At 64.9% G+C, this 56,022-nt stretch carries 54 protein-coding genes and 1 tRNA gene (2 of these 55 cut by a window edge); 34 read left to right on the top strand and 21 right to left on the bottom strand.

The annotated features are described in order from the left end of the window. From addB to MJ8_RS01115, 5 genes are all read left to right on the top strand, one after another. Nucleotides 1–75, top strand: the 3' end of a protein-coding gene (gene addB, locus MJ8_RS01135) for a double-strand break repair protein AddB (RefSeq protein ID WP_201412701.1). Its footprint begins 3,060 nt before the window's first position; the window shows 75 of its 3,135 coding nt (coding positions 3,061–3,135); the start codon falls outside the window, past its left edge; it ends in the stop codon at nucleotides 73–75. Then, a complete protein-coding gene (gene addA, locus MJ8_RS01130; RefSeq protein WP_201412700.1) occupies nucleotides 72–3,584 on the top strand; it encodes a double-strand break repair helicase AddA in 3,513 nt (1,170 codons plus the stop codon). Before addB ends, addA begins: the two co-directional genes overlap by 4 nt. Before the next feature lie 74 nt (nucleotides 3,585–3,658). Beyond that, nucleotides 3,659–3,982 (top strand): thioredoxin, encoded by a 324-nt coding sequence (gene trxA / locus MJ8_RS01125; RefSeq protein WP_201412699.1) that lies wholly within the window; start codon nucleotides 3,659–3,661, stop codon nucleotides 3,980–3,982. Between the two features lie 130 nt (nucleotides 3,983–4,112). After that, the gene (locus tag MJ8_RS01120) at nucleotides 4,113–4,394 is read left to right on the top strand and encodes a cupin domain-containing protein (protein WP_027166948.1); all 282 of its coding nucleotides are present in this window, start codon (nucleotides 4,113–4,115) and stop codon (nucleotides 4,392–4,394) included. A 66-nt stretch (nucleotides 4,395–4,460) separates the two neighbouring features. Continuing rightward, complete coding sequence (locus tag MJ8_RS01115) at nucleotides 4,461–4,685, top strand: plasmid stabilization protein (RefSeq protein WP_201412698.1); 225 nt, start codon at nucleotides 4,461–4,463, stop codon at nucleotides 4,683–4,685. A 5-nt stretch (nucleotides 4,686–4,690) separates the two neighbouring features. On the opposite strand, the gene MJ8_RS01110 is transcribed toward MJ8_RS01115, so the two are convergent. From MJ8_RS01110 to MJ8_RS01085, 6 genes are all read right to left on the bottom strand, one after another. Beyond that, nucleotides 4,691–5,110 carry a VOC family protein gene (locus MJ8_RS01110; protein ID WP_201412697.1) on the bottom strand — a complete coding sequence of 140 codons (420 nt, stop codon included), beginning with the start codon at nucleotides 5,108–5,110 and terminating at the stop codon, nucleotides 4,691–4,693. 47 nt (nucleotides 5,111–5,157) lie between these two features. Beyond that, nucleotides 5,158–6,483 carry a bifunctional folylpolyglutamate synthase/dihydrofolate synthase gene (locus tag MJ8_RS01105; protein ID WP_201412696.1) on the bottom strand — a complete coding sequence of 442 codons (1,326 nt, stop codon included), beginning with the start codon at nucleotides 6,481–6,483 and terminating at the stop codon, nucleotides 5,158–5,160. Nucleotides 6,484–6,735: 252 nt separating this feature from the next. Next, nucleotides 6,736–7,662, bottom strand: coding sequence for an acetyl-CoA carboxylase, carboxyltransferase subunit beta (gene accD, locus MJ8_RS01100; protein WP_201412695.1), 927 nt, complete (start codon nucleotides 7,660–7,662; stop codon nucleotides 6,736–6,738). Between the two features lie 108 nt (nucleotides 7,663–7,770). Then, nucleotides 7,771–8,610: a tryptophan synthase subunit alpha gene (trpA, locus tag MJ8_RS01095; RefSeq protein WP_201412694.1), complete on the bottom strand. Its 840-nt coding sequence runs from the start codon at nucleotides 8,608–8,610 to the stop codon at nucleotides 7,771–7,773. A 2-nt stretch (nucleotides 8,611–8,612) separates the two neighbouring features. After that, nucleotides 8,613–9,833: a tryptophan synthase subunit beta gene (gene trpB, locus MJ8_RS01090; RefSeq protein ID WP_201412693.1), complete on the bottom strand. Its 1,221-nt coding sequence runs from the start codon at nucleotides 9,831–9,833 to the stop codon at nucleotides 8,613–8,615. A gap of 26 nt (nucleotides 9,834–9,859) precedes the next feature. After that, nucleotides 9,860–10,519 (bottom strand): phosphoribosylanthranilate isomerase, encoded by a 660-nt coding sequence (locus tag MJ8_RS01085; protein ID WP_201412692.1) that lies wholly within the window; start codon nucleotides 10,517–10,519, stop codon nucleotides 9,860–9,862. A gap of 110 nt (nucleotides 10,520–10,629) precedes the next feature. Here MJ8_RS01085 and MJ8_RS01080 point away from each other — a divergent pair, with 110 nt between their 5' ends. Next, complete coding sequence (locus tag MJ8_RS01080) at nucleotides 10,630–10,848, top strand: hypothetical protein (RefSeq protein WP_140757184.1); 219 nt, start codon at nucleotides 10,630–10,632, stop codon at nucleotides 10,846–10,848. A 249-nt stretch (nucleotides 10,849–11,097) separates the two neighbouring features. Here the strand turns inward: MJ8_RS01080 and MJ8_RS01075 are convergent, their stop codons facing one another. From MJ8_RS01075 to MJ8_RS01060, 4 genes are all read right to left on the bottom strand, one after another. Then, the gene (locus MJ8_RS01075) at nucleotides 11,098–11,856 is read right to left on the bottom strand and encodes a M48 family metallopeptidase (protein WP_201412691.1); all 759 of its coding nucleotides are present in this window, start codon (nucleotides 11,854–11,856) and stop codon (nucleotides 11,098–11,100) included. A gap of 120 nt (nucleotides 11,857–11,976) precedes the next feature. Next, entirely contained in the window at nucleotides 11,977–12,459 is a 483-nt protein-coding gene (locus tag MJ8_RS01070; protein ID WP_201412690.1) for a DUF2852 domain-containing protein, read from the bottom strand. A gap of 115 nt (nucleotides 12,460–12,574) precedes the next feature. After that, nucleotides 12,575–13,717 (bottom strand): benzoate/H(+) symporter BenE family transporter, encoded by a 1,143-nt coding sequence (locus MJ8_RS01065; protein ID WP_201412689.1) that lies wholly within the window; start codon nucleotides 13,715–13,717, stop codon nucleotides 12,575–12,577. 3 nt (nucleotides 13,718–13,720) lie between these two features. Then, nucleotides 13,721–14,491, bottom strand: coding sequence for an alpha/beta hydrolase (locus tag MJ8_RS01060; RefSeq protein ID WP_201412688.1), 771 nt, complete (start codon nucleotides 14,489–14,491; stop codon nucleotides 13,721–13,723). Between the two features lie 214 nt (nucleotides 14,492–14,705). Between MJ8_RS01060 and infC the strand changes: the two genes are divergently transcribed. From infC to MJ8_RS01020, 8 genes are all read left to right on the top strand, one after another. Then, nucleotides 14,706–15,242: a translation initiation factor IF-3 gene (infC, locus tag MJ8_RS01055; RefSeq protein WP_041009911.1), complete on the top strand. Its 537-nt coding sequence runs from the start codon at nucleotides 14,706–14,708 to the stop codon at nucleotides 15,240–15,242. A gap of 151 nt (nucleotides 15,243–15,393) precedes the next feature. Further along, nucleotides 15,394–16,041 carry a methyltransferase family protein gene (locus MJ8_RS01050; RefSeq protein ID WP_201412687.1) on the top strand — a complete coding sequence of 216 codons (648 nt, stop codon included), beginning with the start codon at nucleotides 15,394–15,396 and terminating at the stop codon, nucleotides 16,039–16,041. A 327-nt stretch (nucleotides 16,042–16,368) separates the two neighbouring features. Then, nucleotides 16,369–16,572, top strand: coding sequence for a 50S ribosomal protein L35 (gene rpmI / locus MJ8_RS01045; RefSeq protein WP_027166935.1), 204 nt, complete (start codon nucleotides 16,369–16,371; stop codon nucleotides 16,570–16,572). A 93-nt stretch (nucleotides 16,573–16,665) separates the two neighbouring features. Further along, entirely contained in the window at nucleotides 16,666–17,067 is a 402-nt protein-coding gene (rplT, locus tag MJ8_RS01040) for a 50S ribosomal protein L20 (RefSeq protein ID WP_041000056.1), read from the top strand. A 207-nt stretch (nucleotides 17,068–17,274) separates the two neighbouring features. Further along, a complete protein-coding gene (gene pheS / locus MJ8_RS01035) occupies nucleotides 17,275–18,327 on the top strand; it encodes a phenylalanine--tRNA ligase subunit alpha (RefSeq protein ID WP_225248098.1) in 1,053 nt (350 codons plus the stop codon). After that, entirely contained in the window at nucleotides 18,324–18,776 is a 453-nt protein-coding gene (locus MJ8_RS01030) for a GFA family protein (RefSeq protein ID WP_201412685.1), read from the top strand. Before pheS ends, MJ8_RS01030 begins: the two co-directional genes overlap by 4 nt. Beyond that, nucleotides 18,773–21,181 carry a phenylalanine--tRNA ligase subunit beta gene (gene pheT / locus MJ8_RS01025; RefSeq protein ID WP_201412684.1) on the top strand — a complete coding sequence of 803 codons (2,409 nt, stop codon included), beginning with the start codon at nucleotides 18,773–18,775 and terminating at the stop codon, nucleotides 21,179–21,181. The genes MJ8_RS01030 and pheT overlap by 4 nt, the downstream gene beginning before the upstream one ends. Nucleotides 21,182–21,303: 122 nt before the next feature. Beyond that, a complete protein-coding gene (locus tag MJ8_RS01020) occupies nucleotides 21,304–21,906 on the top strand; it encodes a nucleotidyltransferase family protein (RefSeq protein ID WP_201412683.1) in 603 nt (200 codons plus the stop codon). A 255-nt stretch (nucleotides 21,907–22,161) separates the two neighbouring features. Here MJ8_RS01020 and MJ8_RS01015 read toward each other — a convergent pair whose 3' ends face one another. Beyond that, on the bottom strand, nucleotides 22,162–23,157 hold the full coding sequence (locus MJ8_RS01015; RefSeq protein ID WP_201412682.1) for an aldo/keto reductase: 996 nt from the start codon (nucleotides 23,155–23,157) through the stop codon (nucleotides 22,162–22,164). A 96-nt stretch (nucleotides 23,158–23,253) separates the two neighbouring features. Between MJ8_RS01015 and MJ8_RS01010 the strand changes: the two genes are divergently transcribed. The 3 genes from MJ8_RS01010 (at nucleotide 23,254) to MJ8_RS01000 (ending at nucleotide 25,427) form a co-directional block, all read left to right on the top strand. Continuing rightward, the gene (locus tag MJ8_RS01010) at nucleotides 23,254–24,144 is read left to right on the top strand and encodes a LysR family transcriptional regulator (protein WP_201412681.1); all 891 of its coding nucleotides are present in this window, start codon (nucleotides 23,254–23,256) and stop codon (nucleotides 24,142–24,144) included. A gap of 71 nt (nucleotides 24,145–24,215) precedes the next feature. Then, on the top strand, nucleotides 24,216–24,785 hold the full coding sequence (locus MJ8_RS01005; protein WP_201412680.1) for a cytochrome b: 570 nt from the start codon (nucleotides 24,216–24,218) through the stop codon (nucleotides 24,783–24,785). Nucleotides 24,786–24,851: 66 nt separating this feature from the next. Next, nucleotides 24,852–25,427 carry a YceI family protein gene (locus MJ8_RS01000; RefSeq protein WP_201412679.1) on the top strand — a complete coding sequence of 192 codons (576 nt, stop codon included), beginning with the start codon at nucleotides 24,852–24,854 and terminating at the stop codon, nucleotides 25,425–25,427. Nucleotides 25,428–25,665: 238 nt separating this feature from the next. Here MJ8_RS01000 and MJ8_RS00995 read toward each other — a convergent pair whose 3' ends face one another. Then, a complete protein-coding gene (locus MJ8_RS00995) occupies nucleotides 25,666–26,604 on the bottom strand; it encodes an IS110 family transposase (protein WP_201412284.1) in 939 nt (312 codons plus the stop codon). A gap of 342 nt (nucleotides 26,605–26,946) precedes the next feature. Between MJ8_RS00995 and MJ8_RS00990 the strand changes: the two genes are divergently transcribed. The 8 genes from MJ8_RS00990 (at nucleotide 26,947) to MJ8_RS00955 (ending at nucleotide 37,462) form a co-directional block, all read left to right on the top strand. After that, a complete protein-coding gene (locus MJ8_RS00990; RefSeq protein ID WP_201412678.1) occupies nucleotides 26,947–27,933 on the top strand; it encodes a Gfo/Idh/MocA family protein in 987 nt (328 codons plus the stop codon). A gap of 40 nt (nucleotides 27,934–27,973) precedes the next feature. Next, nucleotides 27,974–29,629, top strand: a complete 1,656-nt coding sequence (locus MJ8_RS00985; RefSeq protein ID WP_201412677.1) for an FAD-binding dehydrogenase — start codon at nucleotides 27,974–27,976, stop codon at nucleotides 29,627–29,629. A 96-nt stretch (nucleotides 29,630–29,725) separates the two neighbouring features. After that, nucleotides 29,726–30,691 carry a ketopantoate reductase family protein gene (locus MJ8_RS00980; protein ID WP_201412676.1) on the top strand — a complete coding sequence of 322 codons (966 nt, stop codon included), beginning with the start codon at nucleotides 29,726–29,728 and terminating at the stop codon, nucleotides 30,689–30,691. Between the two features lie 96 nt (nucleotides 30,692–30,787). After that, nucleotides 30,788–31,108: a hypothetical protein gene (locus MJ8_RS00975; protein WP_225248097.1), complete on the top strand. Its 321-nt coding sequence runs from the start codon at nucleotides 30,788–30,790 to the stop codon at nucleotides 31,106–31,108. A gap of 41 nt (nucleotides 31,109–31,149) precedes the next feature. After that, nucleotides 31,150–32,037, top strand: a complete 888-nt coding sequence (locus MJ8_RS00970; protein ID WP_201412675.1) for an RNA polymerase sigma factor — start codon at nucleotides 31,150–31,152, stop codon at nucleotides 32,035–32,037. 232 nt (nucleotides 32,038–32,269) lie between these two features. Then, a complete protein-coding gene (locus MJ8_RS00965; RefSeq protein ID WP_201412674.1) occupies nucleotides 32,270–36,340 on the top strand; it encodes a Pls/PosA family non-ribosomal peptide synthetase in 4,071 nt (1,356 codons plus the stop codon). Beyond that, nucleotides 36,337–36,807, top strand: coding sequence for a GNAT family N-acetyltransferase (locus tag MJ8_RS00960; protein WP_201412673.1), 471 nt, complete (start codon nucleotides 36,337–36,339; stop codon nucleotides 36,805–36,807). Before MJ8_RS00965 ends, MJ8_RS00960 begins: the two co-directional genes overlap by 4 nt. 4 nt (nucleotides 36,808–36,811) lie before the next feature. Further along, nucleotides 36,812–37,462: a 4'-phosphopantetheinyl transferase family protein gene (locus MJ8_RS00955; protein WP_201412672.1), complete on the top strand. Its 651-nt coding sequence runs from the start codon at nucleotides 36,812–36,814 to the stop codon at nucleotides 37,460–37,462. A gap of 31 nt (nucleotides 37,463–37,493) precedes the next feature. Here the strand turns inward: MJ8_RS00955 and MJ8_RS00950 are convergent, their stop codons facing one another. Next, a complete protein-coding gene (locus MJ8_RS00950; RefSeq protein WP_201412671.1) occupies nucleotides 37,494–38,399 on the bottom strand; it encodes a LysR substrate-binding domain-containing protein in 906 nt (301 codons plus the stop codon). Nucleotides 38,400–38,607: 208 nt separating this feature from the next. Between MJ8_RS00950 and MJ8_RS00945 the strand changes: the two genes are divergently transcribed. Beyond that, entirely contained in the window at nucleotides 38,608–39,903 is a 1,296-nt protein-coding gene (locus MJ8_RS00945; protein ID WP_225248096.1) for an FAD-binding oxidoreductase, read from the top strand. 22 nt (nucleotides 39,904–39,925) lie between these two features. Then, the gene (locus tag MJ8_RS00940) at nucleotides 39,926–41,104 is read left to right on the top strand and encodes a CynX/NimT family MFS transporter (protein WP_201412669.1); all 1,179 of its coding nucleotides are present in this window, start codon (nucleotides 39,926–39,928) and stop codon (nucleotides 41,102–41,104) included. A 44-nt stretch (nucleotides 41,105–41,148) separates the two neighbouring features. Here MJ8_RS00940 and MJ8_RS00935 read toward each other — a convergent pair whose 3' ends face one another. Further along, entirely contained in the window at nucleotides 41,149–41,676 is a 528-nt protein-coding gene (locus tag MJ8_RS00935) for a dihydrofolate reductase family protein (protein ID WP_201412668.1), read from the bottom strand. A 125-nt stretch (nucleotides 41,677–41,801) separates the two neighbouring features. Next, the gene (locus MJ8_RS00930) at nucleotides 41,802–42,701 is read right to left on the bottom strand and encodes an AraC family transcriptional regulator (protein ID WP_201415257.1); all 900 of its coding nucleotides are present in this window, start codon (nucleotides 42,699–42,701) and stop codon (nucleotides 41,802–41,804) included. A 177-nt stretch (nucleotides 42,702–42,878) separates the two neighbouring features. Between MJ8_RS00930 and MJ8_RS00925 the strand changes: the two genes are divergently transcribed. Continuing rightward, nucleotides 42,879–43,838, top strand: coding sequence for an aldo/keto reductase (locus MJ8_RS00925; RefSeq protein WP_201412667.1), 960 nt, complete (start codon nucleotides 42,879–42,881; stop codon nucleotides 43,836–43,838). A gap of 172 nt (nucleotides 43,839–44,010) precedes the next feature. Here the strand turns inward: MJ8_RS00925 and MJ8_RS00920 are convergent. Together MJ8_RS00920 and MJ8_RS00915 are read right to left on the bottom strand one after the other, a co-directional pair. After that, nucleotides 44,011–44,087, bottom strand: a tRNA-Arg gene (locus MJ8_RS00920). A gap of 279 nt (nucleotides 44,088–44,366) precedes the next feature. Beyond that, nucleotides 44,367–45,860: a sensor histidine kinase gene (locus MJ8_RS00915; protein WP_201412666.1), complete on the bottom strand. Its 1,494-nt coding sequence runs from the start codon at nucleotides 45,858–45,860 to the stop codon at nucleotides 44,367–44,369. A gap of 255 nt (nucleotides 45,861–46,115) precedes the next feature. Here MJ8_RS00915 and rpmH point away from each other — a divergent pair, with 255 nt between their 5' ends. The 3 genes from rpmH to yidC are packed head-to-tail and all read left to right on the top strand — an operon-like array spanning nucleotide 46,116 to nucleotide 48,466. Beyond that, nucleotides 46,116–46,250 (top strand): 50S ribosomal protein L34, encoded by a 135-nt coding sequence (gene rpmH / locus MJ8_RS00910; RefSeq protein ID WP_008833937.1) that lies wholly within the window; start codon nucleotides 46,116–46,118, stop codon nucleotides 46,248–46,250. A 15-nt stretch (nucleotides 46,251–46,265) separates the two neighbouring features. Then, nucleotides 46,266–46,619, top strand: a complete 354-nt coding sequence (gene rnpA / locus MJ8_RS00905) for a ribonuclease P protein component (RefSeq protein WP_201412665.1) — start codon at nucleotides 46,266–46,268, stop codon at nucleotides 46,617–46,619. 14 nt (nucleotides 46,620–46,633) lie between these two features. Beyond that, the gene (gene yidC, locus MJ8_RS00900) at nucleotides 46,634–48,466 is read left to right on the top strand and encodes a membrane protein insertase YidC (protein WP_201412664.1); all 1,833 of its coding nucleotides are present in this window, start codon (nucleotides 46,634–46,636) and stop codon (nucleotides 48,464–48,466) included. Nucleotides 48,467–48,933: 467 nt separating this feature from the next. On the opposite strand, the gene MJ8_RS00895 is transcribed toward yidC, so the two are convergent. The 3 genes from MJ8_RS00895 to MJ8_RS00885 are packed head-to-tail and all read right to left on the bottom strand — an operon-like array spanning nucleotide 48,934 to nucleotide 52,224. Further along, nucleotides 48,934–50,478, bottom strand: coding sequence for a DHA2 family efflux MFS transporter permease subunit (locus tag MJ8_RS00895; RefSeq protein ID WP_201412663.1), 1,545 nt, complete (start codon nucleotides 50,476–50,478; stop codon nucleotides 48,934–48,936). Continuing rightward, nucleotides 50,475–51,767, bottom strand: coding sequence for an HlyD family secretion protein (locus tag MJ8_RS00890; protein WP_201412662.1), 1,293 nt, complete (start codon nucleotides 51,765–51,767; stop codon nucleotides 50,475–50,477). The genes MJ8_RS00895 and MJ8_RS00890 overlap by 4 nt, the downstream gene beginning before the upstream one ends. Beyond that, a complete protein-coding gene (locus tag MJ8_RS00885) occupies nucleotides 51,760–52,224 on the bottom strand; it encodes a MarR family winged helix-turn-helix transcriptional regulator (protein ID WP_201412661.1) in 465 nt (154 codons plus the stop codon). Before MJ8_RS00885 ends, MJ8_RS00890 begins: the two co-directional genes overlap by 8 nt. Before the next feature lie 166 nt (nucleotides 52,225–52,390). Here MJ8_RS00885 and MJ8_RS00880 point away from each other — a divergent pair, with 166 nt between their 5' ends. The 3 genes from MJ8_RS00880 (at nucleotide 52,391) to yihA (ending at nucleotide 54,101) form a co-directional block, all read left to right on the top strand. Next, the gene (locus tag MJ8_RS00880; RefSeq protein ID WP_201412660.1) at nucleotides 52,391–52,705 is read left to right on the top strand and encodes a hypothetical protein; all 315 of its coding nucleotides are present in this window, start codon (nucleotides 52,391–52,393) and stop codon (nucleotides 52,703–52,705) included. Between the two features lie 74 nt (nucleotides 52,706–52,779). After that, nucleotides 52,780–53,418: a CatB-related O-acetyltransferase gene (locus tag MJ8_RS00875; RefSeq protein ID WP_201412659.1), complete on the top strand. Its 639-nt coding sequence runs from the start codon at nucleotides 52,780–52,782 to the stop codon at nucleotides 53,416–53,418. A 14-nt stretch (nucleotides 53,419–53,432) separates the two neighbouring features. Then, the gene (gene yihA / locus MJ8_RS00870) at nucleotides 53,433–54,101 is read left to right on the top strand and encodes a ribosome biogenesis GTP-binding protein YihA/YsxC (protein ID WP_201412658.1); all 669 of its coding nucleotides are present in this window, start codon (nucleotides 53,433–53,435) and stop codon (nucleotides 54,099–54,101) included. A gap of 31 nt (nucleotides 54,102–54,132) precedes the next feature. On the opposite strand, the gene MJ8_RS00865 is transcribed toward yihA, so the two are convergent. Beyond that, a protein-coding gene (locus tag MJ8_RS00865) for a DNA translocase FtsK (RefSeq protein ID WP_201412657.1) crosses the window boundary here: on the bottom strand, nucleotides 54,133–56,022 show its 3' portion. Its footprint extends 564 nt past the window's final position; only the last 1,890 of its 2,454 coding nucleotides appear in the window; the start codon falls outside the window, past its right edge; it ends in the stop codon at nucleotides 54,133–54,135.

The raw sequence follows: 56,022 nt of genomic DNA, 5'->3' as shown, positions 1-56,022 counted from the left end.
GGCGACTACGACCATCTGGCGCGCGTGCTCGAATGGTCGGCCGGCGGCGCCAGCGAAGACGAGGCGGAAGGATGAAATATCCGATCCCCTCCGATACCGCCGCCAGCCAGGCGCGCGCCTCGGACCCCGCCTATTCCGCATGGGTGTCGGCCAATGCCGGCTCGGGCAAGACGCATGTGCTCGCACAGCGCGTCATCCGGCTCCTGCTCAACGGCACCGATCCGTCGAAGATCCTGTGCCTGACCTATACGCGAGCTGCCGCCGCCAACATGTCGAACCGCGTCTTCTCGACCCTGTCGGAGTGGACGGCGCTGCCCGACGCGGAGCTGGCGATGAGGATCGCGGCGCTGGACGGCCGAGGGGCCGACCGCGAGATGATGCGACGCGCGCGGCGGCTGTTTGCCGAGGCACTCGAGACGCCTGGCGGGCTGAAGATCCAGACCATCCACGCCTTCTGCGAATCGGTGCTCCACCAGTTCCCGCTGGAGGCCAACATCCCGGCGCATTTCGAGATGCTCGATCCGCAGATGGAGGCCTCGCTGTTCGCCGATGCCCGCCGCGACATGATCTCAGGCGCGGGCGCCGGCGTCGAAGGCTTGGCGGATGCCTTCGCCACGGTGCTGGAGCGCGGTGGCGAGTTCGGTCTCGATACGCTGCTTGCCGAGATCGTCGGCAAGCGCGACGAGTTGCGTGATTTCATCGCCAAGCTCGGCAAAAGCCGGGACTTCCCGCCGCTGTTCGCGGAGTTCGGCTTCAGGCCCGGACAGACGGCCGAAGGCATCGCCGCTTCGCTCTGGCCGCTGCCTGGCTTCGACCCCAGCCAGTTCGCCGAATTCGCGCAGGCCGCCGAAGCCGCCGACGCGCGCCAGGTGCTGAACAACGTCATTCCCTATGCGCGGGGCGCCTTCGCCGAAGCCGACCCGATCCGCCGGCTGCGGCTGCTGGCAAAGGCCTTTCTCAAGGCCGACGGCGACCCCTATGAGCCGCCCAAGATCTTCAAGAAGGCGCTGGTCGACCGGCTGCCGGATCTGCCGGACCGCTACCTTGCGGCGGCCAAGGCGATCCTCGACGTAACCGACCGGCTGGCGCTGTTCCGCATGCTCGAAGGGACAGCGGCGGCGCTCACCGTCGCCGGCTGGCTTATCGCGCGCTACGAGCAGTTGAAGCGAGGGCGGGGTTTCCTCGACTTCAACGACCTGATCACCCGCACCGTGAGCCTCTTGTCACGGCCGGATGCCGGGCCGTGGGTGCAGTTTAAGCTCGACCAGGGCATCGACCATATCCTGCTCGACGAGGCGCAGGACACGAGCCCTGACCAATGGGAGGTGGTGAAGAAGCTGACGGAAGAATTCTTTGCCGGGCTCGGCCAGCGCGAGGCGGTCACGCGCACGATCTTTGCCGTTGGCGACGAGAAGCAATCGATCTACTCCTTCCAGGGCGCGGCGCCCGATTCCTTCGCCGAAAGCCGGCTGCTGTTTGCCGGGCGCGTGCGCGACGCGGAAGCCGCCTTCGCCAATCTCAAGCTCACCTGGTCTTTCCGCTCGAGCGACGACGTGCTGGCCGCGGTCGACCGCGTCTTTGCCGAGCCCAGCGTCAGGCGCGGCATCAGCCACGATCCCGATCCGCTGAGCCACAAGGCGATCCGCAACGATGCGCCGGGCTATGTCGAGGTGTGGCCGTCGGTCGGCGCCGAGATGGTCGAGGAGCCCGACGACTGGACCTTACCGGTCAACCATGCCAGCGCGCCCGCGGTGCGCGTCGCCGAGCATGTGGCCACCACCATCCAGACCTGGCTCAAGCACGGCGAGGTCATCGAAGGCAAGGGCCGGAGACTGACCGCCGGCGACATCCTCGTGCTGGTGCGCAAACGCGACCGCTTCGTCCATGCGCTGTCGCGCAGCCTGAAGAACCGGCAGATCCCGGTCGCCGGCGCCGACCGGCTCAGCCTGCCCGGCCATATCGCCGTACAGGACCTGATCGCGCTTGGGCATTTCCTGATCCAGCCGGAGGACGACCTGTCCTTGGCCGCCGTGCTGCGCAGCCCGATCTTCGAGGTCTCCGAGGAGACGCTGCTGACGCTTGCCGGCCAAAGGCCGAAGGGCCAGTCGCTGATCGCCTCGCTCAGGCAACATGCGGCCGAGGATGTTTCCCTCGCCGCTGTCGTTGGCCGTCTCGATGGCTGGGCGACCGAAGTGGCGTTCAAGCCGGTGTTCGAATTCTACGCCGCGGCGCTGGCGCGCGACGGGCTGCGGCGCAAGATGACGGCGCGGCTCGGACCCGAGGCCGGCGACATCCTCGACGAATTCCTGAGTTTTTGCCTGGCCGAGGAGCGGACTGGACTGCCGGGGCTGGAATCCTTCCTGTCGACGCTGGAAAATGCCGGCCCCGAGATCAAGCGCGAGATGGACCAGACGCGCGACGAAGTCCGCGTCATGACCGTTCACGCCGCAAAGGGTCTCGAAGCCCCGGTCGTCTTCCTGGTCGACGGCGGCTCCGCGCCGTTCAGCGACCAGCATTTGCCGCGGCTGATGCCGTTCGAAAGCTCGGGGACGCAATGGAGGGGCAAGGGCTATCTGTGGCGCTCGGCCAGCGACGTCTCCAACGGCGTCTCGAAGGCGGCATCGGTTCGGGCGCGCGAACTGGCGGACGACGAGTACCGGCGGCTGCTTTATGTCGGCATGACGCGTGCCGAAGACCGGCTGATCGTCTGCGGCTATCACGGCAAGCGCCAGCCCAGCACCGGCACCTGGCATTCGATCGTCAGCCGCGCGCTGCTGGGCGCGCCCGAGAGTTCGGAGCGGCGGCATCCGGCCACGGCCGAGGTGGTGGTGCATCGCTTCCACATGACGAAATTGCCGCCGGTGGCGCTGACCGGCATCGATGAGGCACGCCCCTTCGAGAACACCGCGCCTTTGCCCGAAAACCTGTTCCGGCCGCTGCCGCCCTATGAGGAGCTGCCGCGGCCGCTTTCGCCTTCCGGCGCCTCGGCGCTGATCGAGGAAGCGAAAGACGCCGGGCGCGACACACGTTCGCCGGTGCTCGACGCCGGGGCCGAGCCCGGCTTCGCGGTGGTGCGCGGTCTGGCCCTGCACAAATTGCTGCAGATGCTGCCAGCCATCGCCGAGGAAGAAAGGCGGAACGCGGCGGAGCGCTACCTGGCGCGCGCCGGCGCGGATTGGCCGGATGGCGAGCGCGACGGGGCGCTGGACGCCGTGCTCTCCATCCTGTCCGACACCCGCTTCGGCGCGCTGTTCTCGCCGTCGTCCCGCGCCGAAGTCGCGATCATGGGCAGCCTCGAGGTGAAGGGCAGGCTGCGTTCCATCTCCGGCAAGATCGACCGGCTGGCCGTTACCCCGGAAAAGGTGTCGATCATCGACTACAAGACCAACCGGCCGGCCCCCAAAGACCTGGCGGAGGTGCCGCCGGCCTATGTGCTGCAGCTTGCGCTCTACCGCGCTCTGCTCCAGCCGCTCTATCCGGGACGCGAGGTGACGGCGGCGCTGCTGTTCACCGAGGCGCCGCGCCTGATCGAGCTGCCGGCCAGGGCGATGGACGATGCCCTTGCCCGACTCACGGGAGCGTGACACAAGAACTGCTTGAACATCGCCGCGACAACCACCACATTTGGTGCAACCGGAGTTTTCGAAAGGATTTCAGCATGGCCACCGTCAAGGTCGACAATGGCAATTTCCAGGCCGATGTGCTCAACGCCAAGGAGCCGGTCGTGGTGGATTTCTGGGCGGAGTGGTGCGGCCCGTGCAAGATGATCGGCCCGTCTCTGGAAGAGATCGCCAAGGAGCTCGGCTCCAAGGTGAAGGTCGCCAAGCTCAACATTGACGAGAATCCCGAGCTCGCCGCCCAGTATGGCGTGCGGTCAATCCCAACGCTGATGATCTTCAAGGGCGGCGAAATGACCGACATGAAAGTGGGCGCCGCACCGAAGACAGCGCTATCGCACTGGATCAACGGCGCCATCGCCTGAGCCAATCAGCGTATCCAAGGAACAAGCCCGGCCACCGCGCCGGGCTTTTTCTTTGGCGTCATCGCTCGACGCGCTCTGGCCCTGACGTTCGCGCCCGCCATCTCCTCTTCTACAGGAAAAGGAGAGCGCCATGACCGGAACAGCCAAGGCCACAGTCCACGTCGACAATGAGCGCGTGATCGTCACCGAATACCGCTTCGCACCGGGCGCCAACACCGGCTGGCACCGCCATGGCCACGATTATGTCGTGGTGCCGCTGATGGACGGCAAGGTGAAGCTGGTGACCAAGGATGGAGAATCCTTCGCCGAGATGAAGCAGGGAGCGCCCTATTTTCGCAGGGAAGGGGTCGAACACGATGTCATCAACGCCAATGACGGCGAGTACGCTTTTATAGAGATCGAGCTGAAGTAGGCTGGTCGTCTAGCGATCACCTGCCTAAGCTCTGTCGGTGTCTATTTCCGGCAAGCGGAGTTCGGAATGGCCGAACCAAAACTCTCAGTCCGCAGCGCGAAAGCATGGAACCTTGCTCATCGACTTGCGCGTCGCGAGAATCGTTCCATAGCCGATGTGATCGAACGCGCGCTCGAGTCCTATGAGATTCAGGAAGCACGGCGCGAACCCGCATCCAGCTTCTATGCTCGACTGGCTGCAAGCAGCGGAGCCGACATTGATCTGGAGAAAATTATCCGCGAAGGCCGCTAAATTAGTCACCAGTCGGCGACACGATCGCCGCCGGCGAACTGCGCGCTTTTACCGGTGTACTCGAACAGCTCGATCCTCACGCCGTTGGGATCGCTGATCCAGGCTTGAAAAGTATCGTCACAGGCAAGCTTCTTCGGAGTGACCTCGACGCCTTTCGACCGGATATGGGCGATAGCGACATCGATATCTTCCACCTCCAGGCAGAAATGGTTGATCTGGTTGCGGTCGCTGTAGCTGGCCTCGTTCCTTTCAAAGACTTCGACATGGCTGCGGCCGCCGCAATCGAGATAGAAGCCGAAAATCCTGCCGTCGCGCAGGAAATTGAACCTTGTGTCCATGCCAAGCACGTCGCGGTAGAAGGAGCGCGTCGCCTCCAGGTCATGCGCGAAGATGCAGACATGGGCGAGTTGCCTGACCTTGATCATGGCCGGTTCCTTTCGGGCCCCCGCCGAATCCGCAGCGCTATCTAACCTCAGGTCGGCGGCGTGCCGTTCTCGGCCAGCACAGCGCCGGCGAAATAGAGCGAGCCGCCGATGAGGATGCGCGGTGCCGGGCCGTCCCAGGAATCGCGCAACAGCATCAGCGCGCTGGCGACGGAACTTACCGGCTCGGCCGACAGGCCGGCCTCTTCGGCGCGCAATGCCAGCTCGTCGTTGGGAACGCCGGCGTCGCTGTTGGTAACCGGCACGGTGTAAACATGGCGGGCAAGCCCCTTGAAGGCGCTGAAATAGCCGGTCTGGTCCTTGGTGTTGATCATGCCGGAGATCAGCACCAGCGGCCTCGGATTCTTCTCCTCCTGCTCCGCCAGCGCCTCCGCGATGACGATGCCGGCGCCGGGATTGTGGCCGCCGTCCAGCCAAATCTCCGCGCCCTTCGGGGCAAGATCGACCAATTTGCCCTGGGTCAGCTTCTGCATGCGCGCCGGCCAGGCGACATGGGTCATCGCCCGCTCGGCGGCGCGATGGCCGATCTCGAAGCCGGCCGCCTTGACGGCGGCGATTGCCGCCGCGGCGTTGGCGTATTGATGGCGCCCGGGCAGGCGCGGCAAGGGCAGATCCATCAACCCGTCCTCGTCCTGGTAGACCATGCGGCCGTTTTCCTCGAAAGCGAGGAAGTCCTGGCCATAGACCACGGTCGGGCAATCCAGCCGCTCGGCCGTCTCGATCAGCACCTGAAGCGCTGTCTCGCTTTCCTGGGCGCCGATCACCACCGGACAGCCGCGCTTCATGATGCCGGCCTTCTCGGCGGCGATCAGCTCGACACGGTCGCCGAGATAGGCTTCGTGGTCCATCGAGATCGGCATGATCACCGAAACCGCCGGCCGCTTGACGACGTTGGTGGCGTCGAAGCGGCCGCCAAGGCCGACCTCGATGATCGCAGCCTCCGCCGGATGCTCCGAGAACAGGACGAAGGTGACGGCGGTGAGAATCTCGAAGACGGTGATCTTCTGGCCCTGATTGGCCTCGGCGACGCGCGCGATGGCCTCGGCAAAAACATCGTCGTCGACGAGCTTGCCGCCGCCTTCGGCCGCCAGCCGGTAGCGCTCGTGCCAGTTCACCAGATGCGGCGAGGTATGGACGTGGACGAGATGGCCGGCCGCCTCCAGCAGCGCGCGCGAAAAGGCGGCGCAGGAGCCCTTGCCGTTGGTGCCGGCGATGTGGATGACCGGCGGCAACCGGTCCTGCGGATTGCCGAGGCGTTCGAGAAGCCGGGTGACGCGATCCAGGGAAAGGTCGAAGCCTTTCGGATGCAACGTCATCAGATGTTCGATTTCGCGTTCGGCGGAGAGCGTTGTCATGGCGGAATCCTAGAGCGGTTCATCATCTCATGGAATGCAGAACCGCTCTCTCTTTTTGTTGACGCAATTCCGAACGGAAAACCGCTTCGCACTTTTCCTGGAATTTGCTTGCGCATGGCACCGAACCCGGGAATCGGTTTCGGTGAAGGCCATGCGCAAATCAGAGGCTACAGCACGCACCAGGCGACGCAAATCGCGCTTCGCGGCGAACGATGTCGCGCAGATCTATATCGCGTCAGGACCGATCTCGCCTCAGGCCTGCGGCCGCGCCTCGGCGCTGACCACCGTCGGCGGCAGGACTTCCGGCTCGAGCGGCTTGTCGGCCGGCGGCATCTTGAGCAGCATTTTCAGCAAGCGCGCGATCGTCTGGCGCATCTCCAGCCGCGACACGACCATGTCGACCATGCCGTGCTCCATCAGATATTCGGCGCGCTGGAACCCGTCGGGCAGCTTCTCGCGGATGGTCTGCTCGATGACGCGCGGGCCAGCAAAGCCGATCAGGGCGCCGGGCTCGGCGATATGGACATCGCCCAGCATGGCGTAGGAAGCAGTAACGCCGCCGGTGGTCGGGTTGGTCAGCACGACGATGTAGGGCAGGCCGGCTTCCTTCAGCCGGTCAACGCCGACCGTGGTGCGCGGCAATTGCATCAACGAGAGGATGCCTTCCTGCATGCGGGCGCCGCCGGAGGCGGCGAACAGGATCAGCGGCCGCCTGCGCTGCAGCGCCACCTCGAAAGCATGCACGATAGCCTCGCCGGCGGCCATGCCGAGCGAGCCGCCCATGAAGGCGAAATCCTGCACCGTGACCACCACCGGCAGGCCTTCGATGCTGCCGACCGCGTTGAGGATGGCGTCTTCCAGGCCGGTCTTCGTCTTGGCCTCTTTCAGGCGGTCGGTGTAACGCTTCTCGTCGCGGAACTTCAGCGGGTCCTGGACGACCTTGGGGTTTTCCAGCGTCTCGTATTTGCCGTCGTCGAAGAAGTATTTCAGCCGCTCCTTGGCCGAGATCTTCATGTGGTGGCCGGAAGCCGGGATGACGAACTGGTTGGATTCGAGATCCTTGTGGAAGATCATCTCGCCGGTCTCGGGATCCTTGATCCAGAGGTTCTCCGGCATGTCGGTGCGCCGGCCGAGCATCGAATTGATCTTCGGGCGGACGTAATTGGTGATCCAGTTCATGGCGTCGACTCCCTGTCCTGGAAGGACTTCAAGCTATTCACTTCAGCCTACTCCAGGAAAAGTCTGTGGCGGTTTTCCGGCCGGAATTGCTGGCAACAAATAGTCAGGCTATTCGGCGGCGGCAAGGCGCGCCGAACGGACGCCCTGCGCTAGCCCGCTGACCAGGGTCGCGACGGCCTCCGCCGGATCGGCTGTCTTCTCGCCCTTCGGTCCCAGCACATTGGCGATCGCGTTGACGATCGCCGTGCCGACGACGACGCCGTCGGCCGAGGCGCCGATGACGCGGGCCTGTTCGGCCGTCTTGACGCCGAAGCCGACGCAGACCGGCAGCGCGGTGTGGCCCTTGATGCGCTTGACCGCCGCCGAGACCTTGGCCGTGTCGGCGAGCGCCGAGCCGGTGATGCCCGTCATCGACACGTAATAGACGAAGCCCGAGGTGTTTTCCAAAACCTTGGGGAGGCGCTTGTCGTCGGTGGTCGGCGTCGCCAGGCGGATGAAGTTGATGCCGGCCTTCAGCGCCGGAATGCAAAGCTCCTCATCCATCTCCGGCGGCAGATCGACGACGATCAGGCCGTCTATGCCGCTGGCCTTGGCGTCGGCGAGGAAGCGGTCGACGCCGTAGATGTAGATCGGATTGTAGTAACCCATCAGCACGATCGGCGTCTCGTCGTCGCCGGCGCGGAATTCCGACGCCATCTTCAGCGTCTTGGCCAGCGTCTGGCCGCCCTTCAGCGCGCGCAGCCCCGCAGCCTGGATCGCCGGGCCGTCGGCCATCGGGTCGGAGAAGGGCATGCCGAGCTCGATGATGTCGGAGCCTGAGGCAGGCAGCCCCTTCATGATCGACAGCGAGGTGTCGTAATCGGGGTCGCCGCCCATGATGTAAGTGACCAGAGCCGGGCGGCCTTCGGCCTTGAGCTTCGCCATCCGGCGGTCGATGCGGGTGGTCATTGTCAGATCTCCATGCCGAGCATGTTGGCCACCGTGTGCACGTCCTTGTCGCCGCGGCCGGACAGATTGACGATGACGATCTGGTCCTTGTCCATCTTCGGCACGATCTTCATCGCATGGGCGATGGCATGCGCCGATTCCAGCGCCGGGATGATGCCTTCGACGCGGGTGGTGAGTTGGAAGGCTTCCAGCGCCTCGTCGTCAAGGATCGGCTCGTACTGGACGCGGCCGGAGTCGCGCAGCCAGGAATGCTCGGGGCCGACGCCCGGATAATCGAGGCCGGCCGAGATCGAATGACCGTCGAGGATCTGGCCGTCCGAATTCTGCAGCAGATAGGTGCGGTTGCCGTGCAGCACACCGGGCTTGCCGGCATTCATCGAGGCGCAATGCTCGACGCCATCGAGGCCGCGCCCGCCGGCCTCGATGCCGATGATGCGAACATCCTTGTCGTCGAGGAAAGGATGGAAGAGGCCGATGGCGTTAGAGCCGCCGCCGACGGCGGCGATGATGACATCCGGCAGCCGGCCTTCCTGCTCCAAAATCTGGGCGCGGGCTTCCGTGCCGATCACCGACTGGAAGTCGCGCACCATCTCCGGATAGGGGTGGGGGCCGGCGGCGGTGCCGATCAGATAGTAAGTGTCCTCGACATTGGTGACCCAGTCGCGCAGCGCCTCGTTCATGGCGTCCTTCAACGTGCCGTGGCCGGCGGTGACCGGCCTGACCTCGGCGCCGAGCAGCCGCATACGGAACACGTTGGGGCTCTGGCGGGCGACGTCGGTGGCTCCCATGTAGACGACGCAAGGATAGCCGAAGCGCGCGGCGACGGTCGCCGAAGCGACGCCATGCTGGCCGGCGCCGGTCTCGGCGATGATACGCTTCTTGCCCATGCGCTTGGCGAGCAGGATCTGGCCGAGGCAGTTGTTGATCTTGTGCGAGCCGGTGTGGTTGAGGTCCTCGCGCTTGAAATAGACCTTGGCGCCGCCGAGATGCTTTGTGAGGCCCTCGGCAAAATAGAGTTTTGAGGGCCGCCCGGCATAATGGGTGGAGAGGTTCTGCAGCTCGGCCTTGAACTCGGGATCGTTCTTGGCCTTGTTCCACTGCTCTTCGAGATCGAGGATCAGCGGCATCAGCGTCTCGGCGACGAAGCGGCCGCCGAAAATGCCGAACATGCCCTGCTCGTCGGGCCCGGTGCGGAAGGAATTGGGCATAGCCGGCTTGTTCATCGCCGATCTCCTGATTTGGGTTGTGCTCAGGCGGCGCGATTGTCCCGCGCGGCTCTGACGGCCCGGAAAAACTGCTCGATCAGCGCCGGATCCTTGACGCCCGGAGCACTTTCCACACCGGACGAGATGTCTATTCCGGGCGGATCGGCCTGTCTCAGGGCATCGCCGATATTGGCGGCGTTGAGCCCACCGGAAAGCATGTAATCGAGCCCGGCGTCAAGGCCGGCAAGGACGCGCCAGTCGAAGGCGACGCCGTTGCCGCCCGGGAGTTGCGACCCCTTCGGCGGCTTGGCGTCGAACATGAAACGATCGGCGATGCCGACGAACGGCTTCATACGCTCGAGGTCGGCCGCCTCGCTGACGGAAAACACTTTCATGACCGGCAGGCCATAGCGGGCCTTGAGCTCCGCCACGCGCTTGGGCGTTTCCGAACCATGCAGCTGCAGCATATCCGGCTGCATCTTGGCGACGATCTCGTCGAGGAAGGCATCGTCGGCATCGACGGTTACGGCGACCGCCTTGGCCTTGCCGCGCGCCGCTTCGCGCAGGCGGCCGGCCTCGGCGGGCTCGACATAGCGCGGGCTCTTGGCGAAGAAAATGAAGCCGACATGGCTGGCGCCGCCGGCGAGGGCGGCGGCCATCGCGGCGTCGGTCTTCAATCCGCAGATCTTGATATCGAGCGTCATGGCGCGGGATTGGCACGAAAAGTCACAAGAGTCGAGAAAAAGCATGCTGTTGCCGGCTCTTGGGAAAACGCTACCTTGATACAGGAACCACAGGCGGGAGCACGACAACCATGGCCGACCGGACCGTCGCCGAACTGAAGCAGAAGATCGCGCAGGCACGCGAGGTGATCGCGCATCTGATGGAAAAGTCCGATTTCAACGGCGCCGAGGCGCACCGCGCGCTGGACTATTTCGGCAGCGACGCGTTCGACCGGAATTTTTTGCCGTGGCCGCATCAGGGCGAAGAGGGGTTGCGGCCGGAGGAGTTGAATGCGGCCAATGATGATTGAATTGCTTATGCCGCGAGCCTGGTAAGCGCTGGCGGGACAGCGCCCCCCTCTGTCCTGCCGGACATCTCCCCCACGAGGGGGAGATCGGACGTCGCGCCGGCCTTCGCCAATCACCAACGTTGCAGGAATGGCGCCATCGGCGGAACTGCTAATCTCCCCCCTTGCGGGGGAGATGCCCGGTAGGGCAGAGGGGGGCGCGAAGGAACTCCGGCGTCTCAACGTTGCGCGCATGCGCGCAACGGCGGAGAGCTACTCGAACACAATCGCCTGCAGCGCGCCGCCGTTGCGCTTCAGCCAGTCCTTGCAGCGGTCCGTATCCGGGCAGAGTTTTTCGCAAAGCTTCCAGAATTTCGGGCCGTGGTTCATCTCTTTCAGATGCGCCACCTCATGCGCGACGAGGTAGTTTATCACCGCCGGCGGCGCCATCATGATGCGCCACGAGAAGGAGAGATTGCCCTCCGAGGTGCATGACCCCCAGCGGCTGGAGGTATCCTTATACCTTATGGCCTTGGCCCGCTTGCCGATCGCCTCGGTGTGCTTGACCACCAGCCTCTCAATCTCCTTCTTGGCCTCGCGCTTGAGATAGTCGGCGATGCGGCGCGGCAGATGGATGCGCTCGCCATGCACGATCAGGAGCGGGCCGCGCTCGTCGCGCGAGACCGTGACGGTGCCGCGCCTGGAAGGCTCATGCACGATGCGGTGCGGCACGCCGCGGATCGGGATCCTGATGCCGGGGCGTACCTGCGGCCTCGTCGGCACCTTGGCCAGCCGCTGTTCCAGCCAGTCCTGGTGACGGTCGAGGAATTTCTCCACCTCGCCGCGGCGCAGGCCTGGCGGCACGGTGACGCGCAGGCCCTGGCCGCCGGAATCGATGCGCAGCGTGAGCCGCCTGGCCCTGGCGCTTTCGACGATCTTCAGCGGCAGCGTTCGGCCGGCGACGCAATGTTCGCGCTCCACCACAGGGGTGGGCTTTGGCTTGGTCAGATTGCGAAAGAAGCCGAGGGTCATGGCTGGACGATACGCGATTCGAAAAAAACGGCCAGTGGAGGGAAGCTACAAAGAGAACAAAAAAGAAACGGCGCCGCTAAGCGCGACGCCGCATATCATACCGGAGCCTGTCGCGCGGCTTCAGTCGTCGAGCAGGTTCGTGCCTTTGCCGCGCTTGGGGGCGGGTTTATCGCCTGACTCGGTGGTGGTGGTTGGCGCGGTATGCTTGTTGCGGTTGGCCATGAAGCGGTCGAACTCTTCCTGGTCCTTGGCGCGGCGCAGTTCGCGGGCGTAGTCGTCGAACTCGGAGAGCATCTCATCCAGCTTGCGGCGCTCCTCGGCGAGACGCTCCAGTTCCTTCTCGCGCCAGTCGTCGAAGGCGACGTTGCCGGTGCGGGCCGAGCCGTGGCCCCAGCGGGCCGCCTTCTCGGAGCCGCGGCGGCAGCCGGCGAAGATGCCGTCCGTGGCGCGGTTGACGTCGCGCTTGAAGCCTTCGAGCCGGTCGCCCCAGATGATGTAGGCGAGCATGGCAAAGCCGAGCGGCCAGAACACCATGAAGCCGATGACCATCAGCGCGATGGTGGCCGGCGTCCAGGCCGGACGGATCAATGCAGTCGTATTCATTTCTCCCAATCCTTCCGTTGGAGACAGCCAAACCGGCTGCGTGGAATCGAAATGGGAAGGCGAAATAGGCGATTCAAGGCAAGTTCGGCCAAAACCGGCGAAGCGCCTGAAATGATTAACCCTTTTTGAGTTTTTCCAGGAAAAGCACTGCCATTCCGGCAACCAGCCCCCAAAATGCCGCGCCGACGCCGAAAAGCGTGAGCCCCGAAGCCGTGACGGCGAAGGTGACGGTGGCCGGCATGCGTTCGGCCGCCTCCTTCAGCGCTATCGACAGCGCGTTGGCCAGGGGCGCCGTCAGTGCGAGTCCCGCGACCAGAACGATCAGGCTTTGCGGCAGGACGGCGAAGATCGCCACCAGCGAGGCGCCGAAGATCGCGAAGATGAGATAGGCGAGCGCGTAGAACGGCCCGGTTTTCCAGCGTTCGGCCGGGTCGGGATGGACATCGGGACCGGTGCAGATGGCGGCAGAGATCGCCGCGAGATTGGTCGTCGCGGCGCCGAACGGCGCGGAGAGCAGCGAAAACAGGCCGGTGACGCCGATCAGCGGACCGGGCTCCGGGTGATAGCCCGCGGCGCGCAGCACCGCAAGGCCGGAAAGGTTCTGGGAAGCCATGGTGACCAGGTAGAGCGGCAGGGCAAGGCCAATGGTCGCCGAGACGGTGAATTGCGGCGCAATGAACGTCAACGTCGACAGTTCCGGCACCGGCAGGCTGCCGACGCGGCCGGTGAGGAAAGCGGCGAGGCCGCCGCCGATCAGCACCACCAGCACCGACAGAGCCGGATTGAACAGGCGGATGACGAAGAAGGCGGCGATCAAAGGCAGGATCAGCCAGGGGTCGGCCGGAATGGTCTTCACCGCATTGACGGCGAAGCTGACCAGGATGCCGGCCAGCATGCCGGACGCGACCGAGGCCGGGATTTGCGCGATCAGCCTGGTCAATGGCTTGAACAGGCCGGTGGCGACCAGAAGGATGCCGGTGACGATGAAGGCGCCGACGGCCTGCGGCATCGTGAAGCCGCTGGAGGCCGCGATCAGCGCCAGGCCGGGCGTCGACCAGGCGGTGATGACCGGCATTTTCGTGCGCCAGGACAGCCACAGGCATTCGATCGTCATGGCCAGGCAGATCGCGGTAACGCCGCTCGCGGTCTCGATCTGCGTGGCGCCAACCGCCTTGGCGGCGGCGATGACGAGGGCCAGCGTGCCGCCGAAGCCGACGATCGCCGCGACGAAGGCGGATATCGGGATCGAGATGCGCATCGCTCAGGCGGCCCGCTTGACCATGTCGCCGACAACCCGTTCGAGCATCTCGAGATCCTCCGGGCGGGACAGGCGATGGTCGCCGTCGGGGATCAGCGACAGCGTCACGTCGTCGGCGGGCAGCATCGCGGCCAGCTTCAGCGCATGGCCGGACGGCACATCCGGATCGGCAAGGCCCTGCAGGATGTGCACCGGGCAGTGCGTGTCGATCGGTCCGGTCATCACCCTGTTCGCGCGCCCGTCCTCGATCAGCGCACGCGTATAGATGTAGGGCTCGTCGGAATAGTCGGACGGTTCAGCGAAAAATCCCTTTTCCTTGAGATCGCGGCGCTGCGCGTCGGTCAGCACCGGCTCGATCAGCTCGACGGTGAAATCCGGCGCCGGCGCCAGCAGAACCAGTCCGGCGACGCGGTCTTCGCCCGCCTTGCGCAGTTCCTGCACCATGCGCAGCGCTATCCACGCCCCCATCGAGGAGCCGACCAGGATCTGCTTGCCCTTGCTGAACCGGCGAAAGACGGCAAGGCTCTCGGCCAGCCATCTGGAGATCGTGCCGTCGGCGAATTCGCCGCCCGACTCGCCATGGCCGGAATAGTCGTGGCGCAGATAGGCATGGCGCTCGCGAGCGGCCCAGGCGGCAAGCATCTCGGCCTTCGTGCCCAGCATGTCGGATTTGTAGCCGCCGAGCCAGACCACGCCGGGCGCGCCGCCTGGCGCCTGCCTGACGGCGATGTTCGACCCGTCCACATCGATGAAAACCGGAGCGCTGGCGGCCATGAGCTTGTCCTTTCGGCCGGTCTTTTGGCACAGGCAGGGGTTCAACGAAAAGTGCTCGCGGCGTTTCTTTGCTTGGTGCAGACAATTGCCGGGCGGCAGGTGATTTTCCGGCGCGACTATGCTATTGACTCACGCCCCGCGCTCACCACATAGGCGCGTCAACCTATTCTTGTCTAAAGAAACCCTGAACGAAACGGCCGAGGAGACCACGACCATTCGCAGACCTTTCAAAGCAGCGGCACCCACCAAGGACGGGCCGCGCTCCAACCGAGACATCCGGGTGCCCCGGGTCCAGCTTATCGACGCCGACGGCCAGAACCGCGGCGAAGTTTCCATCAACGAAGCGCTGCTGCTGGCCGAAGAGGCCGGGCTCGATCTCGTCGAGATCTCGCCCAACGCGCAGCCCCCCGTCGTCAAGATCCTCGATCTCGGCAAGCTGAAATACGCCAACCAGAAGAAGGCGGCCGAAGCACGCAAGAACCAGAAGGTCATCGAGATCAAGGAGATCAAGATGCGCCCGAACATCGACAGCCACGACTACGAAACCAAGATGAAGGCCGTGCGGCGCTTCTTCGAGGAAGGCGACAAGGTCAAGCTGACGCTGCGCTTCCGCGGCCGCGAGATGGCGCATATGGAGCTTGGCATGCAGCTTCTGAACAAGGTGCGCGAGGAAGTGTCGACGATCGCCAAGGTCGAGGCGGAGCCGAAGCTCGAAGGCCGCCAGATGATGATGGTCCTGGCGCCGCGCTAAATCCCGCCAAAATCATGGCGCAAGGCGTCCCGACGATCGGCGGGGCGCCTGTTTTTCATCCGATCGCAAGCCACCTCGACGATCGCTTTGCGATCGCGAGCAAATCGACGATCGGCTTTTACCGATCGCGAGCAAACGATCGGGTTTGGTCATGACGGACGAAGTGAAGTCTCAGCCCGCCAAGCAGACGGAAGGTCTTGGCGGCTATCAGCATATGCGCCGGATCGTGCTGGCGGTGCTGGTCGTTGTGCTGTTCGCCGCGCTTCTGTTCGGCCAATCGTCCTTCCCGCCGGACACGCCCGTGCACGAAACGATCGAGATGTTCGGCGTGCTCCTGATCTTCCTCGGCATCGTCGGTCGGCTGTGGTCGACGCTCTATATAGGCGGGCGCAAATCGGCCGAGGTGGTCACCGGCGGTCCCTATTCGATCACCCGCAACCCGCTCTATCTGTTCTCGACCGTGGCCGCCGCCGGCGTCGGCGCGCAGATCGGCTCGTTTTCGGGCATCATTCTCTTCGCGCTGCTCTGCGCCGGCGCCTTCCACATCGTCATCCTGCGCGAGGAACGGTACCTGAAGGAAGTGCTCGGCGCGCCCTACAAGACCTATCTTGCCAAGGTGCCGCGCTTCTTCCCGAACCTCCGGCTCTACCAGGAGGGCGACACCGGCAGCTTCAAACCGAGGCTCTTGTTGAACACGCTGCTCGACGGGCTGGTGTTCCTGGTGGCGCTGCCGGCCTTCGAACTGATCGACGGCATGCAACAGTCGGGGATGCTGCCGGTGTGGTTCACGCTGCCGTAGGGTGGCAGATATTCAGGTGAGGCCGGCCTGCGAACGGCGGCTTCCTGCGCTTCCGGGTGCTCACGTACTTTAAGTACGCTCCGCTCCGGTTCTCGGAAACCACCAGTCTCGACTCGGCCTGACCTGAATCGCAACCACTCTACCCAGCGGGACAGCGCGTCGCACGGCGAGGTGTTGCGCCCGCGCCCCGTTTGATCTATAGGACCGCCGTTCCTAAAAAACCGCCCGGCAGGGCATGCCGTGGCGGTTTCATTTGCTTTTCGGGCTTTGGTCGGCCCGAAGCGAAAAAAGAAGCGCGATGGTGCGCCACCAAGACGGAGTAGCAAAATGCCCAAGATGAAGACCAAATCGGCCGCCAAGAAGCGGTTCAAGATTACTGCCACCGGCAAGGTGCTGTCGGCTGCCGCCGGCAAGCGCCACGGCATGATCAAGCGTTCCAACAAGTTCATTCGCGATGCCCGCGGCACGATGGTTCTGGCTGAACCGGACGGCAAGAAGGTCATCAAGAATTTTCTGCCGAACGGCCTCTAATCCCTCGGCTTGGAACCACTTTTGTTTTTACGCAATTCCGAACGGAAAACCGCTGAACACTTTTCCTGGAATTGCTTTTAAGGAGATCATGACATGGCACGCGTAAAGAGAGGCGTCACCGCCCACGCCAAGCACAAGAAGGTCCTGAAAGCCGCCAAGGGTTTCTACGGCCGCCGCAAGAACACCATCCGCATCGCCAAGCAGGCGGTGGAGAAGTCGCTGCAATACGCCTACCGCGACCGCAAGAACCGCAAGCGCTCGTTCCGCGCGCTGTGGATCCAGCGCATCAACGCGGCGGCGCATGAGCACGGCCTGACCTATGGCCGCTTCATCGACGGCCTCAACAAGGCCGGCATCGAGATCGACCGCAAGATCCTTTCGGACATGGCCATCCACGAGCCGCAGGCTTTCGCCGCGCTGGTGGCCAAGGCCAAGGTCGCGCTCGAATATCTGAAGAACACCACGCCGAACGCCTTTGAGAGCGCTGTCGCCTAAGCCAGCGCTTCCCAAGCATTCGCAATTCTGATTTGGGAAACCCGCGCTGGCAGGGCTGCTGGCGCGGGTTTTTCTTATGCCCGATGTAACCAAAATGGCACCCGCGTAACCAAAGTGGTGACGCACGCTGAATGCCAGTCATCCAATCGAGAGAGTTTCACCGTGAACGCCACCGCTGGAAATCTTGAAACCCTTGAAGCCTCGCTGATGGCTGACATCGCCGCGGCCCCGGATGAAGCCGCGATCGAGGCGGTGCGCGTCTCGGCGCTGGGCAAGAAGGGCTCGGTCTCCGAAATGCTGAAGACGCTGGGCGCCATGACCGCCGAGGAGCGGCAGGTGAAGGGCCCGGCAATCAACGGGTTGAAGAACCGCATCACCGAGGCGCTCGCCCAGCGCAAGGCGGAGTTGAAGGACGTGGCGATCGCCGCACGGCTCGCCGCCGAGAAGCTCGATGTCACGCTCCCCGTCCGCCAGTCGCCGGCCGAGCGGGGCCGCATCCACCCGATCAGCCAGGTGATCGACGAGATCGCCGCGATCTTCGGCGATCTCGGCTTCTCGATCGCCGAGGGGCCGGATATCGAGACCGACTATTACAATTTCACTGCGCTGAATTTCCCGGAAGGCCATCCGGCGCGCGAGATGCACGACACCTTCTTCTTCCAGCCGGACGAGAAGGGCGAGCGCAAGCTTTTGCGCACGCACACCTCACCCGTGCAGATCCGCACCATGGAACGGCAGAAGCCGCCGATCCGCATCGTCATTCCCGGCAAGACCTATCGGCAGGATTCCGACGCCACGCACTCGCCGATGTTCCATCAGGTCGAGGGGCTGGTGGTCGACAAATCGGCCAATGTCGCCAACATGAAGTGGGTGCTGGAGGAGTTCTGCAAGGCCTTCTTCGAGGTGCCTTCGGTCAAGATGCGCTTCCGCCCGTCCTTCTTCCCGTTCACCGAGCCCAGCCTCGAGGTCGACATCCAGTGCGACCGCTCGCGCCCGGGCGAGGTGCGCTTCGGCGAAGGCACCGACTGGATGGAGATCCTGGGCTGCGGCATGGTGCATCCCAACGTGCTGCGCGCTGGCGGGCTCGATCCCGACGAATATCAGGGCTTTGCCTGGGGCATGGGCATCGACCGCATCGCCATGCTGAAATACGGCATGCCGGACCTGCGCGCCTTCTTCGATGCCGACGTGCGCTGGCTGTCGCATTACGGCTTCCGGCCACTCGACCTGCCGACGCTGTTCGGGGGACTGTCTGCATGACGGCACCACACACCGGCGGCTGCCGTTGCGGCGCGGTGCGGTTCGAGGCCTCGGCCGAGCCGCACCACATCAGCTATTGCCATTGCGGCGATTGCCGGCGCGCGACGGGCGCTCCGGTATCGGCCTTTGTCGGCTTCCTGGCCGACCAGGTCGCGCTCACCGGCAAATCGTTGAAGAGCTACCGCAACGGCCCGGTGGAGCGCTCGTTCTGCGGCATTTGCGGCTCGCCGATCGCCTATACCGACCGGCGGCTCGACAACCATATCTATTTCATGCTCGGCGCCATGGACATGCCGGCTTATTTCAAGCCGACGCTGCATGCCTATGTGCGCGAGCAACTGCCCTTCCTGCACATGCCGGACGATCTGCCCAGGCATCTGAAGACCAGCGTGCCCCGACCCGACCAACAAGGGTCGAACGGGCAAGGACCGAACGGAACAGAACCATGAAATTCACCCTCTCCTGGCTCAAGGACCATCTCGAGACCGACGCCTCGCTTGCCGAGATCGTCGAGCGGCTGACCGCGATCGGCCTCGAAGTCGAACATGTCGACGACAAGGCCGGCTTGAAGCCCTTCGTCATCGCCAAGGTGCTGACGGCGGTGCAGCACCCCGACGCCGACCGGCTGCGCGTGCTGACCGTCGACACCGGCGACGGCAAGCCGCCGGTGCAAGTCGTCTGCGGCGCGCCGAACGCTCGCGCCGGCCTGATCGGCGCCTTCGCCGCGCCCGGCACCTACATCCCGGGCATCGACGTGACGCTCTCGGTCGGCAAGATCCGCGGCGTCGAAAGCCACGGCATGATGTGCTCGGAACGCGAGCTGGAAATCTCCGACGAGCATAACGGCATCATCGATTTGCCCGAGGACGCGCCGGTCGGCACCAGCTTCGCGGCCTACGCGCATCTCGACGATCCGGTCATCGAGATCAATCTGACGCCGAACCGTCCGGACGCGACCAGCGTCTACGGCATCGCCCGCGACCTCGCGGCAAGCGGGCTTGGCCGCCTCACCGGCGGCGGGATCATGCCGCATGCCGGCAACGGCCTGTGCCCGGTGAAGGTCACGATCGAGGCGCCGGAGCTTTGCCCCGGCTTCGCGCTGACGCTGGTGAAGGGCGTGAAGAACGGTCCGTCGCCGAAGTGGCTGCAGCAGCGGCTGATCGCCATCGGGCTTCGACCGATCAGCGCGCTGGTCGACATCACCAACTACGTCACCTTCGACCGCGGCCGGCCGCTGCATGTCTTCGACGCCAAGAAAGTCGCCGGCAACCTCGTGGTGCGCCGCGCCAGGGAAGGCGAGAAGGTGCTGGCGCTCGACGGGCGCGAATACACGCTGACGCCGGAAATGTGCGTGATCGCCGACGACAATGGCGTCGAATCGATCGCCGGCATCATGGGCGGCGAGCATTCGGGCTGCGACGAGAACACCACCGACGTGCTGATCGAATCGGCGCTATGGGACCCGATCACCACCGCGCGGACCGGCCGCGCGCTCGGCATCATCACCGACGCGCGCTACCGCTTCGAGCGCGGCGTCGACCCGGAATTCATGGTGCCGGGCATCGAGCTCGCGACCAAGCTCGTGCTCGATTTCTGCGGCGGCGCGCCGTCTGAAATCGAGGTTGCCGGCTATGCCGGTCACAAGCCGAAAGTCGTGACCTTCCCACTGTCGGAAGTGAAAAGGCTGACCGGCATAGAGGTGCCGAGGGCCGAGGCGCTGGACATCTTGACCCGTCTCGGCTTCGAGCCGCAGGGCTCCGGCGAGGTCGTCAAGGTGAAGGTGCCGTCCTGGCGGCCGGATATCGACGGCAAGGCCGACCTCGTCGAGGAGGTGATGCGCATCCACGGCGTCGACAACATCGCGCCGCAGCCGCTCGCCTCGCATGACGCCGTCAACGGCAAGATCCTGACCACGCTGCAGGTGCGTACCCGCGCGGCCAAGCGGGCGCTCGCCGTGCGTGGCATGATGGAGGCTGTGACCTGGTCGTTCATCCCGGCAAAGCACGCAGAACTCTTCGGCGGCGGCCAGACGGGGCTGAAGCTCGCCAACCCGATCGCCGCCGACATGTCCGACATGCGGCCCTCGCTGCTGCCCGGGCTGATTTCCGCCGCGCAGCGCAATGCCGACCGCGGCATCGGCGACGTGGCGCTGTTCGAGGTCTCCGGCACCTATGAAGGCGACTTGGCCGACCAGCAGCGGCGCGTGGCCGCCGGCGTCAGGCGCGGCACCGCCAAGCTCGACGGTTCGGGCCGCAGCTGGGCCGGCAATGCCGGTCCAGTCGGCGTGTTCGACGCCAAGGCGGACGCGATCGCGGCGCTCGAAGCCTGCGGCGCGCCGGTCGACCGGCTGCAGATCGAGGCCGGCGGCCCGGCCTGGTATCATCCGGGACGCTCGGGCACGATCAAGCTCGGCCCCAAGACGGTGCTCGGCACCTTCGGCGAGTTCCATCCGAAGACGCTGGAAACGCTCGACGTGTCGGGGCCGCTCTGCGGCTTCGAGGTTTTCGTCGACGCCGTGCCGGAGCCGAAGGCCAAGCCGACGCGCACCAAGCCGAAGCTCGAGCTCTCGCCCTTCCAGGCGGTGAAGCGCGATTTCGCTTTCGTCGTCGACCGGACGGTCGAGGCCGGCACGCTGGTGCGGGCGGCCTTGGCCGCCGACAAGAAGCTGGTCACCGGCGTCTCGGTGTTCGACGTCTTCGAGGGCGCGTCGCTGGGCGCGGCCAAGAAGTCGATCGCCATCGAGGTGTCGATCCAGCCGGTCGAAAAGACGCTGACCGACGAGGATTTCGAAGCGCTCGCAAAACGCATCGTCGAGAACGTCAACAAGCAGACCGGCGGCGTGCTGCGAGCTTAGAGCGGCGCAACGCCGCTCTAAGCATTTGTCTCACGCAATTCCGGACGGAAAACCGCCCGACACTTTTCCTGGAATTGCTTTGGCGGATTGCGGAGCGACGGCGAATCGCCCTCCAAAGGGCGATGCACCATCTCCGCTACTCCGGGCTTCCGTTCGAAGAGCAGCGCGCGGCGTTCCTAAGGATCGTTGCGGCCGACCCGCTGCTCAGCGAAACGCTGGCGCGCGTGCGCCAGCTTGGGCTGCCGGACTGGCTGGTGGTTTCCGGCGCGCTCTATAACAGCGTCTGGAACCATCTGACCGGCAAGCCGCCGGGCTACGGCATCAAGGACGTCGACCTGTTCTATTTCGACGACGCCGACCTGTCCTACGAGGCCGAGGATGCCGTCATCAGGCGGGCGACGAAGCATTTCGAGGGGTTGCCGCTGCCGGTCGAGGTGCGCAACCAGGCGCGGGTGCATCTGTGGTATCCGCAAAAATTCGGGCAGGCGTGTCCGAGATATGCGAGTTCGAGCGAGTCGGTGAGCTATTTTGCGTCGAAGACGCATGCGGTGGGGGTGCGGTTCGGGAAGGGCGGAGCGTTGGAGTTGGTGGCGCCGTTCGGGCTGGATGATATTTTTTCGTTCCGCATCACACCGAATAGGGTGCTGGACAATCAGCGGACGCATGAGGCGAAAGGGAAGCGGGCCAGGGAGTGCTGGCCGGAGATTGAAGTGGTGCTTTGGTAGGCTAGGACAGGGAGCCTAATGTCGGCGGGACAGCACCCCCCTCTGCCCTGCCGGGCATCTCCCCCGCAAGGGGGGAGATTGGCAGCTTCATCGATGCCGCCCGTCCTGCAACGTTGGCGATTAGCGAAAGCGGCAGCGACATCTGATCTCCCCCCTTGCGGGGGAGATGGCCGGCAGGCCAGAGGGGGGTGCCTCGCGCCGACGTCTCAATAAAAAGGGCGCCGAAGCGCCCTCCCATTTGAGCATGTTTCGCACTCACCCATTAACCAGTGCCAGCAGCTCCTCCGTATAGCGCTTGCCGACCACCTTGTCGGGCGACAATGCATCGCCGATCGCCGCAACCTCGGCGGCGCTGAGCTCAATTCCGGCCGCCGCCGTGTTCTGCTCCAGGTGGCGGATCTTCCGCGCACCCGGAATCGGCACGATGAAATCGCCCTGGTGCAGCACCCAGGCGAGCGCCAGCTGCGCCGGCGTCACGCCCTTCTCGGCCGCCATCTTCTCCAGCACCGCGATTACGGCGTTGTTGGCCTCCATCGCTTCCGCCTGGAAGCGCGGCAGAGTGAGGCGCCAGTCGCCGGCGCCGAGCGCGTCGGGCCTTGCGATCGTGCCGGTGAGCAGGCCGCGGCCGAGCGGGCTGTAGGGCACAAAACCGATGCCGAGCTCGCGGCAGACGGCGAAGACCTCGTCCTCGGGCTCTCGGCTCCACAGCGAATATTCGCTCTGCACCGCTGCGATCGGGTGCACGGCATGCGCCCGGCGGAGCGTGGCCGCGCTCACCTCCGAAAGGCCAAGCGCCCGCACCTTGCCTTCGCGCACCAGCTCGGCCATGGCGCCGACCGTGTCCTCGATCGGCACGTTGGGGTCGACGCGGTGCTGGTAATAGAGGTCGATGACGTCGGTATCGAGCCGCTTCAGCGAAGCTTCCGCCACCGCCTTGACGTGCTCGGGACGGCTGTCGACGCCGATCATGCGGTCGGTGCCGGAGCCGTGCTCGGAAATCTTGAAGCCGAATTTGGTGGCGATGGTGACCTTGTCACGCACCGGCTTCAGCGCCTTGCCGAGCAGGATCTCGTTCTCGAAGGGGCCGTAGACTTCCGCCGTGTCGAAGAAGGTGACGCCGATCTCGACGGCGCGGCGCAGCGTGGCGATGGCCTCCGCCTCCGGCTGGCCGCCATAGCCGAAGCTCATGCCCATGCAGCCGAGGCCGACGGGGAAGACTTCGAGTTCAGTACCAAGTTTGCGGGTTTGCATGGCGCATCTCCTTGTTGCGATGGGCATGAGATAGCGCCAGGCATCTTGTTCGATAATTAGTTCTCTTTTGCACAGCTTGCTCTATAAAATAGAACAATGAACCGGACGAACCTCTCGCAGCTCGCCGTGCTCGCCACCGTCGCCCAATGCGCCAGCTTTCGCGGCGCGGCGCGCGAGCTCGGCATCGCGCCCTCGGCGGTGAGCCACGCGGTGTCGAGCCTGGAGGCGCGGCTCGGCGTACGATTGCTCGCCCGCAGCACGCGCAGCGTATCGCCCACCGAGGAAGGCGCGCAGCTGCTCGAACGGCTGCGGCCGGCGCTGTCCGAGATCGACCTAGCGCTGGAGACGGCGGCCGAGGCGCGCGACCGGCCGGCCGGCAATCTCAGGCTCAGCGTGCCGCGCACCGCCGCGCATCTGGTGCTGACGCCGCGCCTCGGCGCTTTCGCCGCCGCCTATCCCGAGATCGTGCTGGAGATCGTCATCGAGGATCGCTTCACCGATGTGGTCGAGGGCGGTTTCGACGCCGGCGTGCGGCTCGGCGAAAGCCTGCAGCGCGACATGATCGCGGTGCGCATCGGGCCCGACCTCCGCGGCGCGGTGGTCGGCTCGCCATCCTATTTCGCGACCAGCCGCAAGCCGCGCCATCCGCGCGAGCTCGCCGAGCACCGCTGCATCCGCTTCCGTTTCTCCAGCGGCATCATCTATCGCTGGGAATTCGAGAAGGACGGCGAGGAAATCGAGATTGCGGTCGAAGGGCCGCTGATCCTCGACGAGGACCATCTGATCGCCCAGGCGGCGGTCGATGGCGCCGGACTTGCCTTCGTCTTCGAGCCCTATGTGCGGGCGCCGCTCGCCGACGGCAGGCTGATCCGCGTGCTGGAGGACTGGTGCCCGTCCTTCGACGGCTTCTTCGTCTATTATCCCAGCCGCCGGCAGATGCGGCCGGCGCTGAGGGCGTTCGTGGATTTCTTCAAGGTGAGCGGGTGAGCCCCACCCTCCCCCTTGTGGGGAGGGTAAGGCTCCGGAAGAAAGCCCACCCCGGCTTCGTTCGCCTCTCCATGCAATCCCTCACCAACACCCCCACCCGCTACGGCTGGGCGACGATCGTCCTTCACTGGCTGATCGGCATCATCTTCATCGGCCAGTTCGCGCTCGGCGTCGTCATGGTGCGCACGATAAGCCAGCGCACGTCCTTCGAGCTGATCCAGCTGCACAAATCCATCGGTTTCCTGCTGCTGGGGCTGATCATCCTGCGCATCGCCTGGCGGTTCGGCAATGCGGTGCCGGCGCTGCCGGCCTCGGTCGGAACGCTGGAGTGCAGGGCCGCGCCGCTGGTGCATTTCGCGCTCTATGCCTTCCAGATCGCGCTGCCGCTCTCCGGCTGGGCGCTGGTATCGGTGTCGACGCTGGAGATCCCGACCATGCCGTTCGACCTCTTTGTGATGCCCAATCTGCCGCTCGCCGAATCCGATGCCGCGGAAAACTTCTGGTCGGCGGCGCATTGGTATCTGGCCTATGCCGGCATCGTGCTGGTGGCGCTGCATATCGCGGCGGCGCTGCGCCATCATTTCCTGCTGCGCGACACGGTGCTGACGCGCATGATCACACCTTCGTCAGGCGGGGAATAGAACCGCTCCCTCTTTCGTTGGTGGGCGAGAACGCAGAAAAAGCGTATCCGCGGAAGGACGAAATCCATGAACACGCGCATCCTCGGATTGGCGGCTTTCGCCGCTTGCCTTGCCGTGCCTGCCGTTGCCGCGGTGGCGCTCAGCGACGCTGCCGGCAGCTACACGATCAGCCCGTCGGGCTCCTCGATCCGCTTCACCATCGGCAAGGCCGGCGGCGGCGGCTTCGACGGCGCCTTCGGCCGCTTCAAGGGCACGATCCGCATCGACAACGGCGATGTCGGCCGCTCCAAGGTCGACCTCACCATCTATCCCGAAAGCGTCGGCACCGGACAGGGCCGCATCGACCAATTCCTGCGCTCCGATGCGGTGTTTGACGCGGCCAACAATCCCGAAATCCAGTTCCGATCCACAAACGTGACGCGCACCGGCGACACCACCGCCGTGGTCACCGGGCGGCTGACGGCGCGCGGCAAGACGTTCCCGGAAAAATTCACCGCCGAGCTCGGCGGCTTGAAGGGCGGGACCATCAGGTTCCACGTCACCGGCAAGGTGCTGCGGTCGCGCTATGGCATGGATGTCGGCACGCCGCTCTATTCCAACGTTGTCGATTTCGACATGACGCTGACGGGGAGAAGGGGCTGAGCGCCATTTCCTCGCCCCCGCGAAGCGGGCTCCGCAACGAACTCATGTTCCGTGACTGACGGATTGGGCCTCGGCTTGATTGCGACGTGGTTCCCCCAATCCGTCGCTGCTTCGCAGCGCCACCTTTCCCCCTCCGGAGGGAAAGGAAGGGAGCGTTGCTGGACGAGCGTTGACGGCTAAGAAAGCTTGGCGCCTTTCCTCTCCCCCGGCGATCGGGGGAGAGCGACTATCTGGCGTGTCAAGTTGCATTTGCGAACTCGGTTCTCGCGTCGCGTGCTTTTGCGTTGAGGATGACGAGAAGTTTTCTGGCGAGTGCGATGCGGATGAGCATTTTGGGCTTTCCCGCCTGCTGCAACCGTTGAGCGAACGCTTTGAGATGCGGATCGAACTTGGCGACGATGGCCGCGACGACAAAGAGGATGCCACGCGGTCCGGCTCGTCCGCCGCGCACATGCCTGTTGCCGGCGCGCCTGCCGCTGTCGTTGGCGATAGGGGCGAGGCCCGCCAGCTTGGTGATGGCCTTGTTGGAGATGAGGCCGATCTCGGGCAGCTCGGCCATCAGGCGGGCAACAGTGCGGCCAGCCACACCCTTGAGCGAACGAAAGGCCGACCCCAGCTTGGCCCACAGTGGATCGTCGTCGATCATCGAGGCGATCTCGCCTTCCAGACGCCGCTCTTCGCGCTTGAGGAAGGCCAGCATGGCCTCGATGCTGGCGCATACCTCGGCATCGCGTGCGGCGCTTTTGCGCTGTTTGTTGATGGTGGCATCGCCGACAACCTGGCAAAGCCGCCCAACCAGCGCAGCAAGGCGCTGCTGGGAATTACTGGGCGGTGGGGTCGGAGCCGTCTTCTTGACTGCGCCATAATGGGCAATGACAGCAGCGTCGATCCGGTCGGTCTTCTCCAAATAGCCCATCGCCTCGGCAAAGCGCCGCACGCTTCTGGCATTGACCAGGGCGCATGGCATGCCGTGCGCCCACAAAAGCATGAAGCCAAGCCGCTCATAGCCGCCCGATGCCTCCATCACCGCAACGGCCGCGCCGTGGCTGCGACAGAACAGCCAAAGAGCTGCGATCCCCGTTGCATCGTTGGCGAAGCGCTCTATCGCCCCACTCGGCCAGACATGCGCGTCCAGCCAATCCTTGGAAACATCAACTCCACAAATGATCCTGTTCACGGTAACCTGCCTTGTACGTACGGTTGGAACCAAGCGACTGTTCGGTCGTGCGTGACGAAGGCGAAGATCCCAAGCTCTCCCGCGGCTGTAACCTCAGGTGGTACGGGCGACTTCGCCAAGCCAAGGTCCGGCTGGCCGGCCGGACCTTGGCTCAACCGCTTCAATCCCACGAAATCTCTCTCGTGTAGATACAAGGTGGCTCGGCGAAGCCGAGACGGAGTGGGGGTCGACCAGCGCTACACTAGACAATGCATGCGCCGAGGTGCACGGAGCGTCTGCGATTGGCTTTTCCCTCGATTTCGGGCAAACCTCGTTGCCTGCAAACCGACATGGAGAAGCGTGATGTTCCGATGGGGTGTTCTGTCGACGGCGAAGATCGGCCGCGAGCAGCTTTTGCCGGCAATCGTGGATTCCGAGAACGGCGTCCTGTCGGAGATCGCCAGCCGCGACCTGTCGAAGGCCAAGGCGCTGGGAGAGCGTTTCGGCGCCCGCCATGCTTTCGGCTCCTATGAGGAACTGCTTGCCTCCCCGGACGTGGACGGCGTCTACATTCCGCTGCCGACATCGCAGCATGTCGAATGGACGGCAAAGGCGATCGAAGCGGGAAAGCATGTGCTGGTGGAAAAGCCTCTCGCGCTCGACGCCAAGGACATCCCGCCGCTGATCAAGTTGCGCGACCAGAAGAAGGTGCTGGTCTGCGAGGCCTTCATGGTCGTCTACCACCCGCAATGGATCAAGGTACGCGATCTCATCGCCGGCGGGGCCATCGGCCGGCTGCGCCACGTCCAGGGCGCGTTCTCCTATTATAATGTCGACCCTACGAACATGCGCAACCAGCTCGATCTCGGCGGCGGCGCGCTGCCCGACATCGGCGTCTATCCGACGGTGTCGACGCGCTTCTCGACCGGCAAGGAGCCGCTGCGCGTCCAAGCCAATATCGAGCGCGACAAGACCTTCGGCACCGACATCTACTCCTCGATCCGCGCCGATTTCGGTGACTTCGAGCTGTCCTTCTATCTCTCGACGCAGATGGCGGCGCGGCAATCGATGGTATTCCACGGCGAGAAAGGCTTCATCGAGGTGTTCGCCCCCTTCAACGCCGGGCTCTACGACCACCACCGCATCGAACTGCACAACCAGAACCACACCGAGGCGCAGGTGTTCCGCTTCCCCGGCACGCAGCAATACCGGCTGGAATGCGAAGCCTTCGTGCGCGCCGCCCAGGGCGGCAAGGACCGCGTCTTCACGCTGGAGGAATCGGTGCTGAACCAGAAGGTCATCGACGCCATCTTCCGCGCCGGCGAGAAGGACGGCTGGGAGCTGGTGTAGCGCTTCCGACTAAGTTTGCCGGCTGATTCTGGGAGGGAAAATGGCTGACGCGGACGTGATCATTGTCGGCGCGGGGCTGGCGGGCCTCGTCGCCGCGGCCGAGCTGACCGACGCCGGCAGGAACATCATCATCGTCGACCAGGAGCCGGAACAATCGCTGGGCGGCCAGGCCTTCTGGTCGTTCGGCGGATTGTTCCTGGTCGATTCGCCAGAGCAGCGGCGCATGCGCATCCGCGATTCGCACGACCTCGCGCTCGAGGACTGGATGGGCACGGCCGCCTTCGACCGGCCGGAGGATTTCTGGCCGCGGCAATGGGCTGAAGCCTATGTCGGCTTCGCCGCCGGCGAGAAGCGCTCATGGCTGATCGAGCGCGGGCTGAAATTCTTCCCCGTGGTCGGCTGGGCCGAACGCGGCGGCGGCAATGCCGTCGGCCACGGCAATTCGGTGCCGCGATTCCACATCACCTGGGGCACCGGCCCCGGCGTGCTCGAACCTTTCGTGCAGCGCGTGCGCGAAGCGCAGAAGCGCGGACTGGTCGAGTTCAGGTTCCGCCACCGGGTCAACGAGATCATCCGCACCGGCGACACGGTGACGGGCGTGCGCGGCGATGTGCTCGAAGCCAGCAGCGTCGAGCGCGGCCGCAAGAGCTCGCGCGCGGTGACAGGAGACTTCGAGCTCCATGCGCAGGCGGTGATCGTCGCTTCCGGCGGCATCGGCGGCAATCACGAGCTGGTCCGCAAGAATTGGCCTGAGCGCCTGGGCGCGCCGCCGAAGCGCATGATCACCGGTGTGCCCGACCATGTTGACGGCCGTATGCTGGCGATCACGGAAGCGGCCGGGGGCAGGGTCATCAACCGCGACCGCATGTGGCACTATGTCGAAGGCATCAAGAACTGGTCGCCGATCTGGTCCGGGCACGCGATCCGCATCCTGCCCGGCCCGTCCTCGCTCTGGCTCGACGCGCGCGGCAACCGGCTGCCGGTGCCGCTTTATCCGGGCTTCGACACGTTGGGCACGCTCAGCCACATCATGGGCACCGGCTTCGACTATTCCTGGTTCATCCTGACCAGGAAGATCATCCAGAAGGAGTTCGCGCTGTCGGGCTCCGAGCAGAACCCGGACCTCACGGGAAAAAGCTGGCGGCAGGTGCTGGGCCGCGCGACCTCAGGCATACCCGGCCCGGTGAAAGCCTTCATGGAAAAGGGCGAGGATTTCGTCGTCGAGGCCGATCTTGCGAAGCTGGTCAAGCGCATGAACGCGCTGGCCGGCGGCGAGCCGCTGCTCGACGTCGCCCAGGTCGAGCGCGAGATACGCGCCCGCGACAGGCAGCTAGACAACCCCTTCTCCAAGGATGCGCAGATCACGGCGCTGCGCGGCGCGCGCGCCTATCTCGGCGACAGGCTGATCCGCACGGCAAAGCCGCACAAGATGCTCGACCCGGCGAACGGCCCGCTGATCGCGGTGCGCCTCAACATCCTGACCCGCAAGACGTTGGGCGGGCTGGAGACCGATCTCGACAGCCGGGTGCTCGACGCCGCCGGGCAGCCGGTGCCGGGTCTCTATGCGGTGGGCGAGGTCGCCGGCTTCGGCGGCGGCGGCATGCATGGCTATGCGGCGCTGGAAGGCACATTTCTCGGCGGCTGCATCTTTTCCGGCAGGAGCGCGGGGCGGGCGGCGGCGGCCACGATTGCGTGAACGGAGGGCGCGGATGGTCGCCGGCTCGGCGACAACGCTGTAGGCTTTTCCGGACAACCCGACTGAAGTCCCAACTCCAATCATGACGGGAGCAGCATGCGCATCATCGTCTATGGGATTGGCGCCGTCGGCGGCGCCATCGCGGCCCAGCTGAGTTTTTCAGGCTACACGGTGCTCGGCATCGCCCGCGGCAGGCAGCTCGACGCCATCCGCGCCTCGGGACTGTCCCTTTCAACCCCGCAAGGCACCAGGACCGCGCGCTTTCCCGTCCATGCCGACCCATCGGAGATTTCCTTCGAGCCGGACGATATCGTGCTGCTGACGATGAAAACGCCTGATACGCCCGGGGCGCTGCAGCGGCTCAACGCCGCCGGCGTCACGGCGCAGCCGGTGTGCTGCTTCCAGAACGGCGTCGCCAACGAGGCGATGGCCTTGCGTTTCTTCGCCAATGTCTATGGCGCGACGGTGATGCTGCCGGCCGATTACGACACGCCCGGTCAGGTCGCGGCCTATTTCGCGCCCAAGATCGGCGCCTTCGATATCGGCCGCTATCCTTCCGGAACCGACGACACGGCCGAGAAACTGTGCGGGGTTCTGAGCGCCTCCGGTTTCATCGTCGACCCCAGGGACAATGTGATGAGCAGCAAGTACCGCAAGCTGCTCGCCAACCTTCGCAACATCATCGACGCGGCGCTGGGCGAGACCGAGCTGCAGCGGAAATGGTATGCCAAGGCGCGCGCCGAAGCCGAGGCGGTGCTCACCGCCGCCGGGATCGACTGGGACAAGACCGACGCCATGGCGCGCGAGGAATTGACCATCACCGCCATCGCCGGCCGAACGCGTGTCGGCTCCTCGACGCTGCAGAGCATCGTGCGCGGGACCGGCTCCCTCGAAACCGACTTCCTCAACGGCGAGATCGTGCTTCTCGGGCGGCTGCACGGCATGGCGACGCCCGTCAACTCAGCCCTATGCAAACTGTCGGTCGAGTTGGCCAGCGGCCGGATGCGGCCGCAATCGGCCGGCGACGACACGATCGTCGCCATGATCGGCAGAACCGGCTGATCGCCCGAGACGATCAAAAAAATAAGACCCGGCCCGGGAATCCTTTGGAGGCCATGGAACGTCTTCCTGACGCAGACCCGCAAACAGGAGACGACCATGACTTACAATCTCATCCGCTACAGCGTGAAAGACGCAAGCATCGCCGAGAACCGGGCGCTGGTGGCAAAAGTGTTCGAGGCGCTGGATGAAACGCGGCCGCAAACCTTGCGCTATCTGGTGCTCGAACTGGAGAATGGCGAGTTCGTCCACATCGTCGGCTACGACAAGGACAGCTCGGCGCTGACCGAGCTCGACGCGTTCAAGGCGTTCGGCGCCGATCATGCCGCGCGACGTTCGACGCCGCTTGCCAGGTCGCCGGCGAAGATCGTCGGCGACTATCGTATGCTGGCCGGGGCCGATGAGGCCGTGCCGGCCTGACCAGGGCACGGCGTATGATCGGCGAGGCGAGAACGAGGACGATGAGCGCAGCGAAATTCGACCGCGCAGAACTCGAATCCATGCTTGTCGGGCTGCGCCCGAAGCTGCACCGCTATGCCGCGCGCATGGCCGGCTCGGCTATCGAGGGCGAGGACATCGTGCAGGAGGCGGTGGTGAAGGCGCTGGCCGCCCATGATGCCGGCGCTCTCGTCGAACGTCCCGAGCAGTGGCTGTTCCGCATCGCCCACAACGCGGCGCAGGATCACCTGCGCCGCCGCCAGCGGGAACGTTCCCGAACGAGCGAGGCCGACATGACCGCAATAGCCGACCTCTCCGCCAGCGCCGAGACGAGACTCGCGACCGCGGCGAGCCTGCGCAGCTTCATGCGGCTGACGCCGACGCAGCGCAGCGCCGTGATCCTGACCGACGTGCTCGGCCTCAGCCTTTCCGAAACCTGCGAGGTGACGGGCGCGACGCTCGCCGCCGTCAAGGCGGCGCTGCATCGCGGCCGGGCGGAGCTGAAGGCGCTGGCGGCGCTGGCGGGCGACATGACCGTGCCGAAGCTCGATCCGGAGGAGGAGCGCCGGTTGCGTCGCTATGTCGACCTGTTCAACGCGCGCGATTTCGACGCGATCAGGAGGCTGATCGCCGAGGACGTCCAGGTCGACGTCGTCAACCGCACCCGGCTCAACGGCAAGAAGGAAGCCTCGACCTATTTCGGCAATTACGAACGCATTAGCGGCTGGGCGCTGTTGCTCGGCTTCGTCGATGGCCGGCCGGCGATCCTTATCCGCAACCCCCAGGCGGACAATGCCGTGCGAGGCTTCGTGCTGATCGACTGGCGCCGCGAGGAGGTCGTGCGCATCCGCGACTTCCGCCACGTGCCGTACTGCCTCGAGAATGCCGACATCCGCCCTATAGCCGTTTGATCGCCGCGTGAGGCGCTGCCCACATCAAATCATCGTGAAGTCGCGCGATCGTCACGGATCGGCCATCAGTGCAGCAGCATAGGCCTGCTCGAAGTCGGCCAGTTCCCCAGTCCCAAACGCCTCGGCAGGATCATTTCACCGTCCGCGAAGAAGGGCGCCTGGCCGGACGCCGTTAGTTTTTGTCTTTTCACCAATCACGCAGCGGGCAGATACGAGCCCGCGAGGTTTTCTGATGTCCCTCACCGAAGCCACCAAGCCCGCCAAGCAGAACTCCCGCCAGGCCAAAGCAGCGAGCGCAGCGCCGGCGCGCGAGCAGATCCTGATCGGCCCCGATTTCATCCAGAAGAGCGAGCCGGACGAAAGGCTCGACCGGTTCTTCGGCGACCTAGCGAGCCGCTTCGACGCCGCGCCCGCGGTCATTTCCGGCGGCCGCGCGTGGTCGTACCGCGAGATGAACAACCGCGCCAACCAGTTCGCGCATCTTCTGATCGAGCGCGGCGTCAAGCCGGGCGACCGGATCGGCCTTTTGCTTGACCGCTCCGCCGAGACATACATCGCCGTGCTGGCCGTCATGAAAGCCGGGGCGGCCTTCGTGCCCTTAGCCACCGCGTTTCCCGAAGACCGCATGGTGATGATCATCGACGACGCCAATGTCACGCTGGTGATCAGCGTCTCGGGCTATGCGGCGCGCGTTGCGCGCCTGCCTGTGCCGCATATCTCGATCGACTCCGCGGAGTCCGAAATCGCGCTCCAGCCGGAAACAGTGCCCTTGCCGGACGGCGTCCAGGATCAAACCTGCTACATCCTCTATACATCCGGCACCACCGGCAAGCCGAAAGGCGTTGTCATCACCCATGAGAGCTTCTGCAACTTCATCCGCGTCGCGGCGGCGTCCTACGGCTATCAACCGGGCGATCGGGTTTACCAGGGCATGACCATTGCCTTCGACTTTTCCTCGGAGGAGATCTGGGTGCCGTTCACCGCTGGCGCCACGGTCGTGCCGGCCCCGGGTCAGCAGCCCCTCGTCGGCGAGGAACTCGCCGCTTTCCTGCGCGAACACCAGATCACATGCATGGCCTGCAGCCCGACCCTTTTGTCGTCGATCGAGAGCGACGCGCCGAGCCTGCGCGCGATCCTGGTCGGTGGCGAAGCCTGCTCGCATAAACTCGTGACGCGTTGGGCGAAGCCTGGCCGCCAGATCCTGAACACCTACGGCCCGACCGAAGCCACGGTCACCGCCACCATGGCGTTGCTGACGCCGGACGAGCCGGTGACGATCGGCAGGCCGCTGCCCACCTATTCGATAGCCATCCTCGACCCGGAAAAGCCGACGGTGCTGACCGGCGATCAGCTGGGGGAAATCTGCATCGGCGGCATGGGCGTGGCGGTCGGCTATCTCAACCGGCCGGAACTGACTGACCAGAAATTCATCCAGGATTTCATCGGGCTGCCGAACAATCCCAGCGGCCGCATCTACCGGACTGGCGACCTCGGCCGGATCAACGACAAGGGCGAGATCGAATATCACGGCCGCATCGACACACAGGTGAAGATCCGAGGCTATCGTATCGAACTGGGCGAGATCGAGGCCGTGCTGCTTGACCAGCCAGGCATCGCGCAGGCGGCGGTCACGACCTGGGAGATCGAACCCGAGCGCACGGAACTTGTCGGCTACTACGCGCCCAAGGCCGGCGGCGAAGGGGCGGATCGCACCGCGCTCGTGCAGGAGCTGAAGCGCCGGCTGCCGGATTACATGGTTCCGGCCTATCTGGAGCAGTTGCCCGCGATCCCGATGACGGTCTCCAACAAGGTCGACCTGAGGAAATTGCCGAAACCGACCAGCGCGCGTGTCGCATCCGGCCATGCGATGGTCGACCCGCGCAACGAGGACGAGACCTTCCTGGTGGAGGCGCTGCAGGACGTGCTGAAGTTCGAGGATATCTCCATCGAGGATCACTTCTTCGACGATCTCGGCGCGAACTCTCTTTTGATGGCCAGATTCTGCGCCCGCATCCGCGCCCGCAAGGCGTGGTCGACGACGTCGATGCGCGACATCTACCTGCATCCGACGGTCGCCAAGCTCTCCGATTACCTGCGTGAGCCGCAAACGACCGCTATCGCCGCGAGCGAGCCGATGCTGACGCACCGGGCGTCCAATCTTGCCATTTGGGCAACGGGATTCGGCCAGTTGCTGTTCTACGCGGTCTACAGTTATGTCGCGCTTTGGGCGATCAATGACGGCCTCAACTGGGTCTATGATGCCCTGGACGATCCGGGCGTCCTTTACATGCGCTGCGTTATTTTGTCCGCCGGCGTGTTCTTCGGATTGAGCGGCTTCGCCATAGCCGCCAAATGGCTGCTGGTCGGCCGCTGGAAAGCCGAAACCTTCCCGATCTGGGGCTGGCGGTATTACCGCTTCTGGATCGTGAAGACACTGGTCCGCAGCGCTCCGGTCGTGCTGTTCCGGGGCAGCCCCCTTTACAGCCTCTATTTGCGCCTGCTCGGCGCCAGGCTTGGCGAACGCACCGTCATCGAATGCCGCGCCGTTCCGGTCTGCACCGACCTGATCACGATCGGCGACAACTCGATCCTGCGCAAGGAATCGATGATCCTCGGCTTCCGAGCCCAGGCGGGCTATATCCACACCGGCCCGGTCAACGTCGGCAACAACGCCTTCGTCGGCGTCGGCTCGACACTGGACATCGACACCCGCATCGGCGACGGCGCCCAGCTCGGCCATGCTTCATCGCTGCATCGTGGACAGACCATTCCGGCGGGGGAGCGCAGGCACGGCTCGCCGGCGATCCCGACCGAGGCGGATTACTGCACCGTCCCCAACGTACCGCTGTCGAGGGTGCGCCGGGTCATCTATGAGGCGATCCAGCTCTTCATCCTCTTCGCCATCGTCACGCCTTTTCCGCTGCTCTTCCACGCCTATTGGGAAAATGTCGGCGACGACTATCAGGAGACGATCGGTCTGGTGGCGATCGGCACCACGGTCACGGTGGCGGGCTTCATCGTCGGCGGGGTGCTGCTGGCGACCGTCGTGCCAAGGCTGTTCAACCTCATGCTGAAGCCCGGCCGGAACTATTCGCTTTACGGCTTCCACTACTGGCTGCAATCGATGCTCGAGCTGGTGAGCAATGTGCGCCTGCTGAACGTCCTGTTCGGCGACAGCTCGGCCATCGTCTACTACCTGCGCGCTTTGGGCTGGCAGCTGAACAAGGTTGACCAGACCGGCTCGAATTTCGGCACCAACCAGCGGCACGAGAATCCGCAGCTCAGCGAAATCGGCTCGAAAACCATGGTGTCCGACGGTCTGTTCATGGTCAACATGCAGAAGTCGGCCAACTCCTTCCGCCTCGAGCACACGCGGGTCGGCGAGCGCAACTTCTTCGGCAACAACATCATCTATTCACCGGATTCCCGCGTCGGCGACAATTGCCTGCTCGGAACCAAGGTCCACGTGCCGGTGGACGGTCCCATGCGCGAGAATGTCGGGCTGCTGGGCTCGCCGCCCTTCGAGATTCCGCGCATGGTCAATCGCGACAAGGAGCTTCTCGGGTTGATCTCCGACAAGGAGCGCAGCCGCCGCCTGCCGCGGAAAAATTTGCACAATCTCGTCACCGCGCTGATGTTCGTGGCCGCGCAATGGGTGATCCTGTTCCTGACGCTCGCCATCTGGGACCGGGCGCTCAACTACTATACCGAATGGGGCGAGACGGCGCTGTTCGTCGCGGTGGTGCTGACCACGGCGATCGGCATTCCGTTCTACATCTTCCTCGAGCGCGCCAGCCTCGCCTTCCGCAGGCTGAAGCCCAGGATGGCGACGATCTACGACCCGGTTTTCTGGCGGCACGAACGCCATTGGAAGCTGTCCGATTCGCCGATCATGGGACTGTTCACCGGCACCCCGTTCCGACCGCTGATCCTGCGCCTGCTGGGTGTGAAGGTCGGGCTGCGGCTATACGACGGCGGCTGCATCATAACCGAGCGCTCGCTGGTGGAGATCGGCGATGACGTTACCCTCAACGAGGGCTGCGTGATCCAGCCGCACTCGCTGGAGGAAGGCGCGTTCAAATCCGACTACATCCGCATCGGCAATGGCTGCACGCTGGCGCCCTCCGCCTTCGTTCACTACGCGGTGGTGATGGGCGAGGGATCCGTGGCCGACGTCGACTGCTTCGTCATGAAGGGCGAAGTCCTCGAGCCGAACACCGTCTGGCGCGGCAACCCGGCGAAGCTTTACGGCGTCGTGACGCCGATCGATGCCCGCACGATGGAAATCGGGCACGCCCCGTGACGCGCGCCGCCGGCACGAGCGACCAGCCGGTTGTCCTGGAGCCAGTCGGCAAGGGCAACCGGGCGGCGATACTGGCGCTCGAGCTGTCGCCCCAACAACAAGGCTTCGTCGCTTCCAACGCGGACTCGCTGGCCGAGGCCCGCCAGGATGACGAAGCCATCCCTCGCGCCGTGGTCGCCGAAGGGCGCGTCGTCGGATTCCTGATGTACAGCGCGCCGGACGACGATGACGAAGCGATCATCTATCGTTTCATGATCGACCGGCGCGAGCAGGGCAAGGGTCTTGGCCGCGCCGCCGTCGCCAAGGCGCTGGAAGAGATTGCGCGCCTTGGCCATGTCCACCGCGTCTCGATCTGCTATGAGCCGGAAAACGAGGCGGCGCGCCGGCTTTACGCGAGCTTCGGTTTCGTGGAGCAGGGACGGGACGAAGACGGCGAGATGATCGCCGTGCTCGAATTGGGCGGATAGGGCGTTGAACACCCCACCGAACGAGGCGCGGCCGGATATCGAGCTGGCGGTCGATCGCGCATTGACGGGCCTCGCGCCGCCTGGCCTGATCACCGGTTGCCGTCTCATTCGCGCCGGGGACGAGCAACATCTCCTGCCGGCGGAAAGCGCTTCCATCGCTGCACGCGAGCCCCGCTCGCGCGCCGCCAGCGGGGCGGGTCGCCAGGTGGCGCACGAATTGCTCCGGCGGCTTGGCTGCGCCGATCCCGCGGTGCCGCGCGGCCGACTGGGAAACCCGGCCTGGCCGGCGGGCATCATCGGTTCGATAGCGCATGACGACGATCTCGCCGTGGCGGTCGCCGGGCGATCCGGCGCCATGAGAAGCGTGGGCGTCGACATCGAACCCGCCCTGCCCTTGCCTCGGGAGCTGGAGGCGATCGTGGCCACGCCTCGAGACCGCTTGGGCGATCTTGAGGCCGGCACAGGCGGCCGGGTCCTGTTTGCCGTCAAGGAGGCGGTCTACAAGGCATCGTTTCCGCTCGACGGCCGCGTCCTGGGTTTCGAAGACATCGCCGTAGATTTCGAAGCAGGCGAGGCGGTCACGTCGTCCGGCCGCAGGCTGACCGTGCGCTTCGCCATCTCGCCCAGGATCCTGGCGCTGGCATATACGGCATAAGCCGCGTCGCTCATCCCGGCTTCCGCCCGTCTCACAAGACGGTTCTCATCCAGGCCAGGAAAGTCTCCATCACCGCGGCTCGCGGATTATGCTGCATCCACACGACATAAAAGCTGTAGCCCGGCAAGGATAAGGGATGGGCTTTGACGAGCGAGCCGCTTGCCAGCTCGCGGCCGACGACGACGTCGCTCAGGATCGCGATGCCTTGCCCGGCGACCACCGCGTCGATCGCATGCAGCTCCTCGCGGAAGCTCAGATCCCAGGCCTTGTCGGGAATCAGGTCGGGATCGATCGAGCGGGCCGTCGCCAGCCATCGGCGCCAGGTCGGCGCGTCCGGATCCCGGTTCATCCAGTCGAAATGGACCAGCGGATAGCGCAGCAGATCGGCGGCCCGCTCGACGGCCCGCCCATCGCTTGCCAGCAATCGCGGACTGCAGATGGGAAAGAAGGAATCGCGGCAGAGCTCTTGTGCCTGAAAGCCGACAGGCGGTCGCCGTGTGTAGCGGATCGCCACATCCGCGGCGCCGGCGCGCAGATCGAGGACCGCGTCCGTCCCGATGATCTCCAGCGACACGGCCGGGTTGGCCTCCCGCCATTTCGGCAAGCGCGGCACCAGCCACCGGCTGGCGAAAGCGTTCGGGCTCGTCACCCGCAGCGGCGTCTGGACGTCCGCTTCGGCGACCGCGGCCAGGGAGCCGGCGAGAAGATCGAAGCCATCACGCAGGATCGGGAACAGCCGCGTTCCCGCGCTCGTCAGCACCAGCGGGCGCGGCCGGCGCTGGAACAACTTTCGGCCGCATATCTCTTCCAGCAGGCGGACCTGGTGGCTGATTGCCGTCGGCGTCACGCCGAGCTCCGCCGCCGCGGCCTTGAAGCTGCCATGCCGGGCGGCGGCCTCGAAAGCGTGCAACGCGCGGAGCGGCGGGCTGTTCCTCATGCGGGCAGTGTAGATGAATTCAGCTCATCCAGTAGCTAAGAATTTCGCTTTTGCGGAAGGTCGGGTGTCTGTGAGACCGTAGGCCCAGCTGGAACCGAGGGCGACGACGATGGAGCTTCCGCGACAGACCGATAGCTTATCGGGCCGATTCCCGTCCTCGGACGCCGCGATCGCGGGACTACGGCAGCGCTTGCAAGGCGAACTGGTAATGCCGACGGACGCCGGTTACGACCAGGCGCGCAGAGTGTGGAACGGGGCGATCGACAAAAGGCCCGCGGCAATCGTCTTTTGCGCCAGTCCCGAAGACGTCATCCTTGCCGTGACCTGTGCCAGGTCGCAAGGCTGCCTCGTGGCCGTTCGCAGCGGCGGCCACAATGTCGCCGGCCTGTCGGTCTGCGACGACGGCATGGTGATCGACCTGTCGCGCATGAAGACAATTGCCGTCGATCCCGAACGCCGCGTCGCCAGGGCCGAAGCCGGACTGACCCTGGCCGAGTTCGATGCCGCCACGCAGGCGCATGGGCTGGCGACGACCATGGGCGTCAACGGCGACACCGGCATTGCCGGCCTGACGCTCGGCGGCGGCTTCGGCAAGCTCGGGCGCAAGCATGGACTGAGCTGCGACAATCTGATCGCCGCTGAAATCGTCACCGCCGACGGACGGCTGTTGCGGACCAGCGCCGGCGAGCATCCAGACCTGTTCTGGGCGTTGCACGGCGGCGGCGGTAATTTCGGCATCGTGACGGCGTTCGAATACCGGCTGCACCCGCTCGGCCCCGACCTCCTCGTGGCCTCGGTCCTTCACCCCTACAAGGATGCACGCGAGGCCATGCGCTTCTACGACACATTCTCCCGCGATGCCCCGGACGAAGTGAGCGTCGATGCCGCGCTCGTCACACTGCCCTCCGGCGAGCGCGGCTTCAGCATCTCGGCCTGCTACGCCGGGCCGCCCGAAGCGGGCGAGCCTGTCATCGCGCCGCTGATGAAATTCGGATCTCCCATCGATGGCCGCCTCCAGGCCATCCCCTACCTCCAAATTCAATCGGCTGGCGACAGCCTCTTTCCACGCGGGCGACGCTATTACTGGAAGGCGCAGTTCCTGCGCGCAATCAGCGATGGCGCGATCGAGGCGCTGCTCGAGGCTTACGCCAAGGCTCCCAATCGCTCGTCCCTGCTGGTCTTCCAGCAGGTCGGCGGCGCGATCGCCCGCGTGCCCGCTTCGGACTCGCCCTACGCCAACCGCGATGCGGCGCTCGACTGCTTCCCGATCGCCATCTGGGACGATCCGGCCGATGACGCGGCCAATATCGGATGGGCGCGCGAGCTTTGGAATGCGGTCCGGCCATTCTCAACCGGCGGTGTTTATGCCAACAATCTCGGCGACGAGGGCGACGAACGCGTGCGCGATGCCTATGGCGCCAACTATGCGCGCCTCGCCGCCGTCAAGAAGCAGTACGACCCGACCAATTTCTTCCGGTTGAACCAGAACATCAGGCCTGGATAATTCGCAAATTCCTAGGGAACCCGTGCGCAGCCGCTGGACGATCCTTGCCGTGCTCTTCATCGCCCGAGCCGCGATGGCAGTGCAGTTCCAGAGCATCGCGGCCATCGCGCCGGAGCTTGAGAAGGCACTGAACGCCAATGTCGCCGATATAGGCGTGCTGATCGGCCTCTATTTCGCGCCGGGCATCGCGCTGGCGCTGCCGGGCGGCGCGATCGGACGGCGCTTCGGCGACAAGGCGACGGTGCTTGCCGGACTGGTCATGATGCTGGCGGGCGAGGCGCTGCTGTGCAGCTCGACGTCATGGAGCGTGCAGATCGCGGGCCGGCTGATCGCGGGCATAGGCGGCGTGCTGCTGAACGTGCTCATGACCAAGATGATGGTCGACTGGTTCGCGGGCCGGCGGATCGCCACGGCGATGGCTATCTTCATCAACTCATGGCCGCTGGGCATCGCGCTCACGCTCGTGGCGCTGCCGCTGATCCAGGCCGAGTTCGGAATTGCCGGCGCACAGGTCGCGGTCATGGCGTTTATCGGCGCGGCCCTGGCGCTGGTCGGGCTTTTCTACCGGCCGCCAGGCCACTCCGTCGCCCCGGTCGCGACCCAAGCCGCGAGGCTTGGGCCCCCTGGCACCTGGGCTGTGCTGCTGGCAGGCTCGATATGGGCCTTCTACAATGTCGGCTTCGCCATGATTTTCAGTTTCGCGCCATCGATGCTGGTCGAGCGCGGCTGGTCGACCGCAGCCGCCGGCTCGGCCGTCAGCATCGTGCTGTGGCTCGCGGCTCTTTCGGTTCCGCTCGGAGGCTACCTCGCGGACCGCGCGGGAAGCCGCAATGCGCTGCTTGCCGCAAGCAGCTTCGCTTTCGCCGCGCTGATTGCGCTGTTGTGGAGGGGTTCGCCGGTGACGCCGACATTGATCGCCCTCGGCCTCGTCTGCGGGCTTCCGGCCGGATCGATCATGAGCCTGCCGGCGCGGGTGCTGGCGCCGGCGACACGGGCGCTGGGAATGGGACTCTTCTACACGGTCTACTACGCCACGATGCTGATCGCGCCCTGGCTCGGCGGCAGGCTTGCGCTTTGGACTGGCGGCGCGGGCGCGGCCCTCGGCCTCGGCGCGGCGGCTCTTCTAGCCTGTCCGGTTCTTTTGTGGGGGTTCGAACGCCGGCTGCCCGTGCAGGCCCGAACGGCCCCGCAGGCGAGCTGAGACGCTTACGGCTTTCCAACAGGCGGCGGCGCCTGACCGCGAGATCAGACAGGAACGTAGGACAACCTGATCACATCCTCGATCCGGTCATGAGCCACCAGACGGAGCGGCGGGCGGGGTCCGGCGAAATAGGGCTTGCCGCGGCCAAGCACCACCGGATGCAGGTAGATCCGATACTCGTCGATCAAGCCCAGCTCGGTGAGGCTTCGCGCCAAGTCTGGGCCTGCGACTTCGATCTCGCCGTCGTGCTCGGCCTTCAGCTTCCGCATTGCGCCCCCGAGATCGCCCTCGACAAGCCTGGCATTGGGGCCGACAGACTTCAACGTGCGCGAAACGACCCATTTCGGCTGGCGCCGCCACGCCGCCGCATAGGCAAGCCGCTCGCCATCCCACTCGGGATGCTCGTCGTCCCAATAGCGCATGATCTCGTACATGCGGCGGCCGTAGACGCTGCCCGACTGCCGCTCGGCCTCCGCGATGAAGTGGCGAAACAGCGTGGGGCTTGGCCCGAACGCCGTGTGATCGACATAGCCGTCCAGCGACTGGTTCATTCCGAACACGAGCTTGGCCATTGCCTGCTCCTCACATGCATTCGATCTGATTGCGTTGTGCAACCGGTTTAGGTTAGATCGACTGATTTTATTTTGCAATTGGTTTTGGCACGCGCATGAACGCCCCACGGCTCGGTCAGCCGAACTCAAGCGACCACCGCCAAGCCCGGCGAAGCGCGCAAGCGGGCTATGTCGCGCGCCGGCGGCTCGCCAAAATGGCGGCGATATTCGCGGCTGAACTGCGACGGGCTTTCATAACCCACATGGAAGGCCGCGGTCGCGGCGTCGATGTCCTGAACGAGCATCAGGCTGCGCGCGTCCTGCAAGCGGAGCTGCTTCTGGAACTGCAGCGGCGTCATCGCCGTCACGGCGCGAAAATGCTCGTGCAGGCTCGACGGACTCATGCCGATTTCCGCGGCAAGCCGCTCGATGCTGAACCGTTCCCGGAAGTTCCGCCCGATCCAGGCGATGGCGCGGCCGACCTGGGCCATCCGGCCCTGGCTGGAGGTGATGTGGCGCATCCTGGCGCCATCCGGGCCGGCGAGCAGGCGATAGAGAATTTCCTGCTCGGCAAGCGGCCCGAGCACGGGCAGCGCCGGCGGATCGTCGAGCAGGCGCAGCAGGCGCAGGACCGCGTCGAGCAGGTCGGCGCCGGCGTCGGACACCGTCTTGCCTATGGGCAGGGCCGGCGCTCCCGGCGGCGGCGGTACGCGCTGCGCCAGGTCCCCCAGCATGACCGGATCGAAATCGAGGTACAGGCAAAGATAGGGTTTGTCGGGGGTCGCCTCGACCACGCGGCCTGTAGCCGGCAGGTCGTAGGTCACGACGCCATAGCGCCCCGGTGCGTATCTGAACACGCGGTCGCCCAGCATGACATCCTTGTGCCCCTGCGCGACGAGGCACAGCTGCGGCCGGTAGACATTCGGCATCGGCATCGTCACCGTAGAGGATCGAACAAGCGTCACACGTTCAAGAGGGGTGGCGTGGAAGCCATCCTTCGAGACGTGCCGGGCAATCAAAGCTGCGATTTCGGACAGTTTTTCCATCAATCCTACCATCGCACGCGCGCGGATGCGCGGCAATGCGAACCGCAGCGTCTGGAGGATCAGGCAACAATCCCGGCGCATCGGGCTACCGGTTCGACGTCACCGCTCGCCACAGTGTCAGCGGCTCTGGTCAAGCGAACCAGGCCACGGAACAAAGCGAACAAGCATGGAGCGAACATGACGATCGATAGACTGAAGACACCCAAGGTCGCACTCGGGACCTGGGCCTGGGGCGACAGCGGCGAGACCGGGGACGGCTATTTCGGCAGCCCGCTGACCCGGACGAGCCGGGACGAAATCGCGGACAAGGCGCATGCGGCCGGCTTCACCCTGTGGGACACCGCCGCGGTATATGGCATGGGCCGTTCCGAGACCGTTCTCGGGGAGGTGTTGAAGCGCTTCCCCCGCGGCGACTACCAGCTCTCCACCAAGTTCACCCCGCAGGCTGCGGGACCCGGCGCCGATCCGATGGCGGACATGCTGGAGCAGAGCCTGGCCCGCCTCGGCACCGGCTACATCGACCTCTACTGGATCCACAATCCGGCCGACGTCGCACGGTGGACCCCTCACCTGATCCCGTTGCTGAAGAGCGGGAAGGTCAGACATGTTGGCGTCTCGAATCACAGACTGGGCGAAATCGAGCTCGCCGACCGGATTCTCGGGAAAGACGGGTTCCGGGTCGAGGCGGTCCAAAACCACTACAGCCTGCTCTACCGCGGCTCCGAGGACGCCGGCATCCTGGATTATTGCCGCGACCACGGCATCCCGTTCTTCGCCTATATGGTGCTCGAACAAGGCGCCCTGAGCGGCAAGTACAGTCCGGAGAACCCGCTGCCGGAAGGCAGCAACCGGGCGGAAACCTACAACGGCATGCTGCCTCAGCTGAAGGCGCTGACGGACAAGCTCGCCTCGATCGGCCAGAAGCAGGGCGCGGCAGCTGCCGATGTCGCGACGGCTTGGGCCATCGCCAAGGGCACGACGCCGATCATCGGCGTCACCAGGCCCGCCCACATCGATGGCCTGGTCCGGGCCACCAGCATCACGCTCCCAAGCGACGACATCGCGCAGCTGGAAGCTCTCGCCGACGCCGCTGGCGTGAACACCCGCGGCTGGTGGGAGAAAGAGATGGAAGGCTGAGTTCCCTCGGACCCTGGCTCCCGGCAACTCGGCAGGGGATCATCTCGTTGCGCGGGATGGTCGCCCGTGACCGGACCGGTTGCCTCCCGTCCTCGCGAATCATCCGACAATTCAAAGCCGTTTCAAATCGGTCATTTGCAACCGCGAGGTTCGGCCGGATCTCTGAAACTATTGGCGCGCCCGAAGAGATTCGAACTCCTGACCCCCAGATTCGTAGTCTGGTGCTCTATCCAGCTGAGCTACGGGCGCGCAACAGGCCGTGTTTGACACAAGCCCCGCGATCCGGTCGAGACGACCGGCCGCGATGTGGAGTGTTCCCTAACGACTGAATTTGCGAAAAGCAAGCCGATCCGGCAAAAGTTTTGTCGCAGGTGTTTCAACGATGTCGAGGTGTGCCAAGATTCAGGTCAGGCCAGGCCGAGAATGGTGGCTTCAAAGAACCGGAGCGGAGCGTACTTAAGTAGGTGAGCACCGGAAGCGCAGGAAGCCGCCGTTCGCAGGCCGGTACCACCTGAGTATCGGCAAACCTCAGGCAGGGCGGCGCAGGCCGTTGCGCGCCTGGTCGAGCCGGACCGGCTGGTCGGGAATGGTGACGGCGAAGACGGTGCGGCCGCCGATCGATTCGACGAGCTCGACCGTGCCGCCGTGGGCGCGGATCAATTCATGCGCGATCGCCAGGCCAAGCCCGGTGCCGCCGCTGCGCGCCGAGCCGCGGAAGGCGGCGAAGAGATTCTCGCGCGCCTTGGGCGGCAGGCCGGGGCCGGTGTCGGTGACGGTGATGCGGCTGACGCTGCCGTGGCGCTCGGCCGCGACCGCCAGCCGGCGCACCACCGCGCTCTCGGTGTCGGCGGCCATCGCCTGCACCGCGTTGCGGCAGAGATTGGTGAGCACGCGGAAAAGCTGGTCGGAATCGGCGTCCACCTCGAAGGCATGCTCGACGCCATTGATGAACTCGATGCCTTCCTCGATGTCGAGCAGGCCTTGCACGTCGTCGACCAGCTGGCGGAGCCGCAGCCTGCGGCGCGACGGCGCCGGCTCCTGCGTACGGCCATAGTGAAGCACGCCCTCGGAATAGGAGACGGCCCGGTCGAGCGCGCGCACAAGCTTCGGCGCGAAGGACTGCACGGTCGGGTCCTTCACCTGGCGCAGGCGGTCGGACATCAGCTGCGCGGAAGCCAGGATGTTGCGCATATCGTGATTGATCTTCGACACGGCCAGGCCGAGATCGGCGAGGTGCTTCTGCTCCGACAGCATCTTCTGCAGCCGGTCCTGCATCTGCGCCAGCTCGCGCTCGGCCACGCCGATCTCGTCGGAGCGGTCCGTCGGCGAGATGACGCGTCCGGGATCGTCGGGCGCCTCGGAGAAGGCCAGGATCGAACGCGTCATGGTGCGGATCGGCCCGATCATGATCAGGTCGATCGCCGCATAGACCAGCATGGCGGTGAAGAGCGAGATCAGCAGCGAGACGACGGCGACATTGCGCGAATATCTGAGCATGGCGTCGCGCAGCCGGTAATCCGGCATGATCAGCTCGAATTCCTTGTCGCTGTCGCCGACCGGGCCGAAGACGCGCAGCATGCGCTTGCCGCCGAAGAACAGCGTGTCGAGCGCGCCGGTCATGCCGTTGACCAGCCCGACATCGGCGATGTCGATATGCTCGTCGACCTGGGGCGGCATGTCGGAAACGACGAGCAGCCGCGAGACCCCGCCGTCGCGTACGGCGATCGCCTTGGCGCCGATCGCCATCAGCACGTCGTTCTGGGCGTTGTGCGACAGCGCATTGGGTTCGCCCTGCAACAGCACGATCGACACGGCGGCGGCGGTGCTCAAGCGCTCCTTCAGCCAGTTGACCCGGTAGCTGGCGATCCAGGGCAGGAAGATCAGGACTTCGGCCAAGAGCACGAAGGCGATGGTGAGGAAGAGAAGCTTGGTCGACAGGCCGCGCGACAGCGGCACCCGGCGCGACGAATTCGCCGCGGCCGGCTGTGCCTTTTCATCGGTGGACAGAGCTTCACTCGTCATGACGCGGTCTTCACGAGGCCTTGATCGGCCAAGATTATGCGATTTGCAGCTTTTTTGCCAATTTCAACCTTGGTCCAGCGAAAAATGCCTCGCAACCACGCCGGATTGACTTCCAAAAACCTTCTTTCTATAAGCCCGCTCACGCTCGGGCCATTCGTCCCGGCGCGGTTTCGATCGCGCCTAAGCCGGCCCGGCAAAGCTCCTGTTACAGAGTGACAGAATCAAGAAGGGCCGCACGCCGCGGTATTAAAACAAATGAAGCGTACATACCAACCGTCCAAACTCGTCCGGAAGCGTCGGCATGGTTTCCGTGCCCGCATGGCCACCAAGGGTGGCCGCGGCGTCGTTGCTGCCCGCCGCAACCGCGGCCGCAAGCGGCTCAGCGCCTAACGGAAGACGAGATCGTTGCCCGCAACCGGCAAGCCAAAGGGACAGGTTCCCGGGCGGCTTCTGAAACGCGCGGATTTCCTGGCTGTGCGCGGCGGCGAGAAACGCCGCGGCCGGCTTTTCCTCGTTGAAGTTCTCGACCGCGGCGACGACCTTGCGCCGCGCGTCGGCTTCACCGTCACCAAGAAGGTCGGCAACGCCGTGGTGCGCAACCGCGTCCGGCGGCGGCTGAGGGAAGCCGTGCGCGTGCATGCCGCCGATGACATGGCGCCCGGCAATGACTATGTCATCGTCGGGCGCGAAGACGTGCTTGCCATTCCGTTCGGCCAGTTGAAGGCCGAGCTTTCCCGCCGGCTGCGCGGAACACGATAGGCCAAGGGCTTTCGATGGAAAACAACCGCAATTTCTTCATCACCATTGCGCTGTCGGTGCTGATCCTGACGCTCTGGCAGGTGTTCTACATGAACCCGCGCATGGAGCAGCAGCGCGAGCAGGCCCGCATCGAGCAGCAGCGCGTCGAGGCGCAGAAGAAGGAAGCGGGCGGCGGCGCCAACTCCGGTGCGGCCGGAACGCCGGCCCCGGCTTCCGGAAGCGTTCCCGGCGCGCCCGGCGGTGAAACGGTGACCGCCGCCAGCCGCGACCAGGCCATCGCCGCGACCAAGCGAGTCAAGATCGACACGCCAAGCCTCGAGGGCTCGATCAACCTGACCGGCGCGCGCCTCGACGACTTGAAGCTCAAGCATTACACCGAGACGGTCGACAAGAACTCGCCTAAGATCGAGCTGCTCAACCCGTCATCGCTGCCCAATGGCTATTTCGCCGAGATCGGTTTCGTCGGCAACGACAAGACCGGTGCGGTGCCAGGTGCGGATACGGTTTGGAGCGTCGAGGGCAACGCGACGCTGACTCCATCGTCGCCGGTGACCCTGACCTTCACCAACGACAAGGGCTTGACGTTCAAGCGCACCATCTCGGTAGACAGCGACTATATGTTCACCGTCTCCGACACCGTGCAGAACTCAGGAACCGCCGCCGTCTCGCTCTATAATTACGGCAGGGTTACGCGTTTCGATAAGCCTGCGGTCGCCAGCACTTATGTGCTGCACGAAGGCTTGATCGGCGTCACCGGTAGCGAGGGGCTGCAGGAGCACAAATACGCAGCTGTCGAGAAAGACAAACAATACAAGCCTGGGAAGTCGACCGATGGCTGGCTCGGCATCACCGATAAATATTGGGCGGTGACGCTGGTGCCTTCCGAGAAGCAGCCGTTTCAACCTACCTTCTCGTATTTCGATCTGAGCGGCGGCCTTCACCCCCATAGCTACCAGTCTGACTTCCTGACTGATGCCATCAATGTAGACGCCGGCCAATCGGCAACCATCGAGACCGAGGTGTTTGCCGGCGCCAAGGAAGTAAACAAGATCAACGCCTATGAGAAGGACCGCAACATTCGGCTCTTCGACAAGCTGATCGATTGGGGCTGGTTCTGGTTCATCACGCAGCCGATGTTCTCGCTCATCGACACGCTCTACAAATTCTTCGGCAATTTCGGCCTGGCGATCCTCGCCACCACCGTCATCGTCAAGGCCATCTTCTTCCCGCTCGCCAACAAGTCCTATGCCTCGATGGCGAACATGAAGAAGGTGCAGCCGAAGATGCTGGAGATCCGCGAGAAATACGCGGACGACAAGATGAAGCAGCAGCAGGCGATGATGGAGCTCTACAAGACCGAGAAGATCAACCCGCTGGCCGGCTGCTGGCCGGTGGCGCTGCAGATCCCGGTCTTCTTCTCGCTCTACAAGGTGCTCTACATCACCATCGAGATGCGGCACGCGCCGTTCTTCGGCTGGATCCACGATCTCGCGGCGCCGGATCCGACCTCGATCTTCAACCTGTTCGGCCTGCTGCCGTTCGCGGCGCCCGCCTTCCTGCCGCATATGGGCGCCTGGGCGGTGGTGATGGGCATCACCATGTTCCTGCAGATGCGCATGAACCCGGCGCCGCCGGACCCGACGCAGGCGGCGATCTTCACCTGGATGCCGGTGATCTTCACCTTCATGATGGGCTCCTTTCCGGCCGGCCTCGTCATCTACTGGGCCTGGAACAACACGCTGTCGATCCTCCAGCAGGGCGTCATCATGAAGCGCCAGGGCGCCAAGATCGAATTGTGGGACAATCTCGCGGCGATGTTCCGCAAGAAACCATCGCCGGCGGAATAGCCGGATCCTACGTTACATATCAAAACCCGGCCTTCATTGGCCGGGGTTTTTCGTTGGAGATGCCAACGGGACAGCGCCAACCTTCGCGATTGGCCGTGGCTTACACCCCGGAGCGGCGCGCGCGGGCCCTGGATTCATACCGGCACGCTAAGGCGTTGCAACGGTTACAGAATTCTGCACCGTCACACTCCGCGGCAAGGGTCACGGGAATGGATCCTCGGGTCAAGCCCGAGGATGACGACGTTGCGTTCCCCTTCGCCGATAAACCCATACGTGATTGCCCTAGATGCACTGGGCGAGAATGATTTTCGGGAATTATTCAGAGTTCCTGAAACTCCGCGCCGCCCGGCTTCGTATGATTTCGGTCCTCCCCAAAAATGGCCGGACGGCTTCCGGCGCGGCGACGCCGGTGTTTGGGAGGTCGTCCGGCAGGCCGGGGTCCCGCAGGTGGCGGGATTCCGGTCCTTTCACTCCATGACGGCGCTGTGGTCGATCTTGGCCGGCGTGCCGGGCTTGCGCAGCAGAAGCACCAGCGGGATGGCGGCAAGCGACAGGATCATCATCAGCTTGAAGTCGTCGACATAGGAGATGATCGTCGCCTGCAGCGTGACCAGGCCGTCCAGCGCGGCGCGGCCGGCTGCGGTGTAAGGGCTCAGCGCCTGGGAGATCGCGGGGTCGCTGAAGGCCGGATTGTAGGGCGTCACATAGGTGGCGATGTTGGCATGGTTGATCTGCTGGTTCTGCGTCAACAGCGCGGTGACCACCGAGATGCCGACGCTGGAGCCGATGTTGCGCGACAGATTGTAGAGGCCGGTGCCTTCCGCGCGCCGCTCCGGCGCCAGCGTGGCGAAGGTGATGGTGGTGAGCGGCACGAACAGGAAGCCCAGGCCGGCGCCCTGGATGAAGCCGGTGCTGATGATCGTCCATTGCGAGACGTCCGGCGTCCAGCCGGTCATGTCGTACATCGCCCAGGCGGTGATGGCGAGGCCGATGAAAAGCAGCCAGCGCGTGTCGACCTTGCCGACGAGCCGGCCGACCACGAACATGCAGGCCATGGTGCCGAGGCCGCGCGGCCCCATGACGATGCCGGCAGTCACCACCGGATAGCCCATCAGCGTCTGCAGATAGGGCGTCATCAGCGCCAGCGAGGCGAGATAGGTGATGCCGATGATGAAGATGAAGATCATGCCGACGGAGAAATTGCGGTCGAGGAACAGCCGCGGGTTCACGAAGGTGTCGCGCGCCGTGAAGGTATGGACGATGAAGATGTAGAAGGCCGACGCGCAGACCAGCGCCTCGACGATGATCTCGGCCGAGGAGAACCAGTTGAGCTGCTCGCCGCGGTCGAGGAACATCTGCAGCGAGGCGATGGCGACGCTGAGCATGCCGAAGCCCAGCCAGTCGAGCCTGGCCTTGAGGTCGAGCTTGGTTTCCTGGACGAACATGGAGACGCCGATAAAGGCCAGCGCGCCGATCGGCACGTTGATGTAGAAAACCCAGCGCCAGGAGACGTTCTCGGTCAGCCAACCGCCGATGACCGGGCCGAGCACCGGGCCGACCATGACCGAGACGCCGAACAGCGCCATGGCCGAGCCGCGCTCCTCGACGCTGTAGATGTCGAGCAGGATCGACTGCGACAGCGGTACGAGCGCCGCGCCGAACAGCCCCTGCAGCAAGCGGAAGCCGACGATCTGCGGCAGCGACTGCGCGAAGCCGCACAGCACCGAGGCGACCACGAAGCCGGTGATCGCCACCAGAAGGATGCGCTTGCGGCCAAAGCGGTTGGCGAGATAGCCGGACGGGGGTGTCATCACCGCCGCGGCGACGATGTAGGAGGTGAGCACCCAGTTGATCTGGTCGGCGCTCGCCGAGACGCTGCCCTGGATATAGGGCAGCGCCACATTGGCGATGGTGGTGTCCAGCGCCTGCATGATGACCGCCAGGATCACGCAAGCGGTGATGGCGCCGCGATTGGCGACCACGGGCGCGCCTGTCGCGGAAGCCGTTGTCATGACTTTTGTCCGAAACGCTTGAGGAGGTCGGTGACGAAATCGGGCAGGCCGCGGGCATGGCCGGTGTCGATGCTGACGACCGCGCTCATGCCGCCGCGCAGCGGCGGCTTGCCGTCCGGATCGTCGATCGTCACGCGCATCGGGATGCGCTGCACGACCTTGACCCAGTTGCCTGAGGTGTTCTGCGCCGGCAGCAGCGAGAAGCTGGACGACGAGGCCGGGCTGATCGAGCCGACCGTGCCGTGCCAGACCTCGCCCGGATAGGCGTCGATGCTGATCGTCGCCTTCTGGCCGGGACGCACATAGGTGAGCTCGGTTTCCTTGGGCTCGGCGGCGATCCAGATGTCGGTCGACGACACAAGGCTGAAGGCCGGCTGCGAGGCCGGCAGGTACTTGCCGACCTGCAGCGCGTCGACATTGGTGACGATGCCGTCGAACGGCGCCTTGACGACGGAGTCGTTGAGGTTGCGCTGCGCGTCGTCCACCGCCGACTGGGCCTGCAGGTAGAACGGGTTCTGCTCGACCGGCTGGCTGGCATCGCCGCCGAGCTGGGCAAGCATCGCCTGCGCCTGCGCCTTGGCGACGGTCACCTTCTGGCGGGCTGCTATCAGGTCGTGTTGGGCGCTGTCGAAGGTCGCCTTGGAGGCGGTCGAGGTTTTGAGCAGATCCTGCTGACGCTGGAAGGCCGATTCGTAATAGGGAATGTCAGCTTCGGCCTGGTCGATCGACGCCAGCGACTGCTGGTAGCTCGCCTGTAGCGTCAGCACCTGGTTGCGCACCGTGCCGAGCTGCGCCTTGGCGCCCGCAAGCGCGGTTTCGAAGGAGGCAGGCCGCAGGCGGAAGAGCACGTCGCCCTTCTTCACCGCCTGGTTGTCGTGCACGTCGATCTCCTGCACGGTGCCGGAGACATCGGTGGAAACCCCGAGCGACTGTGCCTGGATATAGGCGTTGTCGGTGGTCATGATCTGGCCGCCGATGACGTAGTAGTAGCCGCCGGCCACCAGCGCGACGGGCAGCAGCGCGAACAGGATCGGCCGCATCAGGCTGCGGCGCGGCTTGGCCGGAGCTGGTGGAGCCACAGTGACGGCCGCCGGTTTCGGCTGGGCCGATGGCGCCTCGAGCGTCGCCGGTTCCGGCGCCACGGGCGCTTCCAGCTCATCGTCTTCGACAACGGGCGGATTGCCGCGCCTTTGCTCGCGCTGGCTGTCCAGGCGAATGACCTGGTCGCTTGCTCTTTCGCCGACAATGTCTTCGTCGGCGGGCTTTCTGGGTGAGGTTCCTTCAGACATGGACTTTCTCCCGGTCGACGGCCGGCTGGGCGCAGGCCTCGAGCAGATTGGACTTGATCAGGCAAAGGGTTTGCAGCAGCTGCTGCTGCGCATCCGCGGACAGACCGGCAAAGGCCTCGTCACGCGTCTTGCGGCCGCTGCCGCGCATCACTTCGATCAGCGGATGCGCGTTCGGGGTCAGATAGATAAGCCAAGCCCGGCGGTCGGCCGGGTCGGGCCGGCGCTCGATGAAGCCGCCCGCCTCCATCTTGTCGAGCAACCTTGCGAGCGTGATCGGCATGATCTCGATGAGGTCGGCCAGCTTGTTCTGGTGGACGCCCTCATGCGCCGAAAGATAGGCCAGCACCTGCCACTGCGCGCGGGTCAGCCCGAAGGCGCGCGACCGCTGCTCGAAACGCTTCCTGAGCAGGCGCGCGACATCGTGCAGCACGAAGCTGATATTCGGCGAGGTGGACATTGGAGGACTTCGGAGTCGGCGGACAAACTTTCGTGAGCATGCTTATTATCATCATGCACATAATCCTGCTAGACGCGGAGCGCAAGACCGACTAAGGCGCTTGGTAAAAATATCGCATAGGCCAGAACCCGGCCCGACCGGCTTGGGATCAGGCAAGGACAAGACGATGAACCGGCTCAAGATCGCCATGCTGGCGCTGCTCATGGGATACGCTTTTCCAGCCGCCGCGAAGGACGCGGTGAGCTGCGGCGGAGCGGCGATGCTTGGGGGCGCGCAGCTCAATTGCAGCCATGTGCAACCCAAGGCGCCGCCGCAATTCTGCACGTTCAGCTGGACTCTGCACACGACGGCGGGCGAGCAGAAAATCGTCGAAGGCAGCTTCTCGCTGCCGCCCGGGGCGTCGAACGTCCAAGTCTATCAGGGCAGCGGCTTCGACAGCGCCCTTTCCAACCCGATCGTGATCTGCCGCGGCAACCATTGAACGGTTGGTGCCGAGGCCGGATCACGTTAGTTTGATCGGACGGTGACTGCGCCTTTAGCCACGGAGGGACGGCGATGACCGGGCCCAATCCCAACATCAAGCATCCGATCGCGATGCATCCGCGCGTCGGCTTCCTGAAGGGGCTGGTCACGTCGCCCAACATCGAGATCGGCGACTTCACCTATTACGACGACCCCGACGGTCCCGACAAATTCGCCGAGAAATGCGTGCTGCACCACTACGACTTCATCGGCGACCGGCTGGTGATCGGGAAGTTCTGCGCCATCGCGGAAGGCGCGCGCTTCATCATGAACGGCGCCAACCACGCCATGTCCGGCTTCTCGACCTATCCGTTCAACATCTTCGGCCATGGCTGGGAGGAAGGTTTCGATCCCGAGACCTGGTCGAAGGAGATCCGCGGCGACACCATCGTCGAAAATGACGTATGGATCGGCATGGATGCGGTGATCATGCCGGGCGTCCGGATAGGCAACGGCGCCATCGTAGCGGCGAAATCGGTTGTCACGCACGACGTGCCGCCTTATGCGATCGTCGCCGGCAATCCGGCAAGGATAGTGAAGATGCGCTTCGACGAATTCACGGTGCGGCGGCTTTTGAAGGCTGCCTGGTGGGACTGGCCGGTCGACAAGATCAGCCGCAACCTCAACGCCATCCGCGGCGCCGACATTTCCAGGCTGGAGGCAGCGGTTTGAACGCGCCCGAAAAAATGACAACCGGCAAGAGCGCGAACGAAACGGCGATCAGCCCGGAGCTGTTCACCCGCGGCTGGGTCTTCATCCGCGGCGTGCCGTCGATGAAGTTCCTGCCGCCGGAAGGCCCGCCGGAGATCGCCTTCGCAGGCCGTTCCAATGTCGGCAAGTCGTCGCTGATCAACGCGCTGGTCGGGCACAAGGGCCTGGCGCGCACCTCGAACACGCCGGGGCGCACGCAGGAGCTCAATTATTTCGTGCCCGACGGCTTCTCAGGCGAGGGCGCCGACCTGCCGCCGATGGCGCTGGTCGACATGCCGGGCTACGGCTACGCCAGCGCGCCTAAGGACAAGGTCGACGCCTGGACGAAGCTGATCTACGAGTATCTGCAGGGCCGCGCGACGCTGAAGCGCGTCTATGTGCTGATCGACGCCCGCCACGGCATCAAGGCCAAGGACGAGGAAGTGCTGACCCTGCTCGACAAGGCGGCGGTGTCCTACCAGGTGGTGCTGACCAAGACCGACAAGATCAAGGCCGCCGGCGTGCCGAGGCTGATCGAGGAGACGCTGGCCAAGATCAAGAAGCGGCCGGCGGCATTCCCGGCGGTGCTGGCGACATCATCGGAAAAAGCCGCGGGCCTGGACGAGCTGCGCGCGGCCATCGCCCTGGTGGCGAACGGCGGTTGAGGCCGTCCGCCTGAGGCCGATCAGCCGGGTGTCACTCCATCCCTTCGCGTTCCGGCTCGCGATCGCGCCGGCCGGTCAGGATCTCACGCTTGCCGACATGATTGGGGGCGCCGACCAGGCCTTCCTTCTCCATGCGCTCGACCAGCGAGGCGGCGCGGTTGTAGCCGACGCCGAGGCGGCGCTGGATGTAGGAGGTGGAGCATTTCTTGTCGCGCTTGACCACCTTGACGGCTTCCTCGTAGAGGGCGTCGCCGTCCTCCTCCCCGATCGCGCTCTTGTCGAAGACCGGACCGGTGTCGGCCGCTTCCTGCTCCTCTTCCTCGTCGGCCGTGACCGTATCGAGATATTCGGGACGTCCCTGCGCCTTCAGATGCGCCACGACATGCTCGACCTCGAGGTCGGAAACGAAGGGGCCGTGCACGCGCGAAATGCGCCCGCCGCCGGCCATGTGCAGCATGTCGCCCTGGCCGAGCAGCTGCTCGGCGCCCTGCTCACCGAGGATGGTGCGGCTGTCGATCTTCGACGTCACCTGGAAGGAGATGCGGGTCGGGAAATTGGCCTTGATCGTGCCGGTGATGACGTCGACGGAGGGGCGTTGCGTCGCCATGATCAGATGGATGCCGGCGGCGCGCGCCATCTGCGCGAGGCGCTGGATGGCGCCTTCGATCTCCTTGCCGGCGACCATCATCAGGTCGGCCATCTCGTCGACGATGATGACGATATAGGGCATGGGCGCGAGGTCGATCGCGCGTTCCTCGAACAGCGGCTCGCCGGTGCCCTTCTCGAAGCCCGTCTGTACCTGCATGGTCACGATCTCGCCCTTGTCGCGGGCGCCGGCAGCGCGCTGGTTGTAGCCGTCGATGTTGCGCACGCCGAGGCGCGCCATCTTGCGGTAGCGGTCCTCCATCTCGCGCACCGCCCATTTGAGCGCCGTGACCGCCTTCTTCGGATCGGTGACGACCGGCGTCAAAAGATGCGGGATGCCGTCATAGACGGACAGCTCCAGCATCTTGGGGTCGACCATGATGAGGCGGCATTCCTCCGGCTTCATCCGGTAGAGCAGCGACAGGATCATGGTGTTGATGGCGACCGACTTGCCGGAACCGGTGGTGCCGGCGACCAGCAGGTGCGGCATCTTGGCGAGTTCGGCGATGACCGGCTCGCCGCCGATCGTCTTGCCGAGGCCGAGCGCCAGCTTGCAGGAGGTGTTGCGGAAGCCGGCCGATCCGATCAGCTCGCGGAAATAGACCGTTTCGCGCGTTTCGTTGGGCAATTCGATGCCGATGACGTTGCGGCCCGGCACCACGGCGACGCGCGCCGAGATGGCCGACATCGAGCGGGCGATGTCGTCGGCGAGACCGATGACACGGCTGGATTTCACTCCCGGCGCCGGCTCGAACTCGTAAAGCGTGACGACCGGGCCGGGGCGGACATGGATGATCTCGCCCTTGACGCCAAAATCCTCCAGCACGCTTTCGAGCAGATCGGCATTCTGCTCCATCCGCTCCTGCGACATGTAGAAGCCCTGACCTTCGGGCGGCATCTGCAGAAGATCCTCGGAGGGAAGCTCGTAGCCCGCCATCGCGGACAGCGGCGCGACCTCGCCGGCCATGGGCAGCGAAGGCGCCTGCCTGACCGTCCTTGCGCCCGACGGAGTGGAAACCGGCATGAGCTCGGCAGGCGCAGGTTCAACGGCCGCGGGGGCGGGCGTCGGAGCGGGGCTGGCCTTAACCGCGTCGGAGCGCCATTCGATGACCCGGTAGAACGACGTCGCCTCGCCGAGGAAGGCGGCGCGAGGTTGCACCGGGTGCGCGGCCGGACGCTGTGCCGGCATCGGCTGCATCGGTGACTGCGCCGGGACGGCGGGCGCCTGTCCCGCCTCGTTCAGCCGAGCCCGCGCCAGGCGTTCGGCAAGAAAGGG

The organism is Mesorhizobium sp. J8, from assembly GCF_016591715.1.
Classification (GTDB): Bacteria; Pseudomonadota; Alphaproteobacteria; order Rhizobiales; family Rhizobiaceae; genus Mesorhizobium.
The sequence above is the reverse complement of the archived record's forward strand: the minus strand, read 5'-3'. Positions and strand labels throughout refer to the sequence as shown.

Coding starts and splice junctions, on each gene's coding strand:
- addA (WP_201412700.1), top strand. CDS start 72: ATGAAATATCCGATCCCCTCCGATACCGCCGCCAGCCAGGCGCGCGCC.
- trxA (WP_201412699.1), top strand. CDS start 3,659: ATGGCCACCGTCAAGGTCGACAATGGCAATTTCCAGGCCGATGTGCTC.
- MJ8_RS01120 (WP_027166948.1), top strand. CDS start 4,113: ATGACCGGAACAGCCAAGGCCACAGTCCACGTCGACAATGAGCGCGTG.
- MJ8_RS01115 (WP_201412698.1), top strand. CDS start 4,461: ATGGCCGAACCAAAACTCTCAGTCCGCAGCGCGAAAGCATGGAACCTT.
- MJ8_RS01110 (WP_201412697.1), bottom strand. CDS start 5,110: ATGATCAAGGTCAGGCAACTCGCCCATGTCTGCATCTTCGCGCATGAC.
- MJ8_RS01105 (WP_201412696.1), bottom strand. CDS start 6,483: ATGACAACGCTCTCCGCCGAACGCGAAATCGAACATCTGATGACGTTG.
- accD (WP_201412695.1), bottom strand. CDS start 7,662: ATGAACTGGATCACCAATTACGTCCGCCCGAAGATCAATTCGATGCTC.
- trpA (WP_201412694.1), bottom strand. CDS start 8,610: ATGACCACCCGCATCGACCGCCGGATGGCGAAGCTCAAGGCCGAAGGC.
- trpB (WP_201412693.1), bottom strand. CDS start 9,833: ATGAACAAGCCGGCTATGCCCAATTCCTTCCGCACCGGGCCCGACGAG.
- MJ8_RS01085 (WP_201412692.1), bottom strand. CDS start 10,519: ATGACGCTCGATATCAAGATCTGCGGATTGAAGACCGACGCCGCGATG.
- MJ8_RS01080 (WP_140757184.1), top strand. CDS start 10,630: ATGGCCGACCGGACCGTCGCCGAACTGAAGCAGAAGATCGCGCAGGCA.
- MJ8_RS01075 (WP_201412691.1), bottom strand. CDS start 11,856: ATGACCCTCGGCTTCTTTCGCAATCTGACCAAGCCAAAGCCCACCCCT.
- MJ8_RS01070 (WP_201412690.1), bottom strand. CDS start 12,459: ATGAATACGACTGCATTGATCCGTCCGGCCTGGACGCCGGCCACCATC.
- MJ8_RS01065 (WP_201412689.1), bottom strand. CDS start 13,717: ATGCGCATCTCGATCCCGATATCCGCCTTCGTCGCGGCGATCGTCGGC.
- MJ8_RS01060 (WP_201412688.1), bottom strand. CDS start 14,491: ATGGCCGCCAGCGCTCCGGTTTTCATCGATGTGGACGGGTCGAACATC.
- MJ8_RS01050 (WP_201412687.1), top strand. CDS start 15,394: ATGACGGACGAAGTGAAGTCTCAGCCCGCCAAGCAGACGGAAGGTCTT.
- rpmI (WP_027166935.1), top strand. CDS start 16,369: ATGCCCAAGATGAAGACCAAATCGGCCGCCAAGAAGCGGTTCAAGATT.
- rplT (WP_041000056.1), top strand. CDS start 16,666: ATGGCACGCGTAAAGAGAGGCGTCACCGCCCACGCCAAGCACAAGAAG.
- pheS (WP_225248098.1), top strand. CDS start 17,275: ATGGCTGACATCGCCGCGGCCCCGGATGAAGCCGCGATCGAGGCGGTG.
- MJ8_RS01030 (WP_201412685.1), top strand. CDS start 18,324: ATGACGGCACCACACACCGGCGGCTGCCGTTGCGGCGCGGTGCGGTTC.
- pheT (WP_201412684.1), top strand. CDS start 18,773: ATGAAATTCACCCTCTCCTGGCTCAAGGACCATCTCGAGACCGACGCC.
- MJ8_RS01020 (WP_201412683.1), top strand. CDS start 21,304: ATGCACCATCTCCGCTACTCCGGGCTTCCGTTCGAAGAGCAGCGCGCG.
- MJ8_RS01015 (WP_201412682.1), bottom strand. CDS start 23,157: ATGCAAACCCGCAAACTTGGTACTGAACTCGAAGTCTTCCCCGTCGGC.
- MJ8_RS01010 (WP_201412681.1), top strand. CDS start 23,254: ATGAACCGGACGAACCTCTCGCAGCTCGCCGTGCTCGCCACCGTCGCC.
- MJ8_RS01005 (WP_201412680.1), top strand. CDS start 24,216: ATGCAATCCCTCACCAACACCCCCACCCGCTACGGCTGGGCGACGATC.
- MJ8_RS01000 (WP_201412679.1), top strand. CDS start 24,852: ATGAACACGCGCATCCTCGGATTGGCGGCTTTCGCCGCTTGCCTTGCC.
- MJ8_RS00990 (WP_201412678.1), top strand. CDS start 26,947: ATGTTCCGATGGGGTGTTCTGTCGACGGCGAAGATCGGCCGCGAGCAG.
- MJ8_RS00985 (WP_201412677.1), top strand. CDS start 27,974: ATGGCTGACGCGGACGTGATCATTGTCGGCGCGGGGCTGGCGGGCCTC.
- MJ8_RS00980 (WP_201412676.1), top strand. CDS start 29,726: ATGCGCATCATCGTCTATGGGATTGGCGCCGTCGGCGGCGCCATCGCG.
- MJ8_RS00975 (WP_225248097.1), top strand. CDS start 30,788: ATGACTTACAATCTCATCCGCTACAGCGTGAAAGACGCAAGCATCGCC.
- MJ8_RS00970 (WP_201412675.1), top strand. CDS start 31,150: ATGAGCGCAGCGAAATTCGACCGCGCAGAACTCGAATCCATGCTTGTC.
- MJ8_RS00965 (WP_201412674.1), top strand. CDS start 32,270: ATGTCCCTCACCGAAGCCACCAAGCCCGCCAAGCAGAACTCCCGCCAG.
- MJ8_RS00950 (WP_201412671.1), bottom strand. CDS start 38,399: ATGAGGAACAGCCCGCCGCTCCGCGCGTTGCACGCTTTCGAGGCCGCC.
- MJ8_RS00945 (WP_225248096.1), top strand. CDS start 38,608: ATGCCGACGGACGCCGGTTACGACCAGGCGCGCAGAGTGTGGAACGGG.
- MJ8_RS00935 (WP_201412668.1), bottom strand. CDS start 41,676: ATGGCCAAGCTCGTGTTCGGAATGAACCAGTCGCTGGACGGCTATGTC.
- MJ8_RS00930 (WP_201415257.1), bottom strand. CDS start 42,701: ATGGAAAAACTGTCCGAAATCGCAGCTTTGATTGCCCGGCACGTCTCG.
- MJ8_RS00925 (WP_201412667.1), top strand. CDS start 42,879: ATGACGATCGATAGACTGAAGACACCCAAGGTCGCACTCGGGACCTGG.
- MJ8_RS00915 (WP_201412666.1), bottom strand. CDS start 45,860: ATGACGAGTGAAGCTCTGTCCACCGATGAAAAGGCACAGCCGGCCGCG.
- rpmH (WP_008833937.1), top strand. CDS start 46,116: ATGAAGCGTACATACCAACCGTCCAAACTCGTCCGGAAGCGTCGGCAT.
- yidC (WP_201412664.1), top strand. CDS start 46,634: ATGGAAAACAACCGCAATTTCTTCATCACCATTGCGCTGTCGGTGCTG.
- MJ8_RS00895 (WP_201412663.1), bottom strand. CDS start 50,478: ATGACAACGGCTTCCGCGACAGGCGCGCCCGTGGTCGCCAATCGCGGC.
- MJ8_RS00890 (WP_201412662.1), bottom strand. CDS start 51,767: ATGTCTGAAGGAACCTCACCCAGAAAGCCCGCCGACGAAGACATTGTC.
- MJ8_RS00885 (WP_201412661.1), bottom strand. CDS start 52,224: ATGTCCACCTCGCCGAATATCAGCTTCGTGCTGCACGATGTCGCGCGC.
- MJ8_RS00880 (WP_201412660.1), top strand. CDS start 52,391: ATGAACCGGCTCAAGATCGCCATGCTGGCGCTGCTCATGGGATACGCT.
- MJ8_RS00875 (WP_201412659.1), top strand. CDS start 52,780: ATGACCGGGCCCAATCCCAACATCAAGCATCCGATCGCGATGCATCCG.
- yihA (WP_201412658.1), top strand. CDS start 53,433: ATGACAACCGGCAAGAGCGCGAACGAAACGGCGATCAGCCCGGAGCTG.